At 71.6% G+C, this 55,361-nt stretch carries 60 protein-coding genes and 1 tRNA gene (2 of these 61 running past the window's edge); 24 read left to right on the top strand and 37 right to left on the bottom strand.

Translation table 11 applies throughout. The features are described from left to right. A protein-coding gene (locus AC5L30_RS04645) for a putative glycolipid-binding domain-containing protein (RefSeq protein WP_494866076.1) crosses the window boundary here: on the top strand, positions 1-440 show its 3' portion. It extends 181 nt beyond the left edge of the window; 440 of the gene's 621 nt are visible here — the last part of the coding sequence; its start codon lies beyond the left edge, outside the window; its stop codon occupies positions 438-440. A gap of 40 nt (positions 441-480) precedes the next feature. Here AC5L30_RS04645 and cds1 read toward each other — a convergent pair whose 3' ends face one another. From cds1 to AC5L30_RS04630, 3 genes are read right to left on the bottom strand one after another with little or no spacing between them, the layout of a single operon-like run. Beyond that, positions 481-1,572: an L-cysteine desulfhydrase Cds1 gene (gene cds1, locus AC5L30_RS04640; protein WP_494865598.1), complete on the bottom strand. Its 1,092-nt coding sequence runs from the start codon at positions 1,570-1,572 to the stop codon at positions 481-483. Positions 1,573-1,604: 32 nt separating this feature from the next. After that, positions 1,605-2,435, bottom strand: a complete 831-nt coding sequence (locus AC5L30_RS04635; RefSeq protein WP_494865596.1) for an SDR family NAD(P)-dependent oxidoreductase — start codon at positions 2,433-2,435, stop codon at positions 1,605-1,607. 51 nt (positions 2,436-2,486) lie between these two features. After that, positions 2,487-2,945 carry an Lrp/AsnC family transcriptional regulator gene (locus AC5L30_RS04630; protein WP_091395696.1) on the bottom strand — a complete coding sequence of 153 codons (459 nt, stop codon included), beginning with the start codon at positions 2,943-2,945 and terminating at the stop codon, positions 2,487-2,489. A gap of 270 nt (positions 2,946-3,215) precedes the next feature. Between AC5L30_RS04630 and AC5L30_RS04625 the strand changes: the two genes are divergently transcribed. Further along, on the top strand, positions 3,216-3,482 hold the full coding sequence (locus tag AC5L30_RS04625; RefSeq protein WP_007454516.1) for a BldC family transcriptional regulator: 267 nt from the start codon (positions 3,216-3,218) through the stop codon (positions 3,480-3,482). Positions 3,483-3,608: 126 nt separating this feature from the next. Here the strand turns inward: AC5L30_RS04625 and AC5L30_RS04620 are convergent, their stop codons facing one another. Next, positions 3,609-4,238, bottom strand: a complete 630-nt coding sequence (locus AC5L30_RS04620) for a UbiX family flavin prenyltransferase (protein WP_494865593.1) — start codon at positions 4,236-4,238, stop codon at positions 3,609-3,611. Positions 4,239-4,389: 151 nt separating this feature from the next. On the opposite strand from AC5L30_RS04620, the gene AC5L30_RS04615 reads away from it, so the two are divergent. Beyond that, complete coding sequence (locus AC5L30_RS04615) at positions 4,390-5,373, top strand: terpene synthase family protein (RefSeq protein WP_494865591.1); 984 nt, start codon at positions 4,390-4,392, stop codon at positions 5,371-5,373. 22 nt (positions 5,374-5,395) lie between these two features. Here AC5L30_RS04615 and mqnP read toward each other — a convergent pair whose 3' ends face one another. The 3 genes from mqnP to AC5L30_RS04600 form a co-directional block, all read right to left on the bottom strand. Beyond that, a complete protein-coding gene (gene mqnP / locus AC5L30_RS04610) occupies positions 5,396-6,307 on the bottom strand; it encodes a menaquinone biosynthesis prenyltransferase MqnP (protein ID WP_494865589.1) in 912 nt (303 codons plus the stop codon). Next, complete coding sequence (locus tag AC5L30_RS04605) at positions 6,307-7,767, bottom strand: menaquinone biosynthesis decarboxylase (protein ID WP_494865587.1); 1,461 nt, start codon at positions 7,765-7,767, stop codon at positions 6,307-6,309. The genes mqnP and AC5L30_RS04605 overlap by 1 nt, the downstream gene beginning before the upstream one ends. Positions 7,768-7,865: 98 nt before the next feature. Next, positions 7,866-8,159, bottom strand: a complete 294-nt coding sequence (locus AC5L30_RS04600) for a DUF1330 domain-containing protein (protein ID WP_494865586.1) — start codon at positions 8,157-8,159, stop codon at positions 7,866-7,868. 130 nt (positions 8,160-8,289) lie between these two features. Between AC5L30_RS04600 and AC5L30_RS04595 the strand changes: the two genes are divergently transcribed. Beyond that, entirely contained in the window at positions 8,290-8,613 is a 324-nt protein-coding gene (locus AC5L30_RS04595; RefSeq protein ID WP_494865585.1) for an ArsR/SmtB family transcription factor, read from the top strand. Between the two features lie 29 nt (positions 8,614-8,642). Here the strand turns inward: AC5L30_RS04595 and AC5L30_RS04590 are convergent, their stop codons facing one another. Next, the gene (locus AC5L30_RS04590) at positions 8,643-9,197 is read right to left on the bottom strand and encodes a carboxymuconolactone decarboxylase family protein (protein WP_494865584.1); all 555 of its coding nucleotides are present in this window, start codon (positions 9,195-9,197) and stop codon (positions 8,643-8,645) included. A 102-nt stretch (positions 9,198-9,299) separates the two neighbouring features. Between AC5L30_RS04590 and AC5L30_RS04585 the strand changes: the two genes are divergently transcribed. After that, positions 9,300-9,776, top strand: a complete 477-nt coding sequence (locus AC5L30_RS04585) for a MarR family winged helix-turn-helix transcriptional regulator (RefSeq protein ID WP_494865583.1) — start codon at positions 9,300-9,302, stop codon at positions 9,774-9,776. Positions 9,777-9,819: 43 nt separating this feature from the next. Here the strand turns inward: AC5L30_RS04585 and AC5L30_RS04580 are convergent, their stop codons facing one another. From AC5L30_RS04580 to hemL, 8 genes are all read right to left on the bottom strand, one after another. Further along, positions 9,820-10,008, bottom strand: coding sequence for a DUF397 domain-containing protein (locus AC5L30_RS04580; protein WP_494865582.1), 189 nt, complete (start codon positions 10,006-10,008; stop codon positions 9,820-9,822). Continuing rightward, positions 9,999-10,805, bottom strand: a complete 807-nt coding sequence (locus AC5L30_RS04575) for a helix-turn-helix domain-containing protein (RefSeq protein WP_494865581.1) — start codon at positions 10,803-10,805, stop codon at positions 9,999-10,001. The genes AC5L30_RS04580 and AC5L30_RS04575 overlap by 10 nt, the downstream gene beginning before the upstream one ends. Before the next feature lie 489 nt (positions 10,806-11,294). Continuing rightward, the gene (gene ccsB / locus AC5L30_RS04570) at positions 11,295-12,272 is read right to left on the bottom strand and encodes a c-type cytochrome biogenesis protein CcsB (RefSeq protein WP_494865579.1); all 978 of its coding nucleotides are present in this window, start codon (positions 12,270-12,272) and stop codon (positions 11,295-11,297) included. After that, a complete protein-coding gene (gene resB / locus AC5L30_RS04565; protein ID WP_494865577.1) occupies positions 12,272-13,909 on the bottom strand; it encodes a cytochrome c biogenesis protein ResB in 1,638 nt (545 codons plus the stop codon). Before resB ends, ccsB begins: the two co-directional genes overlap by 1 nt. Further along, positions 13,909-14,742, bottom strand: a complete 834-nt coding sequence (locus AC5L30_RS04560; RefSeq protein WP_494865575.1) for a cytochrome c biogenesis CcdA family protein — start codon at positions 14,740-14,742, stop codon at positions 13,909-13,911. Before AC5L30_RS04560 ends, resB begins: the two co-directional genes overlap by 1 nt. Further along, positions 14,742-15,311, bottom strand: a complete 570-nt coding sequence (locus AC5L30_RS04555) for a TlpA family protein disulfide reductase (RefSeq protein WP_494865574.1) — start codon at positions 15,309-15,311, stop codon at positions 14,742-14,744. Before AC5L30_RS04555 ends, AC5L30_RS04560 begins: the two co-directional genes overlap by 1 nt. Continuing rightward, on the bottom strand, positions 15,311-15,958 hold the full coding sequence (locus tag AC5L30_RS04550) for a histidine phosphatase family protein (protein WP_494865573.1): 648 nt from the start codon (positions 15,956-15,958) through the stop codon (positions 15,311-15,313). Before AC5L30_RS04550 ends, AC5L30_RS04555 begins: the two co-directional genes overlap by 1 nt. Before the next feature lie 63 nt (positions 15,959-16,021). Beyond that, positions 16,022-17,359, bottom strand: coding sequence for a glutamate-1-semialdehyde 2,1-aminomutase (gene hemL, locus AC5L30_RS04545; protein WP_494865572.1), 1,338 nt, complete (start codon positions 17,357-17,359; stop codon positions 16,022-16,024). Positions 17,360-17,537: 178 nt separating this feature from the next. Here hemL and AC5L30_RS04540 point away from each other — a divergent pair, with 178 nt between their 5' ends. Beyond that, positions 17,538-17,873 carry an STAS domain-containing protein gene (locus tag AC5L30_RS04540; protein ID WP_007454492.1) on the top strand — a complete coding sequence of 112 codons (336 nt, stop codon included), beginning with the start codon at positions 17,538-17,540 and terminating at the stop codon, positions 17,871-17,873. A 14-nt stretch (positions 17,874-17,887) separates the two neighbouring features. Here the strand turns inward: AC5L30_RS04540 and AC5L30_RS04535 are convergent, their stop codons facing one another. Continuing rightward, positions 17,888-18,442: a response regulator gene (locus AC5L30_RS04535; protein WP_494865571.1), complete on the bottom strand. Its 555-nt coding sequence runs from the start codon at positions 18,440-18,442 to the stop codon at positions 17,888-17,890. Then, positions 18,439-22,806, bottom strand: coding sequence for a HAMP domain-containing protein (locus AC5L30_RS04530; protein ID WP_494866075.1), 4,368 nt, complete (start codon positions 22,804-22,806; stop codon positions 18,439-18,441). The genes AC5L30_RS04535 and AC5L30_RS04530 overlap by 4 nt, the downstream gene beginning before the upstream one ends. 293 nt (positions 22,807-23,099) lie before the next feature. On the opposite strand from AC5L30_RS04530, the gene AC5L30_RS04525 reads away from it, so the two are divergent. Together AC5L30_RS04525 and AC5L30_RS04520 are read left to right on the top strand one after the other, a co-directional pair. Further along, entirely contained in the window at positions 23,100-25,172 is a 2,073-nt protein-coding gene (locus AC5L30_RS04525; protein WP_494865570.1) for a SpoIIE family protein phosphatase, read from the top strand. 48 nt (positions 25,173-25,220) lie between these two features. Continuing rightward, positions 25,221-25,652 carry a hypothetical protein gene (locus AC5L30_RS04520; protein WP_494865569.1) on the top strand — a complete coding sequence of 144 codons (432 nt, stop codon included), beginning with the start codon at positions 25,221-25,223 and terminating at the stop codon, positions 25,650-25,652. Between the two features lie 48 nt (positions 25,653-25,700). Here the strand turns inward: AC5L30_RS04520 and AC5L30_RS04515 are convergent, their stop codons facing one another. Beyond that, complete coding sequence (locus tag AC5L30_RS04515) at positions 25,701-27,059, bottom strand: FAD-binding oxidoreductase (protein WP_494865568.1); 1,359 nt, start codon at positions 27,057-27,059, stop codon at positions 25,701-25,703. A 96-nt stretch (positions 27,060-27,155) separates the two neighbouring features. Between AC5L30_RS04515 and AC5L30_RS04510 the strand changes: the two genes are divergently transcribed. Further along, on the top strand, positions 27,156-29,252 hold the full coding sequence (locus AC5L30_RS04510) for a S9 family peptidase (protein ID WP_494865567.1): 2,097 nt from the start codon (positions 27,156-27,158) through the stop codon (positions 29,250-29,252). Positions 29,253-29,409: 157 nt separating this feature from the next. Continuing rightward, the gene (locus AC5L30_RS04505) at positions 29,410-29,595 is read left to right on the top strand and encodes a hypothetical protein (RefSeq protein ID WP_494865566.1); all 186 of its coding nucleotides are present in this window, start codon (positions 29,410-29,412) and stop codon (positions 29,593-29,595) included. A 10-nt stretch (positions 29,596-29,605) separates the two neighbouring features. On the opposite strand, the gene AC5L30_RS04500 is transcribed toward AC5L30_RS04505, so the two are convergent. The 4 genes from AC5L30_RS04500 to AC5L30_RS04485 form a co-directional block, all read right to left on the bottom strand. Next, complete coding sequence (locus tag AC5L30_RS04500; RefSeq protein ID WP_494865565.1) at positions 29,606-31,129, bottom strand: FtsX-like permease family protein; 1,524 nt, start codon at positions 31,127-31,129, stop codon at positions 29,606-29,608. Beyond that, positions 31,126-31,827 carry an ABC transporter ATP-binding protein gene (locus AC5L30_RS04495; protein WP_494865564.1) on the bottom strand — a complete coding sequence of 234 codons (702 nt, stop codon included), beginning with the start codon at positions 31,825-31,827 and terminating at the stop codon, positions 31,126-31,128. Before AC5L30_RS04495 ends, AC5L30_RS04500 begins: the two co-directional genes overlap by 4 nt. After that, complete coding sequence (locus tag AC5L30_RS04490; protein ID WP_494865563.1) at positions 31,824-32,360, bottom strand: PadR family transcriptional regulator; 537 nt, start codon at positions 32,358-32,360, stop codon at positions 31,824-31,826. The genes AC5L30_RS04495 and AC5L30_RS04490 overlap by 4 nt, the downstream gene beginning before the upstream one ends. A 150-nt stretch (positions 32,361-32,510) precedes the next feature. Then, positions 32,511-33,125 (bottom strand): TIGR03086 family metal-binding protein, encoded by a 615-nt coding sequence (locus AC5L30_RS04485; protein ID WP_494865562.1) that lies wholly within the window; start codon positions 33,123-33,125, stop codon positions 32,511-32,513. 31 nt (positions 33,126-33,156) lie between these two features. Between AC5L30_RS04485 and AC5L30_RS04480 the strand changes: the two genes are divergently transcribed. Further along, the gene (locus tag AC5L30_RS04480) at positions 33,157-33,984 is read left to right on the top strand and encodes a DUF6597 domain-containing transcriptional factor (protein ID WP_494865561.1); all 828 of its coding nucleotides are present in this window, start codon (positions 33,157-33,159) and stop codon (positions 33,982-33,984) included. Between the two features lie 22 nt (positions 33,985-34,006). Here the strand turns inward: AC5L30_RS04480 and AC5L30_RS04475 are convergent, their stop codons facing one another. Genes AC5L30_RS04475 through AC5L30_RS04450 form a run of 6 tightly spaced genes read right to left on the bottom strand, consistent with a single transcriptional unit; the run spans position 34,007 to position 39,604 of the window. Beyond that, entirely contained in the window at positions 34,007-35,536 is a 1,530-nt protein-coding gene (locus AC5L30_RS04475; protein ID WP_494865560.1) for a SpoIIE family protein phosphatase, read from the bottom strand. A gap of 13 nt (positions 35,537-35,549) precedes the next feature. Beyond that, the gene (locus AC5L30_RS04470; RefSeq protein ID WP_494865558.1) at positions 35,550-36,911 is read right to left on the bottom strand and encodes a sensor histidine kinase; all 1,362 of its coding nucleotides are present in this window, start codon (positions 36,909-36,911) and stop codon (positions 35,550-35,552) included. Continuing rightward, the gene (locus tag AC5L30_RS04465) at positions 36,908-37,921 is read right to left on the bottom strand and encodes a SpoIIE family protein phosphatase (protein ID WP_494866074.1); all 1,014 of its coding nucleotides are present in this window, start codon (positions 37,919-37,921) and stop codon (positions 36,908-36,910) included. The genes AC5L30_RS04470 and AC5L30_RS04465 overlap by 4 nt, the downstream gene beginning before the upstream one ends. After that, positions 37,918-38,337: an anti-sigma regulatory factor gene (locus AC5L30_RS04460; protein ID WP_091395782.1), complete on the bottom strand. Its 420-nt coding sequence runs from the start codon at positions 38,335-38,337 to the stop codon at positions 37,918-37,920. The genes AC5L30_RS04465 and AC5L30_RS04460 overlap by 4 nt, the downstream gene beginning before the upstream one ends. Next, a complete protein-coding gene (locus AC5L30_RS04455; protein WP_494865557.1) occupies positions 38,334-38,744 on the bottom strand; it encodes an STAS domain-containing protein in 411 nt (136 codons plus the stop codon). The genes AC5L30_RS04460 and AC5L30_RS04455 overlap by 4 nt, the downstream gene beginning before the upstream one ends. After that, complete coding sequence (locus AC5L30_RS04450) at positions 38,744-39,604, bottom strand: STAS domain-containing protein (protein ID WP_494865555.1); 861 nt, start codon at positions 39,602-39,604, stop codon at positions 38,744-38,746. Before AC5L30_RS04450 ends, AC5L30_RS04455 begins: the two co-directional genes overlap by 1 nt. A gap of 163 nt (positions 39,605-39,767) precedes the next feature. On the opposite strand from AC5L30_RS04450, the gene AC5L30_RS04445 reads away from it, so the two are divergent. Next, a complete protein-coding gene (locus AC5L30_RS04445) occupies positions 39,768-40,124 on the top strand; it encodes an STAS domain-containing protein (RefSeq protein WP_196920593.1) in 357 nt (118 codons plus the stop codon). A gap of 13 nt (positions 40,125-40,137) precedes the next feature. Here the strand turns inward: AC5L30_RS04445 and AC5L30_RS04440 are convergent, their stop codons facing one another. Then, on the bottom strand, positions 40,138-41,418 hold the full coding sequence (locus tag AC5L30_RS04440) for an MFS transporter (RefSeq protein WP_494865554.1): 1,281 nt from the start codon (positions 41,416-41,418) through the stop codon (positions 40,138-40,140). 86 nt (positions 41,419-41,504) lie between these two features. Here AC5L30_RS04440 and AC5L30_RS04435 point away from each other — a divergent pair, with 86 nt between their 5' ends. From AC5L30_RS04435 to AC5L30_RS04420, 4 genes are all read left to right on the top strand, one after another. Beyond that, positions 41,505-42,185 carry a FadR/GntR family transcriptional regulator gene (locus tag AC5L30_RS04435; RefSeq protein WP_494866073.1) on the top strand — a complete coding sequence of 227 codons (681 nt, stop codon included), beginning with the start codon at positions 41,505-41,507 and terminating at the stop codon, positions 42,183-42,185. Positions 42,186-42,224: 39 nt separating this feature from the next. Beyond that, positions 42,225-42,686: a large conductance mechanosensitive channel protein MscL gene (gene mscL, locus AC5L30_RS04430; RefSeq protein ID WP_494865552.1), complete on the top strand. Its 462-nt coding sequence runs from the start codon at positions 42,225-42,227 to the stop codon at positions 42,684-42,686. Positions 42,687-42,767: 81 nt separating this feature from the next. Next, the gene (locus AC5L30_RS04425; RefSeq protein ID WP_238678688.1) at positions 42,768-43,019 is read left to right on the top strand and encodes a hypothetical protein; all 252 of its coding nucleotides are present in this window, start codon (positions 42,768-42,770) and stop codon (positions 43,017-43,019) included. A 55-nt stretch (positions 43,020-43,074) separates the two neighbouring features. Next, complete coding sequence (locus AC5L30_RS04420) at positions 43,075-43,446, top strand: hypothetical protein (protein WP_494865550.1); 372 nt, start codon at positions 43,075-43,077, stop codon at positions 43,444-43,446. A 67-nt stretch (positions 43,447-43,513) separates the two neighbouring features. Here the strand turns inward: AC5L30_RS04420 and AC5L30_RS04415 are convergent, their stop codons facing one another. Continuing rightward, a complete protein-coding gene (locus AC5L30_RS04415) occupies positions 43,514-44,776 on the bottom strand; it encodes a benzoate/H(+) symporter BenE family transporter (protein WP_494865549.1) in 1,263 nt (420 codons plus the stop codon). Positions 44,777-44,831: 55 nt separating this feature from the next. Here AC5L30_RS04415 and AC5L30_RS04410 point away from each other — a divergent pair, with 55 nt between their 5' ends. The 7 genes from AC5L30_RS04410 (at position 44,832) to AC5L30_RS04380 (ending at position 50,837) form a co-directional block, all read left to right on the top strand. Next, complete coding sequence (locus AC5L30_RS04410) at positions 44,832-45,392, top strand: helix-turn-helix domain-containing protein (RefSeq protein WP_494865548.1); 561 nt, start codon at positions 44,832-44,834, stop codon at positions 45,390-45,392. A gap of 115 nt (positions 45,393-45,507) precedes the next feature. Beyond that, positions 45,508-46,227 (top strand): PP2C family protein-serine/threonine phosphatase, encoded by a 720-nt coding sequence (locus tag AC5L30_RS04405; RefSeq protein WP_494865547.1) that lies wholly within the window; start codon positions 45,508-45,510, stop codon positions 46,225-46,227. Between the two features lie 104 nt (positions 46,228-46,331). After that, on the top strand, positions 46,332-46,670 hold the full coding sequence (locus AC5L30_RS04400; RefSeq protein WP_494865545.1) for a PadR family transcriptional regulator: 339 nt from the start codon (positions 46,332-46,334) through the stop codon (positions 46,668-46,670). Continuing rightward, positions 46,667-47,512: an ATP-binding cassette domain-containing protein gene (locus tag AC5L30_RS04395; protein ID WP_494865544.1), complete on the top strand. Its 846-nt coding sequence runs from the start codon at positions 46,667-46,669 to the stop codon at positions 47,510-47,512. Before AC5L30_RS04400 ends, AC5L30_RS04395 begins: the two co-directional genes overlap by 4 nt. Beyond that, entirely contained in the window at positions 47,509-48,201 is a 693-nt protein-coding gene (locus AC5L30_RS04390; RefSeq protein WP_494865542.1) for a hypothetical protein, read from the top strand. The genes AC5L30_RS04395 and AC5L30_RS04390 overlap by 4 nt, the downstream gene beginning before the upstream one ends. A 67-nt stretch (positions 48,202-48,268) precedes the next feature. Further along, positions 48,269-49,459 carry a GNAT family N-acetyltransferase gene (locus AC5L30_RS04385; RefSeq protein WP_494865541.1) on the top strand — a complete coding sequence of 397 codons (1,191 nt, stop codon included), beginning with the start codon at positions 48,269-48,271 and terminating at the stop codon, positions 49,457-49,459. 193 nt (positions 49,460-49,652) lie between these two features. Next, positions 49,653-50,837, top strand: a complete 1,185-nt coding sequence (locus AC5L30_RS04380) for a hypothetical protein (protein WP_494866072.1) — start codon at positions 49,653-49,655, stop codon at positions 50,835-50,837. Positions 50,838-51,008: 171 nt separating this feature from the next. On the opposite strand, the gene AC5L30_RS04375 is transcribed toward AC5L30_RS04380, so the two are convergent. From AC5L30_RS04375 to AC5L30_RS04360, 4 genes are all read right to left on the bottom strand, one after another. Continuing rightward, complete coding sequence (locus tag AC5L30_RS04375) at positions 51,009-52,091, bottom strand: NAD-dependent epimerase/dehydratase family protein (protein ID WP_494865539.1); 1,083 nt, start codon at positions 52,089-52,091, stop codon at positions 51,009-51,011. 177 nt (positions 52,092-52,268) lie between these two features. Continuing rightward, positions 52,269-52,547 carry a hypothetical protein gene (locus AC5L30_RS04370; RefSeq protein WP_494865537.1) on the bottom strand — a complete coding sequence of 93 codons (279 nt, stop codon included), beginning with the start codon at positions 52,545-52,547 and terminating at the stop codon, positions 52,269-52,271. A 129-nt stretch (positions 52,548-52,676) separates the two neighbouring features. After that, positions 52,677-53,726, bottom strand: a complete 1,050-nt coding sequence (locus tag AC5L30_RS04365) for a GlsB/YeaQ/YmgE family stress response membrane protein (RefSeq protein WP_494865536.1) — start codon at positions 53,724-53,726, stop codon at positions 52,677-52,679. Further along, positions 53,723-54,145 carry a PadR family transcriptional regulator gene (locus AC5L30_RS04360; protein ID WP_494865535.1) on the bottom strand — a complete coding sequence of 141 codons (423 nt, stop codon included), beginning with the start codon at positions 54,143-54,145 and terminating at the stop codon, positions 53,723-53,725. The genes AC5L30_RS04365 and AC5L30_RS04360 overlap by 4 nt, the downstream gene beginning before the upstream one ends. A gap of 248 nt (positions 54,146-54,393) precedes the next feature. Here AC5L30_RS04360 and AC5L30_RS04355 point away from each other — a divergent pair. Continuing rightward, positions 54,394-54,465 (top strand) — tRNA-Lys (locus AC5L30_RS04355). Positions 54,466-54,596: 131 nt separating this feature from the next. Here AC5L30_RS04355 and AC5L30_RS04350 read toward each other — a convergent pair. Continuing rightward, positions 54,597-55,121 (bottom strand): SMI1/KNR4 family protein, encoded by a 525-nt coding sequence (locus tag AC5L30_RS04350; RefSeq protein WP_494865533.1) that lies wholly within the window; start codon positions 55,119-55,121, stop codon positions 54,597-54,599. Between the two features lie 116 nt (positions 55,122-55,237). Then, positions 55,238-55,361, bottom strand: partial view of a hypothetical protein gene (locus AC5L30_RS04345; protein ID WP_494865531.1) — the end only. 344 nt of this gene lie beyond the right edge of the window; only the last 124 of its 468 coding nucleotides appear in the window; the start codon falls outside the window, past its right edge; it ends in the stop codon at positions 55,238-55,240.

Raw genomic sequence — 55,361 nt, 5'->3', positions numbered from 1 at the left:
CCGAGGGTCTCGGCTGGCTGCGCCGGGTGACCCTGGAGCGGACGGCCGGCCGGTGGCGGGTGACCACCGCCGAACAGGGCGACCTGGACGCGGCCCTGGTCGCCGCCGGTCATCCCCGGTCCGGCCTGCCCGGCACGGACGACCCGGACCGGCTGGCCGACGCGCTGGACGTCGACCTGAGCGGCTCTCCGCTGTTCAACACCCTGCCGGTGCACCGGCTCCGGATGGCGGCCGAGCCGGCCGATGTGGCACACCGGATCACCGTCGCCTGGGTGCTGCTGCCCGGCCTTGAGGTGGTGCCGGCCGAACAGATCTACACCGGGCTCGGGCCTGGTCGGGTGCGCTTCGCCAGTGGCACCTTCACGGCCGACATCGATCTGGACGACAGCGGCTACGTGGTGCGCTACCCCGGGCTGGCCGAACGGATCGGCCCCCGCTGAGTGCCGTACAGACGGACGGGCCGGGCCTCGCTGAGCGGGTTCAGGCGGGCCAGGCCCCGGTGGCCAGGAAGCGATCGATCGTGGCCAGGTGCGGGGTCAGGTCGAGGCCCTGGGCGGCCACCCAGTCGTCGGCGTAGTACGTGTCGGCGTACCGGTCGCCCGGGTCGCAGATCAGGGTGACCACCGAGCCGGTCCGACGCTCGGCGAGCATCGCGGCGATCAGGCCGAACGCACCCCACAGGTTGGTGCCGGTGGAGCCGCCCACCCGACGGCCGAGCAGCGCCGAACCGGCGCGCATGGCGGCCAGTGACGCCGCGTCCGGCACCTGGACCATCCGGTCCACCACCGAGGGTAGGAACGACGCCTCCACGGTGGGCCGGCCGATTCCCTCGATGCGGGAGCCCTTCCCGGTCCGTACCGACCAGTCGGCGGCCAGCCAGGCCGGGTAGAACGCCGAGTTCTCCGGATCGACAACGCAGAGCTTGGTGGCGAGCCGGCGGTACCGGGCGTACCGGCCGATGGTCGCGCTGGTGCCCCCGGTGCCCGCGCCCACGACGACCCAGGCGGGGATCGGGTGTCGCTCCAGCTCCAACTGCGCGTAGATCGACTCGGCGATGTTGTTGTTGCCCCGCCAGTCGGTCGCCCGCTCGGCGTAGGTGAACTGGTCCATGAAGTGCCCGCCGGAGTCCTCGGCGAGCCAACGGGCCTCGACCACCACGCTCGCCGGGTCGTCCACCAGGTGGCACCGGCCGCCCTGGAACTCGATCTGGGTGATCTTCTCCGGCGAGGTGGAGGAGGGCATCACGGCGATGAACGGCAGGCCCAGCATCCGGGCGAAGTACGCCTCGGAGACCGCCGTGGAACCCGACGACGCTTCGACGATCGTGGTGCGTGGCCCGATCCAGCCGTTGCAGAGCCCGTAGAAAAACAGCGAGCGGGCCAGCCGGTGCTTCAGCGAGCCGGTCGGGTGCGACGACTCGTCCTTGAGGTAGAGGTCGATCCCCCATTCCCGAGGCAGCGGGAACGGCAGCAGGTGGGTGTCGGCCGAGCGGTTCGCGTCCGCCTCGACGGCGGCGATCGCCTCGGTCACCCAGGCCCGGCTGGATTCGTCGCACCGGTCGAGATGAGTCACGCTCGGAAACCTAGCAAGCGGGCCGGCGGCGGTCAGCGCCGGTCCGGTGACGCTGACCTGCGGTGTTGGCGGCGCTGACCGGCGCGGCCGGCGGCCCGGACGAGCGGGGTCAGTGCGACGGCCAACCGGGGCAGCGCGTCCAACAGCCGCACCTGCGCTCCCCGCCACCGGGGCAGGCTGACCACCGGACGTGGCCGGCGAGCCAGCCGAACCGCCCGGGCGGCCACCCGCTGCGCGGTCAGCATCGACCCGGTGAACGAGGCCACCGCCCCCGGGTCGTCCAGCCGGTCGTGCAGCATGGGGGTCCAGATGCCGTCCGGGCAGAGGCAGGAGACGTGCACCCGCCGGTACCCGGCCATCCGCAGGTCGGACAGGGTGCCGAGGCTGAACGCCAGCAGGGCGTGCTTGCTGGCCGCGTACACCGTCTCGCCGGGCGCGGCGACCAGCCCGGCCAGCGAGACGACGTTGAGCACATGGCCGTGGCCCTGGCCGCGCATCACTGTCAGCGCGGCGAGGGTGCCGTTCATGGCACCGTGGGCGTTGACGTCGAGCACCCGACGGCGGGTCGCGGCGTCGTGCTCCCACGACGCCCCGGTGACCAGGATGCCGGCGTTGTTGACCCAGAGGGCGAGGTCGCCCCGGCTGGCCGCGGTCGCGGCGATGGCGGCGCAGGCGTCCTCGTCCCGGACGTCCAGGGCGGCCGACCAGCCGCCGAGCGGCACCGCGACGGTCTGTACCGCCGCCGGGTCGAGGTCGGTGAGCAGCACCGACCAGCCGTCGGCGTGCAGCGCGGTGGCGATGGCCCGGCCCAGGCCCCCGGCGGCGCCGGTCACCACGGCCACGGGACGCGCCGGAGGGGTCATCGGCGCACGCTACCGCCGGCCGGTCGGGCGACACCAGGGGGTACGAGGCAGTCAGGCCGCGGGCGGGCCCACCGGCTGGGGGCGGTTCTCCCACTTGGTGGAGAGCGCGATGGCGGTACGGGTGGAGGCCACCCCCGGCGTCCGGTTCAACCGCACGATCAACTGCTCCAGCTCGGCGATCGTGCCAACCCGCGCCTTGAGCAGGAACGACTCCACGCCCGCCATGAAGTAGCAGGACTCGATCTCGGGCAGCACCCGCAGCGACTCGAGCATGTCGTCGGAGTCGGCCCCGGAGTCCTCGACGATGCCGATCAGCGCGGTGACGCCCAGCCCGATCGACTCCGGTGCCACATCCGCCCGGTAGCCGCGGACCACGCCGCTGCTCTCCAGCTTGCCGACCCGCTCGTGCACGGCCGGGGCCGATAGGCCCACCTGTCGGGCCAACTCGGCGTACGAGAGGCGGGCGTTGCCCCGCAGCAGGTCGACGAGGCTCAGGTCGATGGCATCCACAGAGAGTGACCCTAACCGCTGACGCGTAACGCGCGGCCTTCGGCACCCGTTGGACTGAGCGGCGAGTCACTGTTCATAAACCGCCGGTCAGGGCAGAGGTAGCACCAGTAACATTACTAACTCCCCACTCAGTGCATTTTTCGCGTTTGGGCGGACAGGCCATGTCCCTGGTGCTGTAATTGCCATACGTCCCTCATGACGGCTCTGGGCTACGCACCAGCCGGGGGCAGTGTGTTCAGCCGGGGGCTTCGTCGACGCGAGGAGGGGGCTGTGGACACTGGAGATCGCCTGCTGACACCGGGTGAGGTCGCCGCGCTGTTTCGGGTAGACCCGAAAACTGTGACGAGATGGGCGGCGGCCGGCCGGATAGGAAGCATCCGGACTCCAGGCGGGCATCGCCGGTTTCGGGAATCCGAGGTGCGAGCCCTGCTTGAGGGGGAGGGCATGCTGGACGAGGTGGATGAGGTCGGAAAGCCACGCAATGTGGGGCCGGCCGCATCCACGGGGCCGGGTCCGGCCAACGCCGGCATGTACTGAACTGGTGCGGACAACGCCACGCGGGCCGGACACCGTCCGGTCCGCGTCCCGCTTCGGCCAACCGCCGGGCGGTAACAGCACCGCTCGTGCTGAGCAGGACAACGACACCCAGCACGGGCGGACGGCTCAGCCTCGGGCTGCGCCGAGCTGGCCGGACCACCGCCGGAACAGGGTGTGTGGGACGCCGAGCGCGTCCAGCACCTTGCCGGCCACGAAGTCGACCAGCTGCTGCGCGCTGGCCGCCGCGCCGGCACCGTAGAAGCCGGGGCTGGCCGGCAGCACCACCGCGCCCGCGTCGTGCAGCGCGATGAGGTGCTCCAGGTGGCTGCGGGTCACCGGTGTCTCCCGGGGGACCATCACCACGGGACGGCGTTCCTTGAGGTTGACCTCGGCGGCGCGCTGCAACAGGTCCTTGGAGAGCCCGATCGCGACGCCCGCGCAGGCGGCCGTGCTGGCCGGGACCACGGCCATCCCGCGTACCCGGTAGGAGCCGCTGCTCGGCCCGGCGGCCAGGTCGCCGGCCGGCCAGTGCCGCACATCCGCCGCGGTCAGGTCCCGGTCTAGCCAGGCGGCGAGGTCCTCGGGCCAGTGCCCGTCGCGGAAGGGTCGGCCGGTCTCGTCGAGCACGGTGAGCCGTGCCGCCCGGGACACGATCAGGTCCACCGGCTCGCCCGCGTCGAGCAGTCCGCCGATGACGGCCGCCGCGTACGGCGTACCGGAGGCACCGGAGACCCCGACCACCCATGGTTTCCGCATGCCCCCAGCCTGCCTGGTCCGGCTGGTCCGCTGGTGGGCACCCCCAGGATTGATCCAGTCCGACATGTCGGGCGGGTACCAGCGCATCCCATCGACCTGACATGCTGCCGCTGGCGATTCGCACCGGAACCATCTCGCAGAGGAGGCATCGGTGACGACCGGCGAGATCCTCCGGGCGCTGCGTGCCGAATGTCCGATCCCGTCCCGGCTTCCACCACACGCCGATCGTGTGCAGGACTGGCTGCTCGGTCTCCTGCCCGAGCTTGGCCTCCCACTGGACGACGCCGCGCTGCACCGGCTCTCCCGGGGCGCCTTCGCCCGGTACGCCGGGCGGCTCTACCCGGAGGCGACCGAAGCCGACCTGCGGGTGCTGGCCGCGCTGTTCACCTGGTTCTTCCTGGTCGATGACGCCTGCGACGGGCCGAACCGGTTGACCCCGGCGCAGATCCGGGTGCTGCGCAACGGCACGCTGGCGCTGCTGCACGACGGCACCCGGCTGCGGCAGACCGGGCTGACCGGCCCGCTGCGGCGACTGCTGGTGCTGGCCTGGCGGGAGCCGCGCCGCCGCATGCCGGCCCGGTGGCGGCAACGTTTCGCCGACGCGGTGGCCCGACACCTCGACGGCACCTGGCAGGAGGCGGTCAACAAGGAGGCCGGCCGCCGTCCCAGCGTCGACGAGTACGTCGAGCTGCGCCGGTCCACCTCCGCGGCGGAGGTGTCGTACCCGCTGGTGGAGTTCGTCAGCGGCCGGCCGTTGCCCGACCCGGTCTACCACCACCCGCTGCTGCGTCAGATCGCCCGCACCGGCAACGACCTGCTCTCCTGGTACAACGACCTGGCCTCCCTGCAACGGGACCGGGCGACCGCCGGCGGGCACAACCTGGTCGTCGCCCTCCAGGCCGAACTGGCCCTACCGGAGGCGGAGGCGGTCGAACGGGCGGCCGAGCACTGGCGGGAGGCGATGCGACGCTTCGTCGCGCTGCGAGCCGCGGTGCCATCGTTCGGCCCGGCGTTGGACGAGGCCGTCGCCGACCATCTCGACGGGATCGCGTACGCCGTGCGCGGGACCATCGACTGGACCTTCGAGAGCGCCCGCTACCCGGTCAGCACCGCACCGCCAGCCTCAGGGCCGTAGGCCGAGCCGGATCCGCCCGACCTCAGGGCCGGAGGCCGAGCCGGATCACCAGGTCGAGCAGGGCGAAGAGGAACAGCGCGATGCCGACGAACCCGTTGGCGGTGAAGAACGCCCGGTTGACCTTGCTGAGGTCGGTCGGGGTGACCACCAGGTGCTGGTAACCGAACGCCACCGCGGTCAGCGCCAGCCCGATCCACCAGAGCCAGCCGAGACCGATCAACGCACCGAACCAGATGAACAGCCCGAAGGTCACCACGTGCGCGACCGTGGAGGCGTGCAGCGCGAAGCGTCGACCGTACCGGGCCGGCACGCTGTGCACGCCGATCTCCCGGTCGATCTCGGAATCCTGGCAGGCGTAGATCAGGTCGAAGCCGCCGATCCACAGCCCCACGGCCGCGCCGAGCAGCCAGGCTGGCCCGGAGCCGTCCAGGGTGCCGGTGACCGCCAGCCAGGCGCCGACCGGGCCGACCGCCTGGGCGACCCCGAGGATGGCGTGCGGCCAGTTGGTGAACCGCTTGGCGTAGGGGTAGACGACCAGCGGCACCACGGCGAGCGGCGCGAGCACCAGGCAGAGCGGGTTGAGCAGGGCGGCAGCGACGAGGAAGACCACCAGTGCGACGCCCGCGCCGGTCCAGGCCGTCCGCACGCTCACCGCTCCGGTGACCAGTTCCCGGTCGGCGGTACGCGGGTTCCGCGCGTCGATCTTGCGGTCGAGGATCCGGTTGGCGGCCATCGCGAACGTCCGCGCCCCGACCATCGCCACGGTGATCAGCAGCAGGTCGAGCCACCGTACCCGCCCACCGGAAACCTGCATCGCGGCCAGCGCCGAGAGGAACGCGAACGGCAGCGCGAAGACGGAGTGCTCGACAGCGACGAGCTTCAGGAAGGACTTGGTCCGGCCCGGCTTCGCCGTCGGTGCGTCGAGGACGGCCATCAGATTCCGTACTCCTTCCAGCGCTTGTCGACCAGGGCCGTGACCTCGGGGGCCATGCTCATCTCCTCCGGCCACCCGCGGGTGTAGCCCTCGGTGGGCAGCTTGCGGGTCGCGTCGACGCCAGCCTTGCCGCCCCAGAACTGCTGGTACGACGAGTGGTCGAGGTGGTCCACCGGACCCTCGGTGAGCAGCAGGTCGCGGGCGTAGTCGACGTTGCCGAAGGCCCGGAAGGCGACCTCGTTGTAGTCGTGCACGTCGCAGTCCTCGTCGACGATCACGATCAGCTTGGTCAGCGACATCAGGTGCGCGCCCCAGATCGCGTTCATCACCTTCTGCGCGTGCTTCGGGTAGCGCTTGCGGATGGAGACGATCGCGCAGTTGTGGAAGACGCCGGCGGCCGGCAGGTCGTAGTCGACGATGTCCGGGATCATCAGCTTGAGCAGCGGCTGGAAGATCCGCTCGGTGGCCTTGCCGAGGCCGTGGTCCTCCTGCGGCGGCTTCGACGTGACGATCGAGTGGTAGACCGGCTTGCGCTGCATGGTCATCGCCTCGATGTGCAGCACGGGGAACGGCTCGACCGGAGTGTAGAAGCCGGTGTGGTCGCCGAACGGCCCCTCGGGCAGCCGCTCACCCGGCTCCAGGTAGCCCTCCAGCACGATCTGCGCGTGCGCCGGCACCTGCAACGGCACGGTGAGGCAGTCGACCATCTCCACCCGCTCGCCGCGCAGGAACCCGGCGAACAGGTACTCGTCGATGTCACTGGGCAGGGGCGCGCTGGCCGCGTACGAGACGACCGGGTCGCAGCCGATCGCGACCGCGACCGGCAGGCGCTGCCCGAGCCGCTCGGCGACCGCGTGGTGCGCCGTCGAGTCCTTGTGGATCTGCCAGTGCATGCCCAGGGTGTTACGGCCGTGCTGCTGGAGTCGGTACAGGCCGAGGTTGCGCTTGCCGGTCTCCGGGTGCTTGGTGTGGGTCAGCCCGTAGTTGTGGAAGATCCCGCCGTCGTCGGGCCAGACCTGCAACCCCGGCAACCGGTTGAGGTCGACATCCTCACCCCGGTAGACGATCTCCTGGCAGGGTGCGGTCTTCACCTTGCGCGGCGGCACCGACTTGAGCTGCATGACCTTGCCGAGGCCCTCCCGGATGCCCGACCAGCCGACCGGCAACTCCGGCTTGATCAGCGCGCCGATCCGGGCGCCGACCTCGTCCAGCGAGTCGACGCCGAGGGCCATCGCCATCCGCTTCTCGGTGCCGAAAAGGTTGATCGCCACCGGCATCTCGCCCCGGGTCGGACGCTCGAAGAGCAGCGCCGGGCCGCCCGCCCGCACCGTGCGGGTGACCACCTCGCTGATCTCCAGGGTCGGATCGACCGGGACGTCGACCCGGCGCAACTCCCCCGCGCGCTCCAGCGCCGCGATGAAGTCCTTGAGATCGGTGTACGGGAAGCCACGAGCCGCCATGCCCGCCAGTCTCCCGCACCGCGTCTTCGGCCGACCAGGCCGGGTGGTGTGAGCCGGGGCATCCGCGGTGACGCCCCCGCTCACACCAAGCCGGGGCCTCAGGCGATGTCCGCGTCCATGACGAGGGCGCTCGCCCTGGCGAAGGTGTGCCGGAACTCCTTGAGCGGCGCGTACTCCGGGGAGTGGTAGAAGTCCAGGATCGCCTGCTTGTCGGGGAATTCGAGGACCACCGCGATGGCGGGCTTGTGGTCGCTCTCCAGCACCAGGGGGTTGGTGTCCCGGGCTACCGGGCGACCGCCGAACCGGGCCACCACCTCCAGCGTCTGCGCCTCGTAGGCCGTCATCTTCTCGGCGTCCTCCGGCGTGACACTGATGATCATGTAAGCGCTCATCACTTGACTCCCTCTAAATTGTTCGTATGTGCGTGAACATTAGAAGTAATCGGATGAGGGCGGCAACCGGTCGGACGATGACCTGAGTCACGACCGTTCGACTGTTGATTGGTTCACGTATAGTCGAACCATGAAGGGCTTCGTTCACCCGGGTCGAGAGGACCTCCGCATCGACTCGGTGCTGGAGGCACTGGCCAACCCGATCCGCCTACGGATCATCAAGAGGCTGGCCGGCGGCGAGGAACTCACCTGCTCCACCACATTGCCGGATGTCTCTCCCTCGACCGCCAGCCACCACTGGCGCGTGCTACGCGAGGGCGGCGTGCTCTGGGCCCGCCGGGAAGGACGGATCATCCTGCACACGCTGCGCCGGGAGGACCTCGACGCCCGCTTTCCCGGGCTCCTGGATTCCGTCCTGGCCGCCGTCGACGACGGTGGCAGCCCGGCCCGCTGACACCCCTCGGGTCGTCGGTCATGGTCCGGTCAGGCTGCGGGCGTCCAGGCGTGGGCGGCCAGGGGCGGGTCGAGCGGTGCGCGGGTGAGCCGGTTGGCGAAGGTGGAGATTGTGTACGCCCCGATGCCGAGCACCACGTCCAGCGCGTGCCGAGGCTGAAAGCCGGCGGCCAGGAAGTCGTCCAGTTCGTCGTCTGGCACCGCACCCCGGTGCTGGAGCACGGCCAGCGTGAACCGGCGCAGCGCCTCCAGGCGCGGCTCGGACAGCACCGTGCCGGCGCGCAGCGCGGTAATCAGCTCGGGGGTCGCGCCGAGCTGGGCGAGCTTGCCGGTGTGCAGGGCGACGCAGACGTGGCACTCGTTGGTGGTGGCGACGGCGAGGACGACCACCTCCCGCTCCAGCGGCGTGAGGTCGGTCTGTTCGAAGCCCGCGTTGGCGGTGAGAAAACCGGCGAGCAACTGCGGTGATTCGGCCATCAGCGCCACCGGTGTTGGCAGCCAGCCGAACTGGCGGCGTACTGCCTCGATGGCCCGTCGGGCGGGGGTGGCTGCGGTCTCGGCGGTGTGGGCGGTGAAGACGGGCATGGTGACCTGCTTTCCAGGGGCGGCACGCGGGAGGGGCGGGCGGCACCGCATCCCGTACGATAGTCAACGTGGTTGACGAAATAGTAAACGTGGTTGTCGAATATGGCAACCACTGATCCCGCCCGCCCCGGCTTCGCGCTACCGCTGCTGCTGTTGGCCGGCTTCCGGACGCTGATCGACGACCTGCACGCCGAGCTGGCCCGGGAGGGGCATCCGGAGCTGCGACCGCTGCACGGGTTCGTGCTCCAGGCCGTCGGCGCGGACGGCACCACCGCCACCGAGCTGGGTCAACGGCTGGGCATCTCCAAACAGGCCGCCGGCAAGACCGTCGACCGGTTGGTCGCCGTCGGCTACCTGGAGCGGGTCGACGATCGCTCCGACGCCCGACGCCGGCTGGTCCGGGTGACCCCGCGCGGCGCCGACGGGCTACGCCGCTCGGCCGAGATTTTCGACCGACTGCGTGCACAGTGGATCGACATGCTCGGCCCGGAACGGGTCACCGCGATGGAAGACGACCTCGGCACGATGGCCTCGGCCAACTGGTTCCGACTCGACGTGCCCGGCTGGTTCGGCGGCTGATCGCGGGCTGCCGAACCAGCCGGCTGCGTGGCTCAGTGGTCGGTCAGCGGGAGCGGGCCAGCTCGACGAAGGCCCGCCAGGCGGCCGGGGTGAAGGTGAGCAGGTCGCCGTCGCGGTCCTTGGAATCGCGGACGTGCACCCGGCCGGGCAGGTTGTCGGCGACCTCGACACACGCGCCACTGTTGTTGCCGCTCCGGGTGGACTTGTGCCAGCGGGCTCCGGTCAGATCCATGGCTTCACGATCTCCTCGAGCAGGTCGATCGACTGCTGCCGGGGCAGCGCGTCACTGCGCAGACTCTCCCACCTTCCGAGCAGGGTCGCCACCTCGAAGATGTCGTCCACGGCGGTGCCGCCGGTCTGGTTGTCGAGGAAGCCGAGCCAACTGCCGTCGGCGGTGCGGCCGAGGATGAACGGCCCGAAGAGGCCGGCGTGCAGCCCCACACCCTGCGGCAGCACGTGCACCCTGATGTGCGGGCGGCGGGCGCACGCCACCAGGTGCCGCAGCTGGTCGGCCAGCACCCCGGCGCAGCCCTCCGCGAAGCGCTGCAACGCGGCCTCGTCGATCACGGCGGTGAGCTGCGGCGGGTGCTCCCGGTCGAGGATCGCCTGCCGCTCCAGCCGGGCCGCCACCAACTCCTCCACCCGGTCGGCGGTCAGCCCGAGGTCGAGCCGGAACACCGCCCGGGCGTAGTCGGCGGTCTGCAACAGCCCCGGAATCATTGTCGCCTCGAAGCATCGCAGCTGGGTGGCGACCCGCTCGACCTCCAGCCAGGGGCGGAACCAGACCGGCTCGCCGTCGCGCCGGCCCAGGTCGCGGAGCGAGGTCAGCAGGCCGCCGGTGTCGAGCACCTCGTCGGCCCGCTTCAGGTACGCCTCGTTGGGCGCCGTCTGCCCCAGCTCGACGGCCGACACCATGGACGGCGAGTAGTGCGCCCGTTTGCCGTACTCCTCCTGAGTCAGCCCGGCCGCGAGCCGAGACCGCCGGAGCTGCTCCCGGATCAGCGCCGCCGTGGACACCACTGTGGTCACTGCACCCCACCTTCCGCCGCGATTGTCGGGTCATGCGACCCATCCGCCGCACGGTAGCGAGCGCTTGACGCTGTGTCATGCCGTGACGCGGATATCGGGGTAACGCGAGCTACGGCCCGACTCGGTGGCCGCCAATCACAAGATCCACTCGGGTTTCACGAAGTCGCGGTGTCCCGGGCCGCAGGACGCCCCGACTTCCTGGAAGCCGAGTGGATCAACGGTCGACCGATCAGGAAATGTCACAGGAGACTGCAGTGGGCCAGGGTCGGTCTTCCCTGCCGGCACGACTCACAGGGTCGGGTTCGACCTGCGGGTCGACAGCCTGTCAGGGGCCTCCGGCGAGGTCCAGCCGTTCCAGCGCTACCCCCGAGTGGACGACGACCCGAGCAACGACATCGCCCCGGTGACCGTGAGCTGACCACACCCCGCCTGAACGACGCGGGCCGGTCACGGACGAATCCGTGACCGGCCCGCACCGCGTTGCCAGGGTCAGTCCAGCCCGCCGTACGAGTGCAGGCCGGTGAAGAAGATGTTCACGCCGAACAGGTTCATCAGCATGGTGAGGAAGCCGAGCACCGCGATCCAGGTGGCCACGTTGCGCTTGACGCTGGGCGTCGCGCGGGCGTGCAGGTAACCGGCGTACACCACCCAGGAGATGAACGCCCAGGTCTCCTTCGGGTCCCAGCCCCACGGCCGACCCCAGGCCGCCTCGGCCCAGATGGCACCGGCGATCACCGCGAAGGTGAAGATCGGGAACGCGAAGGCGTGCAGCGCGAAGGTCAGCCGCTCCAGGCCGGCGGCGCCGGGCAGCCGCTTGGCCAGGGTGTACGGGAAACTCCGCTTGCCCTGCTCGTACCCGTTGCGCATCAGGAAGCCGACCGCCGGCACCACGCCGAGTAGGAAAATGCCGGACGCGAAGACGATCGTCGAGACGTGGATGATGAACCAGTACGAGTTCAGCGCCGGCACCAGCGGCACGATCGGCACGTACAGCACCAGCTCGGCGATGGCGACCAGCAGCACCATCACCAGGGTGAGGAAGAGCCCGAGCTTGCGCAGCGACGGTCGCTTCCAGAGCACCACCAGCCAGGCGGCGACCCCGATGAACGTCACCGTGAGCACGAACTCGTACATGTTGCCCCAGGGCATCCGGTCTGCGGCGAGCCCTCGGGTGACCAGCGCCGCCAGGTGCAGCGCGGCGGCGACCGCGGTGGCGCCCACCCCGATCAGACCCGCCAGCCGGGCCCGCCGGGTGGAGTGGTCGGCCGTGGGCGGCGACGGGACCGGTGCGGGCGGCATCGGGACGGCACCGCCGCTGGCGCCGACGCCGACCAGCTCGCGCACCGGAGCTGCCGCGGCGACCCGGGTACGCACATTGCCCAGCGCGTACTCGACGGCATGGCCGATCATCGCGACCAGGTAGGCCAGGATCGCGAGAGACACCAGATTGTCGGAGAGTGCGGACATCACTCGGCTCCTTCTCGCACGCCGGCCCGCTCAGTGGAGTCAGCTTCAGGCCGTTCGGCACCGTTGATTGCGGCGACGAGCTGGGTGAACTCGTCGGCGAACCCTGGGTAGTCGGTACGCGGCAACCCACCGACCTCCACCAAGCTACTACCGCTCGTCGGAGATCCGTCCCCGGGGTCGGCCGGCACCACCCGGAAGAACACCCGGCGACGCTTCCCGAACAGCGAACCCATCAGCCCGACCAGCAGGACGCCGCAGCTGACCAGCAGCATCGTCGAGCCGGGATCGTGCCGGACGGAGAGGGTGACGTACCGCTCGGTGCCCAGGAACTCGACGGTCGTGCCGTCGTCCAACTTCCAGGTCTCGCCCTTGCGGAGCAGTTTGGTGCCGACCTCCTTGACCTTGCCGGCCCGCACCTGCCGCTGGTCCAGTTGGTAGACCGAGCCGGGGATGCCGGCGTCCAGGCCGAGGTTGCCCCGGTAGGCGACCAGGTTCAGCGCCGGGTTGCGCTCGGTCGGGTACTGCGAGCGGACAAAGGGCGCCTGCTCGGGTGCCGTGGGCAGGTAGATGCCGGTGAACGCCATCTGCTGATCCGGTGCCCGCTGGCCGGTCGCCGGGTCGACGTTCGCGTCCGGGAAGGCCGCCAGCCCCTCGCTGGTCAGGCCCATGTCGCCGGTGGTCAGGAACGGTTCGTCACTGATCTGGCTGTTGCCGAACCGGTCGGTGTAGCGGATCACCGGGGCGTACCCGTGGCCGAGCAGGTAGACGTTCGCGTCGTTCAGGCGCAGCGGCGAGTTCACCGAGAACTGCGCGCTGCGGGTCGGCTCGTCCGGGCCGTCGACGGTGACCGTGGCGTTGAAGAACTCCGGCTGGCCGGACGGCAGGAACCGGGCCTCGAAGTCGTCCAGCCGCAGGCAGAAGCGGGGCAGGTCGGCGCTGTCCACCTGAGGGCCGAGCTTCGCCTCGGCGTACTGCTGGCGGGTGTTGCAGAACGCGTTGTCCGCGCCGGCCACCAGCAGCCGGTTGCCGCTCCAGCCGTACCAGGAGCCGAGCGCCACGCCGATCAGCACCGCGATCAGCGAGGTGTGGAACAGCAGGTTGCCGGTCTCCTTGAGGTAGCCCTTCTCGGCGGAGACCTCGTCGCCGCGCACCTCGACCCGCCAGCGGCGCTTGCGCAGCACCTCGGCGATCGCCGCCGCGCCACCGGGCGGGGCGGGCAGCACGGTGTGCTGCGGCAGCCGGGCCATCCGCTTCGGCGCGGCCGGCGGCCGGGACCGCAGCGTGCGGACGTGGTCCCGCAGGCGGGGCGTGATGCAGCCGATCAGGGACGTGAACAGCAGCAGGTAGATCGCGGAGAACCAGACCGAGCCGAAGACCTCGAACGCGCCGATCCGGTCCAGTCGGGGGGCCCAGTCCGGGTGGTCGACGAAATACTCGTTGACCTTCTCCGGGCTGATCCCACGCTGCGGCAGCACCGAGCCGGGGATGGCGGCGACCGCGAGCAGGAAGAGCAGGATCAGCGCCGTACGCATGCTGGTGAGCTGCCGCCACGAGTTGCGCAGCAGGGCCAGCAGCCGGTTGGGCCGGCGGCGTGGCGCGGGCGCCACGGTCTCCGGTCGGTCGTCGACGACCGTCATCAGATGCTCACCTCGCCCACCCCGACGGTGGTCTGCAGCCAGATCACGAAGCTCTGCCATCCGCCGGTGACCAGGGCCAGGCCGATCAGGATGAGCAGGGCGCCGCCGACCCGGGTGACCCAGCGGCTGTTGCGCCGGACGGCGCGGAAGACCCCGAGCAGGCGTTCGAAGCCCAGCCCGAAGACGATGAACGGTATCCCCAACCCGAGGCAGTACGCCACGGCGAGCACCACCGCGCGGTCGCTCTGCCCGCTGGCGGTGGCCATGCCCATCACCGCGCCGAGCGTGGGGCCGGTGCAGGGCACCCAGCTGAGTGCGAAGACCGCCCCGAAGACCGGCGCGCCGAGCAGCCCGGCCGACGGCAGCCGGGAGATCCGGAACTCGCGTTGCAGGGCGGGGATCATCCCGAGGTAGCTCAACCCCGCCACGATGATCAGCACGCCGACGCCGATCTGCAATTCGCGCTTGTAGTCGAAGAAGACCCGGCCGATGCCGGCGAAGAGGATCGCGGTGGCCACGAAGACGACGGTGAAGCCGCCGATGAAGAGCAGCGTCCCGGCGAGCACCCGACCCTTGACGGCCGCCGTCGCGGCCCGCTCCTTGACGGCGACGCCCCCGGTGCCCGGTGCCGGATCGGTGCCCGGTGCCGGATCGACGGCCGGTCGGCGGCCCTCCAGGTCGGCGCCGGCCAGGCCGGTCACGTACGACAGGTAGCCGGGGACGAGCGGGAGCACGCACGGGGACAGGAAGCTGACCAGGCCGGCGAGCGCCGCCGCGCCGATGGCGAGCAGCAGCGGCCCGCTGAGGGCCAACTCCCGGAAGGTCTCGCCCATCAGTTCGGCGCCGGCTTCTCGGCGGCGATCCGTTCGACGATCGGTTGCAGGCCCTCCTGCTTGACGGCGGCCCGGATCACCGCCGCGATCCGGCCGTCCCGGTCCAGCACCACCGTCGCCGGCACGCTGTTCGGCGGGATGTCCAGCGCGAGTGCCGTCTTGCTCGACGGGTCGTAGAGGCTCGGATAGGTGACCCGGCCCTTCTCGAACGCCTTGGCCTTGTCCCGCTGGTCCTGGACGTTGATGCCGAGGAAGCTCACCCCGGAACCCTTGGTGGCCTGATAGACGGCTTCCAGGTCGTCCGCCTCGGCGCGGCACGGCGCGCACCAGGAACCCCAGAAGTTGACCACCACGACCTGACCGCGCGCCGCACTGACGTCGTAGGTGCCGCCGAGCAGCAGCTCACCGGCGACCTTCGGGGGTGCGGAGCGCTGGTCCGGTGCGCACTCGAAGATCCCGTCGGTGGTGGTCGTGCAGGTCTTCTCCTGCGCCTTCGACGACGTGCAGCCGACCAGCGCCACCGCGGCGACGGTGGCGAGCAGACCGGCGGTCCACCTCCGGGCGTTCATCAGGCCCCCTTGGCCGTCCGGGCGGTCGCGGAGAGAGCGATCAGGTGCGCGGCCGGCTCGCTGTAGCCGATGCCTGCCACCTTCGCGCCGTCGAAGTGGAACGAGGTGAGACTGGCCAGCCCGCACTGCCGCTTACGCGGGTCGTGCCAGAGCCGCTTGCGCTCGACGTAGCGGCGCAGCGTCCAGATCGGGAGCTGGTGCGACACCAGCACCGCCTCGCGTCCCTCGGCGGCGACCCGGGCGGCGTGCACGGCGGCGAACATCCGCTCGGCGATCACCCGGTACGCCTCACCCCAGGACGGTGTCACCGGGTCGCGCAGCACCCACCAGTTGCGCGGGTCACGGAACGACCCGTCACCCGGGGAGACCTTCTTGCCCTCGAACCAGTTGGCGCTCTCGATCAACCGCTCGTCCACGCCGACGGGCAGCCCGAACTGGGCGGCGATCGGCTCGGCGGTCTGCTGGGCGCGCTCCAGCGGGCTGGCCACCACGTGCACGATCTCCCGCTCGGCCAGGCCCTCAGCGGCGGCCTTGGCCATCTGCACGCCCAGCTCAGAGAGGCGGAAGCCGGGCAGCCGGCCGTAGAGGATCTGGTCGGGGTTGTACACCTCGCCGTGCCGGAGCACGTGGACCACCGTCTTGCTCAACGCTGCGCTCCCTCTGTTTGCGACTGCGGGGCTCGCAAACCCGGCTCACTCCTCGCGCGCACGCTACCCCCCGTGACCGGCCGCTGCCGCCGCGTTCGCCGCCGTCGGCAGCGCGTCGGCGATGTGTTCCAGAGCGGCGTCGTCCAGCGCCGCCGACACGAACCACGACTCGAACGCGCTCGGCGGCAGGTAGACGCCGGCGGCGAGCATCGCGTGGAAGAACGCCTTGAACGCCGGCACCTGCTGGGTGCGCGCGCTGTCGTAGTCGACCACGTCGGCGTCGGTGAAGAAGACCGAGAACATGCTGCCCGCGTACGACAGCCGATGCGGGACCCCGGCGGCGGCCAACGCGTCGGACGTCAGCTTGCCCACGACGGCGGCCGTCTCGTCGAGGCGCTGGTACAGCGCGTCGTCGGCGAGCCGCAGGGTCGCCAGCCCGGCGGCGCAGGCGAGCGGGTTACCGGAGAGGGTGCCGGCCTGGTAGACCGGGCCGGCCGGCGCGAGCCGCGCCATGATGTCCGCGCGCCCGCCGAACGCCGCGGCGGGCAGGCCACCACCCATGACCTTGCCGTACGTCCACAGGTCGGCGTCGGAGGCGTCGAGGCCGTGCCACCCGGCGCGGGAGACCCGGAACCCGGTCATCACCTCGTCCACCACCAGCAGGGCGCCGTGTGCGTGCGCGATCCGGGCGAGCTGCTGGTTGAAGCCGTCACGGGGGGCCACCACGCCCATGTTGCCGGCGGCCGCCTCGGTGATCACCGCGGCGATGTGCTGGCCCTCGGCGGCGAATGCCTCCTCGACGGCCCGGATGTCGTTGTACGGCAGAACGATCGTCTCGCTGGCCGCCGCGCCGGTCACGCCGGGCGAGTCGGGCAGACCCAGGGTGGCCACGCCGGAGCCGGCGGCAGCGAGCAGCGCGTCGACGTGGCCGTGGTAGCAGCCGGCGAACTTGACGATCTTGGAGCGGCCGGTGAAGCCGCGGGCCAGCCGGATCGCCGACATGGTCGCCTCGGTGCCGGAGTTGACCAGGCGGACCTGCTCCACCGGGGTCCGGGCGACGATCTCGGCGGCCAACTCCACCTCACCGGGGGTGGGCGTGCCGAAGCTGGTGCCCAGGGCGGCGGCGGCCTGGACGGCCTCCACCACCTCCGGGTGGGCGTGCCCGAGGATCAGCGGACCCCAGGAGCAGACCAGGTCGACGTAGCGGCGACCGTCGGCGTCGTACAGCCACGGACCCTCACCACGGACCATGAAACGCGGGGTGCCGCCGACCGCCTGGAAGGCGCGCACAGGGGAGTTCACCCCGCCCGGCACGATGGCGCGGGCGCGGGCGAACAGGGCCTCGGAGGCCGGCGCATCGGCTGGGTAGCGGCCGGATCCGGCGGGAAAGATGTCGGTCACGATGCCGCCATTGTGACAGCGCCGGACGGTCAACCAGCAGCCACCCCGCGGTGGGGTTACCCGGCTCACCCATCACCTGTGCCGGTCAGCAGCGCCGACCCGGGGGCCTCGTGGGGTGGACGGCGACGGCTCGCGGCCTCGACAGGCCAGGTCGGTCGGATCGCGCTAGGCTGACCGGGTGGATCGTGCCGAACTGTCCATCACGCTACACCGGACGGGCGACGAAGCAGTGTTGCGCCTGGCCGGTGAGATCGACATGCTCACGGCGGCTCAGCTCTCCACCGTCGTCAACGAGGTGCTGGCCGACCCACCCCCGCGGATCGTGCTCGACCTCGGCGGCGTCACCTTCTGCGACTCGCAGGGTCTGGGCACCCTGGTCGTGCTCAGCCGCAAGGCCAGCCACGCGCAGAGCCTGCTGATGCTGACGCACGTGGGCGACTTCCTGATCCGGGTGCTGGACATCACCGGCCTCCGCAGCGCCCTGATGATCCGCAACGACCAGCCGACCGGCTGAGCCGCCCCGCCGCGTCAGGCGGTGTTTCCCCAACGGGCCTGTTCGAGCATCCGTACCGCCCGGTCGCGGACCTCCGCGTCGTCCGAGCGGAGCAGGGCGGTCGCCTCGTCGACCGCGTCGGTGAGCCGCCGCCACTGCGTGTCGCGCTCCCGGACCAGGTCCGACTGGGTGGCCAACTGCCGGGTCTTCACCCACAGCTCGACGAAGACCGACACCTTGGCCCGGAGCACCCACGGGTCGAACGGCTTGGTGAGGTAGTCCACCGCGCCCACCTGGTAACCCCGAAGGGCGAGCTGGGCGTCCCGGTCGGCGGCGGTGAGGAAGATGATCGGCACATGCCGGGTCCGTTCCCGGCGCTTGATGTGGCTCGCCGTCTCGAAGCCGTCCATGTCCGGCATCTGCGCGTCCAACAGGATCACCGCAAAGTCGTCCACCAGCAGTTGCTTGAGCGCCGCCTCGCCGCTCTCCACCGCCACGGACTGGACCGGCAGCCCCTGGAGAATCGCCTCCAGGGCCGTCAGATTCTGCCGCCGGTCGTCCACGAGCAGCGCTTTGGCCATCTGGGTCACGAAGTCTCCTCGGTCCGGCTGCCGTTGATCCAGGACGACATCAGTTCGATCAGGTCGTCCAGGTCGACCGGCTTGGTGATGTAGTCGCTGCCCCCGGCAGCGAGCGCCGACTCACGGTCGCCCGGCATCGCCTTCGCGGTCAGGAAGACCACCGGAAGGTCGGCGAACCGGTGGTTGCGGCGAATCTGGCGGGTCGTCTCGTAACCGTCCTGGTCGGGCATCATGGCGTCCATCAGCACGATGTCCACCTCCGGATGCTCGGCCAGCAGGCGGACACCGTCCACCCCGTTGTCCGAGTACAGCACGGTCATCCCGTGCAGCTCCAACGCGCTGGTCAAGGCGAAGACGTTGCGCACGTCGTCGTCCACGATCAGCACCGTGGCACCGTCCAGTTGACGGGTGGCCGGCGCCTCCGGCCGTTCCGGCAGCAGCTCCAGCGGCGGCATCAGCAGCGACGACGGCAGACCGGCGCGCTGCGGAGACGGAGCCTGCGGCGCGACCACGGCGTCCGGGGCCAGCACCTGCGGCACGAACAGGGTGAAGGTCGAGCCCTGACCGGGCGCGGACGAGACGGTGATGGTGCCGCCGATCAGCCGGGCCAGATCGCGGCTGATCGACAGGCCCAGGCCGGTGCCGCCGTACCGGCGACTGGTCGTGCCGTCGGCCTGCTGGAACGCCTCGAAGATGATCGACAGCTTGTCGTCGGAGATGCCGATCCCGGTGTCGATCACGGTGAACGCGATCACCTGCTGGGCGTTCGTCAGCGCCGGGACGTCGAAGACCGCGTTCTCCGCGGCCGGGGCGATCCGCAGCGTCACGGCACCGTTGTCGGTGAACTTCACCGCGTTGGAGAGCAGGTTGCGCAGGATCTGCTGCAACCGCTGCGCGTCGGTCACCAACGCCGGCGGCAGATCCTTGCTCACCCGTACCTGGAAGTCCAGGTTCTTCTCCTCGGCCTGCGGCGCGAACGCCTGCTCGACGTAGCCGCGCAGCTCGGTGAAGCGGATCTCGGTCGGCTCGACGTCCATCCGACCCGCCTCGATCTTGGACAGGTCGAGGATGTCGTCGATCAGACGCAGCAGGTCGGAGCCGGACCCGTGGATGGTCCGGGCGAACTCGATCTGCTTCGGGCTGAGGTTCTGCTCCGAGTTCTCGGCCAGCAGGCGGGCCAGCAGCAGCAACGAGTTCAGCGGGGTCCGCAGTTCGTGGCTCATGTTGGCCAGGAACTCCGACTTGTAGGCCGACGCCCGGGTCAGCTGCTGTGCCTTCTCCTCCAGGCCCAACCGGGCCAGCTCGATCTCCCGGTTCTTCGTCTCGATGTTGCCCTTCTGCTCGGACAACAGCGTGGCCTTCTCCTCCAGCTCGGCGTTGGTGCGTTGCAACTCGGCCGACTGCTCCTGCATCTCGTGCGCCAGCCGCTGCGACTGGGCCAGCAGCTCCTCCGTACGCCGGTTGGCCTGGATGGTGTTGACGGCGATGCCGATGGTGAGCACCAGCCGCTCCAGGAACGCCAGGTGCAGCTCGGAGAAGGCCGACACGCTGGCGAACTCGATCACCCCGAGCAGCTCACCCTCGAACAGGACGGGGAGCACCACCAGGTCGGACGGGGGTGTCTCGGCCAGACCGGAGCGCAGGGTGAGTCGGCTGTTCGGGGAGGCGCTGACCCGGATCGTGCGGCGGGAGAGCGCGGTCTGCCCGACCAGCCCCTCACCCGGCCCGAAGGTGACGTCATGCCCCCGGGCCACGTACCCGTACGAGGAGGTCAGCCGCAGCCGCATGCTGCCGTCGGCGTCGTCGGCCAGGAAGAAGGCGCCGAGCTGGGCGTCGACCAGCGGGGTCACCTCCGTCATGATCATGCGGCAGACCTCGCCGAGGTCGCGCTGGCCCTGCAACAGGCCGCCGATCCGGGCGAGGTTGGAGTCCAGCCAGCCCTGCTCGGCGTTCTTCTTGGTCGTCTCCCGGAGGGTGACGATCATCTGGTTGATGTTGTCCTTCAGCTCGGCGACCTCGCCCTGCGCCTTGACCGCGATCCGCTGGGTCAGATCGCCTCGGGTCACCGAGGTGGACACCTGGGCGATGGCCCGCAACTGCGTGGTCAGCGTCGAGGCGAGTTGGTTGACGTTCTCGGTGAGGTCCCGCCAGGTGCCGGAGACGCCCTTCACCTGCGCCTGACCGCCGAGCTTGCCCTCGATACCGACCTCGCGGGCCACCCGGGTCACCTCGTCGGCGAACGACGACAGCTGGTCGACCATTGTGTTGACCGTCGACTTCAGCTCCAGGATCTCGCCCTGGGCGTCCACCGTGATCTTCTGCGACAGGTCACCCTTCGCCACGGCGGTGGTCACCGAGGCGATGTTGCGGACCTGGCTGGTCAGGTTCGACGCCATCGAGTTCACGTTGTCGGTGAGGTCCCGCCACGTGCCGGAAACCCCCTTCACCTGCGCCTGGCCACCGAGCTTGCCCTCGGTGCCCACCTCGCGGGCCACCCGGGTCACCTCGTCGGCGAACGACGACAGCTGATCGACCATCGTGTTGACCGTCGACTTCAGCTCCAGGATCTCGCCCCGCGCGTCCACCGTGATCTTCTGCGACAGGTCACCCTTCGCCACCGCCGTGGAGACCTGGGCGATGTTGCGGACCTGGGCGGTCAGGTTCGACGCCATCGAGTTGACGTTGTCGGTCAGATCCCGCCAGGTGCCGGCGACACCGCGCACCTGCGCCTGACCGCCCAACTTGCCCTCGGTGCCCACCTCGCGGGCCACCCGGGTCACCTCGTCGGCGAACGACGACAACTGGTCGACCATCGTGTTGACCGTCGACTTCAGCTCCAGGATCTCGCCCCGCGCGTCCACCGTGATCTTCTGCGACAGGTCACCCTTCGCCACCGCCGTGGTCACCGAGGCGATGTTGCGGACCTGGCTGGTCAGGTTCGACGCCATCGAGTTGACGTTGTCGGTCAGATCCCGCCAGGTGCCGGAGACCCCCTTCACCTGCGCCTGACCGCCCAGGTTGCCCTCGGTGCCCACCTCGCGGGCCACCCGGGTCACCTCGTCCGCGAACGACGACAGCTGGTCCACCATCGTGTTGACGGTGTTCTTCAGCTCCAGGATCTCGCCCTGGGCGTCCACCGTGATCTTCTGCGACAGGTCACCCTTCGCCACGGCGGTGGAGACCTGGGAGATGTTGCGGACCTGGCTGGTCAGGTTGCCGGCCAGCTGGTTCACGTTCTCGGTGAGGTCCCGCCAGGTGCCGGAGACGCCGCGTACCTGGGCCTGGCCGCCCAACTTGCCCTCGATGCCCACCTCACGCGCGACCCGGGTCACCTCGTCGGCGAACGACGACAACTGGTCCACCATCGTGTTGACGGTGTCCTTGAGCTCCAGGATCTCGCCCTGCGCCGCCACCGTGATCTTCTGCGACAGGTCGCCGCGTGCCACCGCCGTGGAGACCTGCGCGATGTTACGGACCTGGGCGGTCAGGTTCGACGCCATCGAGTTGACGCTGTCGGTCAGGTCCTTCCAGGTGCCCGCCACGTTCGGCACCTCGGCCTGGCCGCCCAAGTTACCCTCGGTGCCCACCTCGCGGGCCACCCGGGTCACCTGCTCGGCGAAGAGCCGCAGCGTGTCGGTGAGGTAGTTCATCGTGGCGGCCAGCTCGGCGACCTCACCACGCGCGCCGACCGTGATCTTCTGCGACAGGTCGCCCTTGGCCACCGCCGTCGCCACCTGCGAGATCGACCGCACCTGGCCGGTCAGGTTCGACGCCATGGTGTTCACCGAGTCGGTGAGGTCCTTCCAGGTGCCGGCGACGCCCCGCACGTCGGCCTGGCCGCCCAGCTTGCCCTCGGTGCCCACCTCACGGGCCACCCGGGTCACCTCGTTCGAGAACGACGACAGCTGGTCCACCATCGTGTTCACCGTGCGCCCGATGCGCAGGTACTCACCACGCAGCGGCCGCCCGTCGATCTCCAACGCCATGTGCTGGGACAGGTCACCGTCGGCGACCGCCACGATCACCCGGGCGATCTCGGTGGTGGGTCGGCCCAGGTCGTCGATCAGCGAGTTGATCGCCCGCTGCCCCTCCGCCCAGGAGCCGTCCAGCCCCTCGTCGTCGAGCCGCTCGGTGAGCCGGCCGTCGCGACCGACGATCCGGCTGATCCGCCGCAGGTCCAGGTACTGCCGCTCCTGGAGCGAGACCATCTCGTTGAAGGCGTCCGCCACCTCACCGGCCGCGCCGGCGCGGCGGGGAAGCCGGACCTTCAGGTCGCCGCGACCGATCCGTCGCAGTGCCTCGGTCAACTCGCCGAGGAGCGCCTCGTGGTCGGGCGCGGACGGATCCGCCACCGACTGCTTCGCCGTGGTCATCATTCCTCGCTCCACTCGGGGGCACCGGTCCGTGCGGACACACCGGCACCCCATATTGTGCCCGCGCGCGCCGTGGTGCCAGGGTGCGCGACCCGCCAGGTGGCATCGATCGCTCGTCGACCCGCCCGATCGACGCCGAGCCGGCACGGCACGCCGCAAACCTCGCCCGGCCCCCGCACCGGTCGTTTCGGCGCGTCAGCCCGTGCGCTGCCACCGGCGCCGCTGACCGACGCGACAGCCCGGGATCGGTGATCGGCTTGGCACCCGGCAGGGGGACGGTGGAGGATACGGGGGTGTCAGCCGAGGCGGGGCCCGCGACGGCCGGGGCCCGGGACGGGGCCGTCCGGCGTGTCCGGCTGCCCGCCGACCGCCGTACGCCGGCCGCCGCCCGCGCCGTGGTCCGCTCGGTGTTGACCGAGTCACACCTGGACGAGCTGGCCAACGAGGCGCTGCTGCTCACCACCGAGCTGACCACCAACGCCGTTGAGCACGCCGGTACCGAGTTGGACATCGAGGTCGTCGCGGACGAGATCGGGCTGACCGTCACCGTCTCCGACTTCGCCCCCGGCTCGGGCGACGAACTGACCGTCGGCGACCGCAACGACTCCACCGAGATCAACGAGGTCTCCGTGCGGGGCCGGGGCCTGCTGCTGGTCGACCACTTCGCCAGTCGCTGGGGCACCACGTACCTGCCCACCGGCAAGGGTGTCTGGTTCCGGCTGGACCGCCCCGGCGTCGACTCGCCGTCCGGGGGCACCGTCGGCGACTCGACGCCGGCCAACGCCGGCCCTCAGACCAGCGCCGACGGCTCCGCGCCGAGCGCCAGCGCGATGAGCGAACTCATGCAGACCGCCCCCGACCTGTACGGGGACGACCCGTTGCCCGACTTCGCCACCAGCCTGCTCAGCCGGGTCGCCGAGATGGTGGGCGCGGCCGGCGGCACGATCCGCCTGGACCGGGGCGACGGGCAGGGTCGCCAGGTGCTGGCCCGCTTCGGTCGGCCGCCCCGCCCCGGCAGCGAGTTGCTCCGGGTGCCGCTGACGGTGCACCGCCCGTACGCCGGGGAGCTGGAGTTGGACGCCGCGCCGTCGGCGTACGCCCAACCGTTGGCGGTGCTCACCGCCGAGCGGCTGTCGCTGCACCTGGAGAATGACCGGCTGCGCCGAGCCGACGTCCGCCGGCAGGTGTGGTTGACGTTCCTGGCCGAGGCGAGCGAACTGCTGGCCCAGTCGTTGGACGTCGACCTGACCATGGCGCTGGTGCCGCAGTTGGTGGTGCCGCGACTCGGTCAGTGGTGCGCGGTGCACACCACCGACGAGTGGGGCCGGCTCCGGTTGGCGGCGGCCAGCCACGCCGACGAGTCGATGCTTCCGCAGTTGCAGAAGGTGCTGGCGGAGACCGGACCGGACTCGATCCAGGCCCGCCTGCGCGAGGCGTCCCGCAGCGCGGCGCAGATCCCGCTGGGCGGCCCGATGGAGGGTTTCGCGGTCCCGTTGATCGCCCGCGGGCAACGGCTCGGGACTCTGGCGGTGGGGCGGCACCAGCGACACCGGCACGACCCGGACGAGGTGGCCGTGTTGGAGGACGTGGCCCGGCGGGCCGCGCTGGCCATCGAGAACGCCCGGATCCACGCCGAGCGCCGTCGGGTGGCGCAGACGCTCCAGCAGTCTCTGCTGCCGCCGGTGCTGCCGCTGGTGGATGGGATCGGCTTCGCCGCCGAGTACGTCCCGACCGGCGACGACGCCGAGGTGGGCGGCGACTTCTACGACGTGGTGCCGCTGCCCGACGGGCGTTGGCTGGTGGTGATCGGTGACGTCTCGGGCAAGGGTGTCCAGGCCGCCGCGGTGACCGGGCTGGTCCGGGACGTGATCCGGGTGCTGGTCGGCGACGGCAAACCGTTGCCGGAGGCGTTGGCGCGGCTCAACGAGACGCTTGTCGAGCGCGGTGGTGGCCGTTACTGCACGCTGGCGCTGGCAGCGGTCGGGCCGAGCGCGGGCGACCAGTTGGCCGTGTCGCTGCACCTCGCCGGGCACGACCGGCCGGTGCTGCTGGCCGCGGCCGGCGGCGCCGAGTTCGTCGGCACCGGCGGCACCGCGCTCGGCCTGCTCGACACGATCACCTCGCCGACCGCGGAGATCACGCTCGCACCGGGCGATTCGCTGATCTTCTACACCGATGGTGTCACCGAGCGGCGGCGCGGCCGGGAGCTGTTCGGCACCGACCGGCTGCGGGACGCCGCCGCGCCCCTGGCCGGATATTCGGCCGACGTGGTGGCCGCCCGGCTGCGCGCCGCGGCGATCAACTTCTCGGTCGAGCCGCCCCGGGACGACATCGCCGTCCTGGTGCTCCGCAACGACGCGACCTGACCGTCGCACGGCCCACGTACCTCGGGTCCGCTCGGTAGATTGACGGCCATGACGAGCGTCGCGCAGGTCGCGTCGTACTCGCGGCCGGCGGTCCGGGCCCTGATCGCCGCGCAGTTCGCGACCATCGGTGCGTTCCTCGCCGTGCTGCTGCTCTACATCGGTCGGATGACGACCGCCGGCGTCGGCCCGGCCGAGATGCTGACCGGCGCGTACGACCCGAAGGACGTGATCCCGTTCGGGATGGATGGGCTGAACCCGTTTCTCTGGCTCTATGCCGTGGTCGGGATGCTCTATGTGGTGGGTGCGGTGCTCGGGCTGCCGTTGGCGATCGTCGCGGTGGCGGTGACCGCCCGGGAGCGCGAGGCCCTGCCCAGGGCGACCCGGTCACTGCTGCTGGCCGGCGCGGTAGGCAGCCTGTTGGTGCTGGTGGCCCGCTTCACCCCGGCGCTGTTGGACATGCACCGGTGGTGGATGGACTGACCCCAGCCGGGCTCCACCGCCCGGCGGGCTCACCCGGCCGGCTCGGCCTCACAGGCCGCCGGGGAGCCGTCCGGGCGCGAGCCGGTGCTCCGGATCCAGGTGCCGCTTCGCGGCCCGCAACTGGGCCAGGCCGGCCAGCTCGCCCCAGAGGTCGACCGCCTGGCGGACCGCCGCCGGAGCGGAGACCACCACGCAGCGGCCCTGCCGGGCCAGCAGCACCCCTCGGACGGCGGCCAGGATGGACGCCACCCGGTCGGCGGCCAGCGCCCCGGGCAACGCCGCGTGCACCACGCCCAGCCCGGCGGACCCGCGCACCGGCACCGGCGCGCCGGCCGCGTCGCGCAGCGCGTAGACGGCGGCGTGCAGGTCGCCGATCGGCACCTCCAGGCGCAGCGCCGTGTCGCCGGGCGCGAACGGGTAGCGGCGCCACCACGTCGGCGCGGAGTGGGCGATGGTCGCTTCCCCGTGCAGTAGACCGACCAGCCGCTCGGCACGCTCGGTGACATCGGCGGGGCCGCCCTCCAGCAGCACCACCAGGCTGCCGGCCCGGGACGGGGCACCGGCCCGACCGGACATCGACGGATGGCGCTCCCGGGCGGTGGCCGCCGGGTGACCGGGCGGGTACGGCGTACGGGGGCGGGGGGTGCCTCCGGGCAGGTCCAGCTCGATGGCCGACGGCTCCAGCCGAGCGGCGAGGATCGTCCGGACCAGGTCGTGCACCTCCAGCGGGGTCCACACCGGGCGGGACACCCAGAGCCTGCTCGCCGGCACCGGCTGCACCCGCATACTCGCCGAGACCAGCACGCCGAGCGCGCCCTGGGAGCCGCAGAGCAGGCGGGCCAGGTCGAGCCCGGGTGCGCCACCGCCGACGCTGATCAACTCGCCGTCGGCGGCCAGGTAGCGCACACCGAGCAGCTGGTCGCAGGGGCTGCCGTGGCGGTGGCGCAGCGGGCCGGCCTCGCCGGCGGCGAGCACGCCACCCAGGGTCGCGCCGGGTGACGGGGCGTCCATCGCGAGCCGCTGCCCGGTGCGCTCCAGGGTGGCCTGCACCGCCCGCAGTGGAGTGCCGGCCCCCACGTCCGTCACCAGCGAGTCCGCCGGTTCGTGACCGATGCCGGCCAGCCGGCCGGTGTCGAGCAGGATGTCGACCTGAACGGGGGCAGCACCCCAGTCGATCTTCGTGCCCGCACCTCGGGGCACCACCGCCAGGTCGTGCACGGCGGCCAGCCGCAGCACCTCGGCGGCGGCGTGCGGGCCGCCCGGGACGGCCACCCAGCGCGCCGGCCGCCCCGCCACCTCGTCGGCCGGCCCGGCCAGCCGGGAGAAGGGTGGACCGCAGATCGCCGCCAACCGCCGGGTGATCTCGAGGGCTCCGGACCGGCCGAGGGAACTCGCTGCTGCCGCCATGCCGGCCATCGTACATGTGTTCGAAAGCCGTGGCGGCGAGTATCGGGATGGCGCTGGTCCGGCGCACTGCGGCTGCCGGCCGGTAACGTGGCCGCCGTGACCACCGAGACTGCCCCGCCCGCGGCGAAGCGGGTGCCCAGCGAGCGCACCCACCACGGCGACACCGTCGTCGACGAGTACGCCTGGCTCGCCGCCAAGGACGACCCGGAGACGATCGCCTACCTGACCGCCGAGAACGAGTACACCGACGCGCGGACGGCACACCTGGCCGACCTGCGCGCCGACCTGTTCGAGGAGACTCGCCGACGCACCCAGGAGACCGACCTGTCCGTGCCGACCCGCAAGGGCGGGCACTGGTACTACACCCGGACGGTCGAGGGGCAGCAGTACGGAGTGCAGTGCCGCCGGGCGGTCCGCGACGGTGAGACCGACCCACCGGTCAGCGCGGACGGCGCCCCGCTCGACGGCGAGGAGGTGCTGCTCGACGGCAACCTGCTGGCCGAGGGGCACGACTTCTTCTCGCTCGGCGCGTTCGACGTCAGTCCGGACGGTCGCTGGCTGGCCTACTCCACCGACTTCTCCGGTGACGAGCGGTTCACCCTGCGGGTGAAGGACCTGACCACCGGCGAGCTGCTGCCGGACGAGGTGCCGGACACGTTCTACGGCACCGCCTGGTCGGCCGACGCCTCGGTGCTGTTCTACGTGACTGTCGACGACGCCTGGCGGCCGAACCGGGTCTGGCGGCACACCGTCGGCTCCGCCGCCACCGACGACGTGGTCGTCCACCAGGAGGACGACGAGCGGTTCTGGGTGGGGGTGGGACTGACCCGGTCGGAGAAGTTCATCCTCATCGACGTGCACAGCAAGGTGACCAGCGAGGTGCTGGTGATCCCCGCCGGCAACCCGACCGGCGCACCGGCCGTGATCGCCCCCCGCCGACAGGGCGTCGAATACACGGTGGAGCACCACGGCCACCGTTTCCTGATCCTGCACAACGACGGCGCGGAGGACTTCGCGTTGGCGTTCACCTCGGCCGACGTACCGGGCGACTGGGTGCCGCTGATCGAGCACACCCCCGGCACCCGGCTGGAGGCCGTCGACGCCTTCGCCAACCACCTGGTGGTGTCACTGCGTACCGATGGGCTCACCGGGCTGCGGGTGCTGCCGGTGGGCAGTGACGACGGGTACGACATCGACTTCCCCGAGCCGCTGTACAGCGTCGGGTTGGACGCCAACCCGGAGTACCGCACCGGCCAGGTCCGGCTGCGCTACTCCTCGCTGATCACCCCCGACTCGGTGTACGACTACGACCTGGTCACCCGGCAGATGGTGCTGCTCAAGCAGAAGCCGGTGCTGCCCGGGCCGGACGGGCGACCCTACGACCCGGCCGAGTACGAGCAGCACCGCGACTGGGCGCTCGCCGACGATGGCACCCGGGTGCCGATCTCGCTGGTCTGCCGCGTCGGCACCCCCCGGGACGGCTCGGCGCCCTGCGAGCTGTACGGCTACGGCTCGTACGAGGCCAGCATGGACCCGTGGTTCTCGGTGGCCCGACTGTCCCTGTTGGACCGGGGCGTGGTCTTCGCGGTGGCACACATCCGGGGCGGCGGTGAGCTGGGCCGACGGTGGTACGACCAGGGCAAGCTGCTGGCCAAGAAGAACACCTTCACCGATTTCGTGGCGTGCGCCCGGCACCTCGTCAAGGCCGGCTGGACGGCCAGCGACCGGCTGGTCGCCCGGGGCGCCTCGGCCGGCGGCCTGCTGATGGGCGCGGTGGCCAACCTCGCGCCGGACGCGTTCACCGGGATCGTGGCGCAGGTGCCGTTCGTGGACGCGCTCACCTCGATCCTCGACCCGTCGCTGCCGCTGACCGTCACCGAGTGGGAGGAGTGGGGCAACCCCCTCGACGACCCCGAGGTGTACGCGTACATGAAGTCCTACACGCCGTACGAGAACGTGGCCGCCGTGGACTACCCCGCGATCCTCGCGGTGACCAGCCTCAACGACACGCGGGTGCTCTACTCGGAGCCGGCGAAGTGGATCGCCCGGCTGCGCGCGGTCGCCCCGGACGGCGACTACCTGCTGAAGACCGAGATGGGCGCCGGGCACGGCGGCCCGAGCGGTCGCTACGACTCCTGGCGCGAGGAGGCGTTCATCAACGCCTGGATCCTGGACCGCCTCGGCCGCGCCTGACCGTCGGGTCGACATGATCGCGCTCGATGGTGGGAGTAGCCCCCTCGGCGGTTTGGGGAAGCCACTACTTCCATGATCGGGCGCGATCATGGTCATGTCGCGGATGCGCGGCCTGGCCTTTCCGGTCGCGGCGGATGTCGCAGCCTAGACTTCCGAGGTGACCGGGGCTACGGGTGGTGACGGCGGGGCCGCCGAGGAGGTCCGCCGACCGAGCGTCGCGGCGGTGGCGCGGGATCGCCGGGTCTGGCTGATCCTCGCTATCGTCGCCGGCCTGCTGGTCTGCTGTTGCTCCGCTGTGGTCGGCACGCTGATCGCGCTCTCCTCCGGCCTGCTCACCGCCTGACCTGGCCGGTTCAGGTCGTGCGCAGCTCGTCCAGGGCGGTGCTGGCACGCAGGAAGAGCAGGCCGACACCGACCGTCACCAGCACCGCGACCAACGCGCCCGCGCCGAGCCATGCCAGGTGCTCCAGAGGTACGGGGACGGCTCGCTGCACCTCAGGGAAGTACACGATTCGGGAGTACTGCTCTCGGGTGGCAGGGTCGCCACAGAGCGCCGCCGTGGCGTCGCAGACCAACGTCGACCCGCCGCCCGCTGACACCTCCGCCACGAGCCCTCGGCCGAGCAGCGTGCCCACGGTGAGCGCGAGCAGGATCGCCGGCACGGCCGGCGCCAACGCCTGCCAGGCCACCGAACGGCTCAGCGTGGCGCGGGGCACCCCGGTGGCGACCAACGCGGCGTAGGCGCGTCGACGAGCGACGATCCCCTCGACCAGCGCGACGATCAACCCGCCCGTCGCGATCAGGATGGCCACGGCGATCGCGCCGTCTACAAGATCCATGGTCGACAGATAGAAGGGGTTGTCGCCACCGTCCACCCCGGCGAGCCGGCTCTGCTCCCGCTCGATCTGGTCCTTGGTGGCGAAGTAGGCGCGCTGGGCGGCCGCGCCCCCACCCAGGATCAGGGCGGCGAGCAGCGCCGCAAAGGTGCGACTGCCCGCCCACGGGTCGGCCATCAACCGGCCCGCCGCGAGCAGGGCCGGGGCACGGCGGGCGTGCCGGCGCAACAACCGCCCGCAGTGGTACGAGATCCAGCCGGTGCCGATCACCACCCCGATCATCGCCGCGAACGCACCCGCCGCGAACAGCAGCGGCACCAGCCAGGCCACCACCTCCTCGTCGTCGGCGAACCGGTAGACCACCGGGCGGATCACCGCGAACGAGGCCACGCCGAACCCGATCAGGAGCCCGGCCCACGGGCCTGGACCACGCTCGCGGGCGGCCCTGCGGCTCACCCCGAGCGGGCCGGTGGTGACCGTCCGCAGCATCAGGGCGGTGGCCAGCGCCGCCACGACCGGCAGACCGAGCACCACGCCGGCCAACGCGCCGGCCAACGGCAGCACATCGGTGGGCAGGGCCAGTTGACCTCGCGCGTCCGGCCGATGCAGCAGGTCGCGGCCGACCAGGTAGACACCAAGCCCGACGAGCGTGCCGAGCAGAGCGGCCACGCCGGTCTCCAGCACCACCAGCCGGGTGACCTGCCCGGGCGTGGCGCCGGCCAACCGGAGCGCGGCCAACCGGCGGTCCCGTGCCGGCGCGCCGAGCCGGGCGCACTGACCGGCCAGCGCCAGCACCGGGACCATCAGCATCAGCAGCGCGAACGCGGTTCCACCGCGCAAACCGGGCTCCCGCAGCAACGCGTTGCGGTACTGCTCGGACTGCGCCCAGGCGTCACCGGCAGGTTTCTCGATGGCCAACACGGTGAGTGCCGCGAGCCCGGCCAGGGTCGCCAGCAGGGCGCTGAGCGCGGTGAGCACCACCCGGGCGGTGTCGGTGCGGGTGCCGGCGAGCGCGAGGCGGACCAGCGTCGTCGGTCTCACCGGGCACCACCGGCCAGCGGCACGTCGAGCCCCAGGCCGGTGTGGTCCACCAGGCCGTCACGCAGCACGATCTCCCGATCGGCGTACGCGGCGATCCGCGGCTCGTGGGTGACCAGCACGACGGCGGTGCGCTGCTCACGGGCGAGCCGGACCAGTTGGGTGAGGACCTGCTCGCCGGTGAGTGTGTCCAGCGCGCCGGTCGGCTCGTCGGCGAAGAGCACCCGAGGTTCGGTCACCAGTGCCCGCGCGGTGGCGCAGCGCTGCTGCTGACCCCCGGACATCTCACCCGGCCGGACGTCGGCCAGCTCGGCCACCCCGAACCGTTCCAGCCAGGTAAGCGCCGCCGTCCGCGCCTCTCGCCGCCCCGTGCCGGCGAGGAGCAGGGGCAGGGCGACGTTCTCGGCGGCGGTCAGCTCGGCCACCAGTTGACCGAACTGGAACAGCACCCCGAACTCGGTGCGCCGCAGCCGGGACCGGGCCGCCTCCGACCAGGTGTCGATGCGGTGCCCACGCCAGCTGACCTCGCCGGCGTCCGGCCGGAGGATCCCGGCCAGGCAGTGCAGCAGGGTCGACTTGCCGCAGCCACTCGGCCCGGTGACGGCGACGATCTCGCCCTCGGCCACGTCGAGCGTCACGCCGCGCAGCGCGGGCGTCGGGCCGTACGCCCGAACCACGCCGCGAGCCTGGAGTTGCGTCACGGATGCACCTCCCGGTGCCAGTCGGCGACCCGGCCCAGGGTGGCGTGCAGCCACCGCAGATCCGCGTCGAGGTGGGCGATCGCGAAATCCGCCGCGACCACATCGCTGAGGGTGGCGACCGGGTCGGCCTTGACTGCGGTCAGCTCACGCAGCCGAGTGGTGTGCGCGGCCCGCTGGGCGATCAGGTACGACCGGGCCCGATCGACGTCGGCGACCAGCAGCGCCACCACGACCTTGGCGAAGAGCGTGCTGGCCACGTACGGCATGGGTGGTTCCACCGTGGACAGCCACTGGTCCAGCGTGTCCCGCCCCTGGTCGGTCAGCGCGTAGGCCGTGCGATCGGGCCCGGCCACCCGGTCCTGCCCGGCCGCCGCCACCAGCCCGTCGCGTTCCAGGCGGCCGAGAGTGGCGTAGACCTGCCCGAAGGCCAGCGGCCGAGCCCGTGGCAGCCGCTCGTCGTGCGCACGCTTCAGCTCATACCCGTGCCGGCTGCCCCCAGCGAGCAACCCGAGCAGAACATGCGGCGTAGACACCCCGCCCACTATTCACCCAGCGAATACCCAAGTCAACAACCCACCCGAGCCCCACACGGTTGATCAAGAGGTTTGCGTCACCAGCACGCCGAAACTTGACTCAAACCTCTTGATCACCGAGGGCGGGGCGGGGGGGTGGGAGGGGGTGGGTTAGGGGGTTTGGGGCCAGGTGGGGGTGCGGCCGGTTTGGGTCAGGAGGTGGGCCAGGTCGGGGGTTGGGTCGGGGGTTGGGTCGGGGGTTGGGTCGGGGGTTGGGGTGGGGGTTGGGGTGGGTAGCGGGTCGGCGAAGACGCCCATTTTGCGGGCGGTGGGGCCCAATTGCTCCACCAGCGGGTGCAGCTCGGCCACCGCCTCCGGGGCCGGGTGGTACGGCTGCCCGGTGGCGACCGCGAGGTCCCAGCCGTGCACGGTCAGGTCCAGCAGGGCCATACCGCCGATGGCGGTCTGCGGCATGGGCATACGCGGTGACATGCCCTCCACGCTGGACGGGTCCGACCAGGCGTCGACCAAACGGCCGGTCTCCACCTCGAAGCGGTCCCGCCAGCCGTCGCCCAGGTGGTCGGGCTTCTCGGCCCACTCCACCTGTCGCTTCTGGGCCAGGTCCTGAAAGTTGATTACCACCTGGAAGAGATGATTGAGCAGGTCACGGACCAGGTAGTCGCTGCACGGTGTGGGCAGGTCCAGTTGGTCGTCGGAGATACCCCGCACCACCTCGACGGTTCGCGGCGCGGCGGCCGCCAGCAGATCGCTAGTCTGAGTGGACATAGGGCCAGCGTATGAGGGTGGTCTTGAACAAATGCGACAGCGACCGCGAGGTGACAGCCGGGGAATTCTCGACCCCGGGCGCCTGCTGCGCGAGGTGCGCTTCCGTCGCCACCTGCCGGCGGAGTCGCTGCGCCCGTGGGTCGAGCACTACTGGTTGATCGACTGGGTGTTGAGCACGCCGTTCGAGCAGCGGGTCGTGCCGCACCCGGCGGTGAACGTGGTGTTCCGCCGGGACGACGACGGGCCCGAGTCCGGCGAGGTGGCCGGGGTGGGCCGCGACCTGTTCCGGATCACGCTCAGCGGCACCGGCCGGGTGTCCGGGGTGCAGTTCCGTCCCGGCGGGTTCCACCCGTTCTGGGGCCGCCCGGTCAGTGAGCTGACCGGCCGTCGGGTGCCGCTGCCCGCCGGTCGGCTGACCCGCCCGGACGTCCCGGTGAGCGCGGGCAGGTCCCCGGGACCATCCACGTCGGCGACCAGCGACGACGAGCGCTGCCGGGCGCTGGACACCATCCTCACCGCCTGGCAGCCGGCGCCGGACCCGATGGCCGAGGAGGCGGTCCGGCTGGCCGAGGCGATCCGTACCGACCGGACGGTGCTGCGCGTCGCCGACTTCGCCGCGCGGCACGACGTTCCGGTCCGCCGGTTGCAGCGGCTCTTCCTGGAGTACGTGGGGGTCGGGCCGAAGTGGGTGATCCGCCGCTACCGGCTCCAGGAGGCGGTCGAACAGGCCGCCGGTGGCCCACTGAGCTGGGCCGATCTCGCCGCCGACCTTGGCTACAGCGACCAGGCCCACCTGGTCCGCGACTTCACCGCCGTGGCCGGGGTGTCCCCCGCCGCGTACGCCCGCTCGGTGCGCTGAGGAAGCCGAGAGAGTTGACGGATCAGCGGCGGCGCAGGACGACCACGGCGACGTCGTCCTGGATCTCCGGTGGGGCCAGTTCCACCAGCAGTCGGGCGCAGAACTGGTCCAGGTCACCGTCGACCGTCGCGGCGACCGCGGCCAGCGCGGCCAGTCCCTCGTCGATGGTGGCGTCCCGCCGCTCGATCAGCCCGTCGGTGTAGAAGACCAGCGTGGCTCCGGTCGGCACCACGAACTCCAGGTCGGCCGGGCGCGGGGCGCGGATGCCGAGCAGCGGCGCGGAGTGCTGCACGAACTCGACCTTGCCATCCATGATCAACAGCGGCGGGAGGTGCCCGGCGCTGGCCAGCTGGACCCGTCCGGTCGGCGGGTGCAGCAGCAGTACGCAGAGCGTCGCCACCTCGTTCGGCAGCAGGGTCCGCATCAGCTCGTTGACCCGGTGCAGAATCTCGCCGGGCTGGTGGCCCTCGACCGCGTACGCCCGCACCGCGTGCCGCAGCTCGGCCATCACCGTCGCCGCGTGCAACGAGTGGCCGGCGACGTCCCCGATCGCCAGCAGCAGGTGCCCGTCGAGCATCACCAGCTCGTAGAAGTCGCCGCCCACCTCGGTCTGCGCGCTGGCCGGCTCGTAGCGCACCGCGAGATCCAGACCGGCCACGGTGGGCAGCCCACGCGGGAGCAGGCTGCGTTGGAGGGTGACCGCGATCCGGTGCTCCTCGTCGAACGAGCGTTGCGCCTCCACGGCCGCCGCCACCGCCTGAGCCAACTGCTTGAGCACCGGGGTCCGCGCGGTCTGGGTGGCGGTCGGTACCACCACGTACAGCGGGGCCCGGTCCTCGCGCAGCCGGGCGGCGGCAACGGTCACCGTGTCGTCCACCGGCCAGTCGACGAGCGCCCAGTTCGCCGGGGCCTCCACCCGGACGGTGGCACCGGTCGGCACCCCGGTGTCGTCGACGACCCACGGCACCACGGCGGCCGCCGCGCCGGGACCGGCGCAGACGCCCGCGAGACAGTCACCGTCGAAGGTTTCGGCGATCACCGTCGCCGGGCTCTTGAAGATCTGGGCGGCCCCCTCGGCGGCGGCCTCCAACAGGCGCGCGAAGGTCGGCGCGGCGTGCACGGCCACGGTCGTGTCGGCCAACCCGAGCAGCCGCTCGGCGAGCAGTTCGGCGCGCTGCCGAGCCTGGTAGTAGCGCAGCACCGCCCGGGTGGTGGCGATCAGCTCCTCGGGCTCGATCGGCTCGGTCAGGTACGCGTCCGCGCCCCGGGTCAGCCCCTGGGCACGGTCGGCCACGTCCACGGCGTGCGCCGACACGTGGATGACCGGCATCGCCGGATGCCGCGCCTTGATCTGTTCGCAGACCTCGTAGCCGCTCAGGTCGGGCAGCCGGACGTCGAGGACCACCAGGTCGATCCGGTCCACCTCGACCCGAGCCAACGCCTCGGCGCCGTTCTCGGCCTCCAGCACGGTGAACCCGGCCCGAGTCAGCCAGCTGACCAGCAGGTAACGCTTGGTACGACTGTCGTCGACCACCAGGATGGTTGTCGGCATGCCGTCCACGCCGTCACGCCCCGCCGGTGGGCAGGGAGACGGTGAATGTGCTGCCTTCGCCCGGCGCGCTGGTCAGCTCCAGCGTCCCGCCGAGCAGCGTCACCAACCGCCGGGCGTACGGCAGACCGAGACCGGTGCCGCCGACCCGGGTGGCTCCGGGCACCTGGTAGAACTCCTCGAAGATCCGGTCGTGCAGTTCGGGAGCGATGCCCGGCCCGGTGTCGCTGATCTCGAACTGCCAGCGGTCGCCGTGTGGGGTGGCCCGCAGTCGCACCTCGCCACGCTCGGTGAACTTCAACCCGTTGTGCAGCAGGTTGCGCAGCACCTGGCCGAGCAGCACCTCGTCGGTGCGCAGCAGGGCCGGCCCGCTCGGCTCCTCCACGACCAGCTTTACCCCCGGGCGGGTGGCCAGCGCGCGCAGGGTGCCGCGCAGTTGACCGAAGACCGGGCGCAGGTCGACCTCGGTCAGGTCCGGCTCGATCCGGCCGGATTCCGCCTTGGCCAGATCCAGCAGTTCGTTGACCAGGTTGAGCAGGTCTGCCGCCGACGAGCGGATCAGGTCGACCTGGCGGCCCTGTTCGTCGGTGAGCGGGTCGGAGGCGGAGTCGGTGAGCAGCCGCCCCAGGCCGATGATCGCGGTGACCGGGGCGCGCAGCTCGTGGCTCACGTTGGCCAGGAACCGGCTCTTCGACTCACTCGCCGCGCGGAGCTGGGCCGACTTCTCGTCCAGCTCGGCGTAGAGGGCGACGACGCCGCGATTGGTCTCCTCCAGCTCCTCGGTGAGCTGGTTGTAGAGCGCCAGCACGCCGCGGTTGGTCTCGGCGAGCTCCTCGTTCAGCACGGCCAGCTCGTCGCGCTGACTGCGCACCTCGTCGAGTGCGGCGATGAGCTGCCCGTTCTGCACGGTCAGCTCGTCCAGCGCGCTGCCCGGCGCGGTGCGGCCGAGTTCGGTACGGAACTCGGCGAGCCGCTCCGGGGTCGGCGTCGGCGCGTTGGCCGGGACTCGTCGGGACATCCTTACGACCGTAACCCCCTGAACGGTCGACACGCTCAGTGTGTCAACCAGTCGGGACACCGCGCCGGACTGCGGTTGGTAGCGGCCGTCCGGGAGCGGGGACACCGGGGCCAGGTCGGCGCGCAGGTGGAACCGGCCGTCGGCACCCCCGTCGACGTGGAAGGAGACGTCGGCGCCGCCGACCGTTCGCAGTAGGTCCCGGGCGACCTCGCTGAGCGCGGTGGCGATCCGCACCTGATCCTGGTGTTCCAGGCCGACCACCGCGGCCACTTCGCGCCCCCGCTGACGGATCACGAAGATGTCCTGTTCGACTCGCAGCGCCATCTGCAGCAGCGGCAGCGCGGCCGACTCCCCGATCATGCCCACGACCTCGCAACCAGTACGCAGGCGTCGTCGCGTCGCACACCGGCGTCACGGAGCAGGGTCGCCGCCATGACCAACGGGGATCGCTCCGCCAGGCCCGGGTAGTCGGCCATCCGCCACCGGTCGACCACCCCGTCGCTGTGCATCACCAGCCGGGCACCGGGACCGAACGGGTAGTCGTACTCCCGGATCGTCGGTCGTTGGTGGCCGGCGATGCCGGGCAGCGACACCAGCCCCCGACGGCGGCCGTCACCCTCGACGACCACGCCGGCGATGTTGCCCAGGCCGGCGTAGTGCAGCACGCCAGCCTCCGGCATCAGCTCTCCGACGGCCAGCGCGGCGCCCCGGGTGTGCGACATGCTCCGGTGCAGGTGACCGACCACCACCGCCGGTGAGCTGGCCGGGGCGTCACGGAACGCGGCCAGGGCCGCCTCGGTGGCGGCGCCGGCCAGCGGGCCGTGCCCCAACCCGTCGCTCACCAGCACCTGGTGCCGCCCGTCGACGACCCGCACGGCGTAGCCGTCGCCGCTGATCGTCTCGCCGGTCAGCGGTCGGGTGAGAGCACCGGCCCAGGACGGCCGTGCCGCCTCGACCGGCCAGACCTGCACGGCGAGGACGGTGCCCCGGCCGGGCAGCGAGTATCCGTCGAACCAGCTGGCCTGCCGGACGATGGCGCCCAGGCCGATGCCGAGCGTGCCCGTGGTGGAGTGCCCGTCCTGGGACGAGACGGTCAGGTCGGCCATGCCGGGCCCGGAGTCGATGGCCACCAGCTCCACACCGGCCTGCCCGGCGCGGCGTACCGGCCGGAGCAGCAGCACACCGTCGTCGGCATGCTTGACCAGGTTGCTGGTCAGCTCGGCCGCGACGATGGCGAGGTCGGCGATGCGCGCCGCACCCATCTCCACCTGTGCGCCGAGGCGTTCGGCGGCACGCCGGACGGCGCTCGCTGCGCTGCTGGCCTCCACCCGGAACCAGATGCCACTGTCGGTGACCGCGTCGGCGTTCACCTGGACCACTTGGTGACCGTGATCCGCGTGCCGGTCTCCGCTGACGTCTCGATCTGGAACTCGTCGACCAGGCGGCGCGACCCACTGAGGCCGAGGCCGAGGCCGCCGCCGCTGGTGTAGCCGTCGGTCATGGCCAGGTCGAGGTCGGCGATGCCCGGGCCGGAGTCGGCGAACACGATCTGCACGCCCTTGCGTCGGCCGTTGTCCACGACCGTCACCTCGACCGAACCGCCGCCGCCGTACACCAGGGTGTTGCGGGCCAACTCGCTCGCCGCGGTGACCACCTTGGTCTGGTCGACCAGAGACAGCTTGCTGGCCACCGCCACGGCGCGGACCAGCTGCCGGACGCGCACCACGTCCTCATCGCTCCGGACCGACTGCGCCTGTGGCTGGCCCAGGTCGATGCCCGCGGTCACGGCGTGGCCGTCTCGGCGTCCGGATCGTCGTCGAGCTGGTAGTCGAGCTCGTCGGCGTGGGCCGCCGCGATCAGTTCCATGCCGCGCTCGACGTTCAGTGCGGTACGGATGCCGTTCAGCGACAGCCCGAGTTCGACAAGGGTGATGGCGACGGCGGGACGCATCCCGACCACCACCGTTTCCGCGTCGAGCACCTTGGAGATCGAAGCGATGGTGGAGAGCATCCGTCCGACGAAGGAGTCGACGATGTCCAGCGCGGCGATGTCGATGATGACGCCGTGGCAGCCGGTGGCGACGATCCGCTCGGCCAGGTCCTCCTGAAGCTGGACCGCCGTCTGGTCGGACATGTCGAGCTGGATGGAGACGAGCAGGATGTCACCGATCTTGAGGATCGGCACCCTCTCCATCAGGCGTCCCGGCGCGGCTGGCGACGGGCGGTCTCCACCCCGTTGAGCCGCAGCACGTGGCGCAGCGCGTCGGCGAGGCTCGCCTTGGTGGCGATGTCCCCGAACTCGATGCCGAGCGCCACGATGGTCTGCGCGATCTGCGGACGGATGCCGGAGATGATGCAGTCGGCGCCCATCAGCCGGGCGGCCACCACGGTCTTCAGGATGTGCTGGGCGACCTGGGTGTCCACCGCCGGTACGCCGGTGATGTCGATGATCGCGTACGGCGAGCTGGTGTCGACCAGGGTTTGCAGCAGCCGTTCCATGACGACCTGGGCCCGGGCCGAGTCGAGGGTGCCGACCAGCGGCACGGCGACGACGCCCTCCCAGAGCTTGACCACGGGCGTGGAGAGCTCGAGCAGCTGCTCGGCCTGGTCGGCGATCAGGCTCTCCCGGGTGCGGACGAAGCTCTCGAAGGTGAACAGACCCATCTCGTCGACCAGCTTGGAAAAGGCGACGTAGTCCGGCAGCGCGCTCGGGCCGCCGGTCTCCTGCACCAGCTCCGCCAGCACGTCCTTCAGCGCGAAGATGCTGATCGTGGTCTCGGTGGCGGAGAAGCCCTGCCGGGCCCGACCACGAGACAGCTCGGAGAGCGCGGCGCGCAGCTCGGCCGCGCTGTCGGCGGACAGGTCGATGGTGCCCTGCTCGCTGGTGGCGACGATGGCGCGGTGCAGGTCCTGGACCTGTCGGCGCAGTTCCGCCTGGCTCAGCCGGCCTCGCAACGAACTGGTGACGATCTCGGTCCACCGAGTCGTGACCCGTTCGTCCTGCCCGCTGAGCAGCGCGGCGAGCCGACCACTTTCTTCGGTGCTCAACGCCATTTCGAACCCCCTTGACCTGGACCGGGCGGACTCTATCACCGGGGTCTGATCAACTACTTGCCCCGTAGCAACGGAATGACGATGGCCACCGGATCACGGCTCCCGTTCTACCTCCGGCCGTGGTCGTGGGATACCGTTCCCCCGATAACAGGAGGTCTGGCGAATGTCGTTGACGGTGCACACGGAACAACGCGGCGACGTGGTCGTCGTGTCGGTCGCGGGCGAGCTGGACATGGCCACTGCACCGCAGTTGCAGGATCAGATCACCGACCTGCTCGACAAGGGCCGCAACCGGCTGGTGTTCGACCTGGCGGACGTCTCGTTCTGCGACTCGACCGGTCTGTCGGTCTTCGTCCGCGCCAAGAACAGCTGCGACGAGGCTGGTGGCGTGGTCCGGCTGGCCGCCCCGCAGCGCGGTGTGCTGCGCATCCTCGAGGTGAGCGGGCTGGTCGAGGTGCTGCACACCTACCCGACGGTGGATGAGGCAGTCGCCGGCGAATCCACGCCGGCTTCCTCCTGACCGCTCCGGCTCGTCACTCGTCCTCGACGTAACGGGGACGAGCGATCGCCATGCCCGCCGTCGTCTGCACGGCGAGGGCGCCCAGCAGGAACCCGATCGGCGCGGTCCAGCCGCCGGTGGCCTCGTAGAGGATGCCGACCATCAGCGGGCCGAGGGCGGCGATCACGTACCCGGTGCTCTGCGCGAACGCGGAGAGCGCGACCGTCCCCTCGGCGGTGCGGGCGCGCAGGCCGATGGCGGTCAGGATCATCGGGAAGGCGCCCTGGCCGATCGCCAGGAGGGCCACCCAGAGCAGCGCGGCACCGTGCGGTGCGAGCGCCAACCCCAGGTAGGCCAGCGCCGACGCGGTGGTCAGCCCGAGCACCAGCGGCCGCAGGCTGCCGAGCCGACCGGCCAGGGTGGGCATCAGCAGCGCGATCGGCACGCCGAGCGCGGTCACCCCGGCGAGCAGCAGCCCGGCCGACTCCGGCTGGAAACCGGCGTCGCGGAACAGCTGGGCCAGCCAGCCCATGATCGCGTACCCACTGAGCGACTGCGCCCCGAAATAGACGGCCATCGCCCAGCCGAGCCGGGTCCGCGCCGGCCGGACCCGCGTCGGGATGGCGCCGGCCGCCGTCGCGGTCGCCCGCCGCGCCGCGCCACGGGTCCGCAGCGCCAGCGGCACCCACGGGAGTACGGCCACCGCGGCCATCGCGGCCCAGACGCCCAGCCCGGCCCGCCACGACCCGAAGGCGTGCGCGATCGGCACCGCCGAGGCGGCGGCCACCGTCGTGCCCACTGTCAACGCCATCGTGTACGCCCCGGTGACCAGGCCGGTGCGGTGCGGGAAGTGCTGCTTGACGAGCATCGGCAGCAGGATGTTGGCGACCGCGATGCCGGACAGCGCCAGCGCGCTGGTGAGCACGAAGATCCAGGCCGAGTCGGTGGCGACCCGGAGCACCTGGCCGACGGCGAGGGCGAGCATGGCGACCACCAGCACCCGGGCCGGCGCCACCCGGCGGACCAGCCACGGGGTGAGCGCGCCGAGGCCGGCGAACGCGATGGTCGGCAGGGTGGTGACCAGACCGGCGGTGGCTCCGGAGAGGCCCAGCCCGTCGCGGACCTCGTCGAGCAGCGCACCGAGGCTGGTCACCACGGCACGCAGGTTGAGCGCGACCAGCAGCATCCCGACCAGCACCAGCGCGCCACCGGTCGCCGGGTGCGTCCGCCGGCCGGTGCCGGGGCCCCGCGTCGGGCGAGGGTCGACGGCGACGGGGGCGGGCAGCGCCGGAGCGGCGGTTGGTGGCGGGGTCATGACCCTTAACCTACAATCATGGGATGAATTTGGGACCGGTGATGTAACCAGTGCCACCGTCGGTTGAATTCCCCTCCGCGCCACCGGTGCCGCCCCGCGGCCAGCCCGCCGTGCCGCCTCGCGGCCACCGGGTCCGGCAGACCACCGAGCAACTCCGCGCCCGGATCCTCGGCGGCGAATGGCCCGTCGGCGGGCGCATCCCCACCGAGCCACAACTGGTCGCCGCGCTGGGCGTCGGGCGCAACACGGTCCGCGAGGCGGTCCGCGCCCTGGTGCACGCCGGGGTGCTCGAGTGCCGGCAGGGCTCCGGCACCTACGTGGTGTCCACCGACGAACTGGCACCGGTGGTCGCCCGCCGGCTCGGCGACGACCGGATGACCGAGGTCATCGAGGTACGCCGCGCCTTCGAGGTGGAGGCCGCCCGGCTCGCCGCGCTGAGGCGTACCCCGGAGGACCTGGCGGCGCTCGACGGCGCGCTCGCCCAGCGCGAGGCCGCCTGGCACGGTGGCCGGGTCGACGCGTTCGTCGAGGCCGACGCGGCACTGCACACGGCGGTGGTCGCCGCCGCGCACAACGCCATGCTCGCCGAGCTGTACGCCTCCGTCGGCACCGCCCTGCGCAGCACGGTGGCCGAGGCCATGGGCGGGGCGCTCACCCCCGAGCGTTACGTCGACCACACCCGGCTGGTCGAGGCGATCCGGGCCGGCGATCCCGGCCGGGCGGCGCTCGAAGCCGGCGCTTTTCTGGAACCCGCCGAACGGGCATAGGTTGTGCCCGACAGAAAAGCGGACACCTCGGGAGTACGAATGCTCAAGGGCTTCAAAGACTTCATCATGCGCGGCAACGTCGTCGACCTGGCGGTCGGCATCGTGATTGGTGCCGCGTTCACCGGCGTGGTCACCCAACTCACCAAGTCGTTCCTCGAACCACTGATCAAGGCACTCGGCGGGGGCACTGGCCTGTCGGCCGGGAGGTGGGAGATCACCAAGGGCAACTACATGGACTGGGCGGGGTTCATCAACGCCCTGATCACCTTCCTGCTCACCGCGGCGGTGCTCTACTTCTTCGTGGTGTTCCCGATGAACAAGCTGGCCGAGCGGCGGCGTCGGGGCGAGGAGCCGCCGCCCTCGGCGCCGAGCGAGGAGGTCAAGCTGCTCACCGAGATCCGGGACGCCCTGGTCTCCGCCGGTCACACCACCCCCGGCCAGCAGCGCGGGGCGCTGGACGACGTGCTGGGCCGGCGTCCCGAGCCGCCGACGCAACGCTGACCCGAACGGATGCACATCGGCCCCTGTGGGATTCCCGCAGGGGCCGCACCTTCTCGTACGTGTGTTCGATAGAGTCCCGCCATGGAGCAGCGAAAGCACTGGTGGAACGGGAAGTGGGGGCGGCTGGCCCGACGGGACGTCTTCCTGCGGGTGGACGCCGACCGGTGGCACGTCGAGCAGCGAGCCGGCGGCGCCGAGGGCATCTCCCGTTTCTACGAGTACGGCAGTGCGGACGAGGCCGAGGACACCGTCCGGGCGCTGCTCGACGGCCCGGACACCTGGCGGGAGCTGTCCCCCCGTCCGCCCGGCGGTTGGACCCTCCCGAACGGCTGAGTGGGCGGGCGGGCGACGGCGTTTAGCGGCGCGCCGCCCTGGGAACCGCAGCGGGATGGACCAGCAGGACGAGCAGCAGGCGACCATCTCGCGGATCACCACCGGGATGCCGGTGATCGACTCAGCCGGCACCGAGGTCGGCACCGTGGACCTCGTCCAGCGGGGCGACCCGAACGCGGTGACCGTCCAGACGCCGACCGCCGACCCGGGCAGCAGCCTGGACGAGCTGATCGAGGCGACCGCCGTCGAGGAGCCGGACGTCCCGGCCGATCTGGCGGCGCGGCTGCTGCACAGCGGCTACCTGAAGGTCTCGACCGAGCTGACCCGCACCGGCGCGGTCTACGTACCGGCCGACCGGATCGGGTCGGTGGCCGACGGCCGGGTCCTTCTGGCCGTCGGGGTGGCCGAGCTCCCGCCGGAGGAGTAGCCGCACCGCCCTGATCGACTCGGGTTCAAGGAAATCGGGGTGTCCGGAGCGTTGGGACAGCCCGACTTCATGAAATCCGAGTGGATCTTCCGGGCGCGGCCGGAGCCGGTGCGGCGGGGGCTGGCGCCGCGTCGGCCGGCGCGGCGGGGGCGGGTTGGTCCGGCGCGGCGGGGGCGGGTGGGCGGCGGTGGAAGAGCAGCAGCATCAGGCAGCCCGCGACCAGGCCCCAGAACGCGCCGCCCACGCCGATCAACGTCACCCCGGACGCGGTCACCACGAAGGTGACCACGGCGGCCTCGCGGGTGGCCGGGTCGGTCACCGCCGAGGCGAGCGCGGTGGCGAGGGCACCCAGTAGCGCCAGCCCGGCGACCGCCTCGATGAGGATCGGTGGGGCGACCGCGACCAGGGTGGTGGCCACGCCGGCGCCCAGTCCGAGCACGGCCAGCCCAGCGCCGGCGGTGACCGAGGCGATCCACCGGCGCTCCGGGTCCGGATGGGCGTCGGGGCCGGCGGCCAACACGGCGGTGATCGCCGCGAGGTTCACCGCGTGCCCGCCGGCCGGGGCGGCGAGCAGACTGGCCAGGCCGGTGGTGCGCAGCGCGGCACCGAACGGCGGCCGGTAGCCGTAGCCGACCAGCACCGCCATGCCGGGTACGTTCTGCGCGGCCATGGTGACCAAGAACAGCGGCAGGGCCAGCCCGACCAGTGCGGACGCGTTCCAGGCCGGCGCGGTCAGCGTGACCGACGGGACCAGTGCGGCGCCGGTCAGGCCGGTCGGCGGTGCCGTCAGCGCGATCGCCACCACCGCCACCACCAGCGCACCGGGCACGGCCCAGCGGCGGGCGAACCGGTGCAGCAGCAGCCAGCCGACCACCACCGGCCCGGCCACCACCGGCAGCTCGACCAGCGCGCGAACCGGGGCCGTACACAGCGGTAGCAGCACCCCGGCGAGCATCGCGCCGGCCACCGGCTTGGGGATGGCGGCCACCGCCCGGCCGAGGGGCGGGAACAGCCCGGCCGCGACGATCAGCAGGCCGGAGACGAGGAAGGCGCCCACCGCCACCGGCCATCCGCCCGGCGGCGGCCCGGTCGCCACCAGCAGCGCCGCGCCCGGGGTGGACCAGGCCGCGCTCATCGGGATCCGGTAGCGCCAGCCCAGCCAGGCGGCGACGAGCCCGGTGGCCACGCAGAGAGCGAGCAGGCCGGAGGCGGCCTGGGCGTCCGACGCGCCCGCCGCTCGGAGCCCGGCCAGCACGACGGTGAACGAGCTGGCGAAGCCCACCAGCGCGGTCACCACCCCCGCCAGCACGGGTTGCACGCGTCCGGCCACTCCACCCTCCCGACTGTTCCGTTTACGGAACGGAAGCGTGTAGCACGATAGCCGGGTGCCGCACCCACCACCAGCCCCGCGCCCGGGCCTCGACGTGGATCCCGCCGTCGTCGGACGCCGGGTCCGCGCGCTGCGCGAGGAGCAGGGGATCTCGCTGTCCACACTCGCCCGGCTCGCCGGTGTCGGCAAGGCCACCCTCTCCGGCCTGGAGCACGGCACCCGCAACCCGACCCTGGAGACGCTCTGGGCGGTCACCGCGCAGCTCGGCGTACCGCTGACGGCGGTGCTGGCGGAGCCGGCCGCCGGGCCCACCGTGCACGGCACCGCGGTCACCGCCACCCTGCTCGAGGCGTTCACCGACTCCGACGCGACCTACGAGCTGTACCGGATGCGGGTCGCGCCCGGCCCCGGGCAGCTCTCCCCCGCCCACCCGGCGGGGGTCACCGAGCACGTCACCGTCTTCGCCGGGGTGCTGCGCGCCGGGCCGGCAGACGCGCCGCTGACCGCCCCGGCCGGTGGTCATATCCGCTGGGTGTCGGACGTGCCACACAGCTACGCGGCGGTGGGTGACGAGGAGGTCGCGGCCAGCCTGCTACTGCGCTATCCGCGCCGTTGAGGCCCGGTCGATCGGTCACGCACCGTCGGGCCCGTCGACGAAAATCGCAATCATTTCTCGACCTAGGTGGGAGGCGTAGAGACGAATGCGGGTTGTTCTTGGCAAGCTTGACCCCATGACGCTGATCCTCCGCTCGGTCATCCTCAACGACATCGGCTTGGTGCGCACCAACAACGAGGACTCCGCCCTCGCCGGTGACCGCCTGATCGCCGTCGCCGACGGCATGGGTGGGCTGCCGGCGGGCGAGGTGGCGAGCGAGATCGTGATCCGGATCCTGGACGAGCTGGCTCCGCCCACCGACCCCGACGGTGCCGCCGACGCGCTGCGTGCCGTGGTCAGCACCGCCAACCAGCGCATCCACGCCGCCATCACCGTCGACCCGAGCCGGGACGGGATGGGAACGACGCTCACCGCAGCGCTGCTGGCCGGCGAGACGCTGGTGCTGGCCCAGGTGGGCGACTCCCGCTGCTACCTGCTGCGCGACGGGGAGCTGACCCAGCTCACCCGGGACGACACGTTCGTGCAGGCGCTTGTCGACCAGGGCACCCTCTCTCCCGAGCAGGCCCGCCACCACCCGCAGCGGTCCCTGGTGACCCGGGCCGTGCAGGGCGCCGACACCCCACCCGCGGTCGGTGTGCTCACCGTGGTCCCCGGTGACCGGCTGCTGCTGTGCAGCGACGGGCTCTCCGACTACGTCGAGGACGAGGCCATTGCGACGGCCCTGGGCATGTACGCCGACCGTCAGCAGTGCGGTGAGCAGTTGGTGAAGCTGGCCCACCACGCTGGCGCACCGGACAACGTCACCGTCGTGGTCTCCGACGTCGTCGCCCGCTGACCTCGTACGACTCACTCGGCGGCTCACCCGAACCGACTGGTTCGGGTTCCGCCGGCCACAGTAGGTGGTTGTGCCATCTAGCTTGCGCCGCTACTGTCCGACGCGTGGATTCCGACCGGCGCGGGCAGTGGCTGCGGGGGGTGCTCGACATCTGCGTCCTGGCCTTGCTGTCCGAAAGCGAGTCCTACGGCTACCAACTGGCCCAGGCGCTCGACGCGGCGGGCGTCGGGCCGATCCAGGGCGGCACGCTCTATCCCGTGCTGCTGCGCCTACAGAAGACCGGCCTGGTGACCGCGCAGTGGCGGGAGGGCAGCGCCGGGCCGGCCCGCAAGTACTACCGGCTCACCGACGACGGGTACGCGGCGCTCCGCGCCGGCGGCAGCGCCTGGCTCACCTTCGTCCGGCCGGTGAACGACATCGTCACGAAGGGGGTCACCCGGTGAACGCCGACGATTGGCTGCGTACGCTCACGGCCGAGTTGCACCAGCGCCGGGTCGCGGCGGACGCCGCACGGCACGTGGTCGCCGAGGCCGCCACGCACCTGCGCGAGGGGGGTGGCGACCCGTGGGTCGTCTTCGGCCCACCCCAGCAGTACGCGGGTGCGGTCGTGGAGAGCATCGGCACCGCGCCCGGACCGCGCCCCGGGCCGGTCCGGCTGCACGCGGCGGGCATCACCAAGAGGTACGGACGACGAACCGTGCTGCGCGACGCCACGCTGACCGTCCGGGCCGGACAGATCGCCGCCGTCGTCGGCGCGAACGGCTGCGGCAAGAGCACCTTCCTCCGGATCTGCGCCGGACTCATGTCACCGGACGCCGGTGAGGTGACCGTCTCCGGGCGGCTCGGCTACTGCCCGCAGTCCGGCGGCACCGCCGACTTCCTCCTCGCCGACGAGCACTTCGTGCTGGTCGGCGCCGGTCAGGGCGTGGCCCGGGGCCCGGCCCGCCGCGCCGGTCGGGCGGCGGCTCGTCAGCTCGGTTGGGAAGCGGGCGGGAACGTGCAGGCCCGCCACCTCTCCGGCGGCACCCGACAGAAGCTCAACCTGACCATGTCCACGCTCAGCGACCCGGACGTGCTGCTGCTCGACGAGCCGTACCAGGGCTTCGACCAGGGCACCTACGTCAACTTCTGGGACCAGCTCAGCAGGTTGCGCGACGCCGGAACGGCCATCGTCGTGGTGACCCACCTGCTCAACCAACTCGACCGGGTGGACATCGTGCTCGACCTGACCCCGGCACGTGAGACCGGGTGGCACGCGCCCGGCATCCAGGGAGGTCGCTCGTGAACCGGCTCGTCACCGTCGCCGAGATGACCCTGCGGGAGCTGCTGCGGCGTCGAGGCGTACTCCTGCTGTTGTTGTTGATGCCGTTGACCTTCTACCTGATCCGGCGGGACGCCTACCTCGGGCAGTCGGTTCGCTCGCTGCTGCTCGGCGTGGGCTGGGCGGTGAGCACCGCCGCGCTCTTCGCCACGACCGCGGCGCGCGAGTTGGAGCCGAGGCTGCGGCTGGCCGGCTACCGCCCACACCATCTCTATCTCGGTCGGATGCTCGGCCTGTGGACGGTGGGGCTGGTCATCTCCGTACCGTTCTTCCTGCTCCCGATGGTCGACGGCGCGGACCTGCGGTACGGCGGCCTGGCGGCGGCGCTGCTCAGTTCCGTCGCGGTGGCGGCGCCGTTCGGGATGCTGATCGGTGCGCTGCTGCCCCGCGAGTTGGAGGGCACGCTGCTACTGCTCACCGTGGTGACGGTGCAGATGCTGATCGACCCGGCCGGGTCCGGGGCGAAGTTGACGCCGTTCTGGTCGAGCCGCGAGATCGCCACCTGGACGGTCGACAACACCGACCAGGGCTACCTCTCCCGTGGTCTGCTGCACGGGCTCGTCGTCACCGCCCTGCTGGCCCTGGGCGTGGCCGCGGTGGCCAGCGTCCGCCTGCGCCGCCGCCGGCACCTGCGGCACCTGCCGGTCGGCTGACCGCCGCACCGCCACGGATCGGGCCAATCCGGTTGCTGCGACCCGCGCGGCGGGTTGAGATGGGCGAATGACCATCCGCCGGGTGACCGACGACGACCGTCTCACCACCAGCTTCCCGCTGGCCGCGTACGCCTTCGAGTCCTCGCCGCTCAGTGCTGCCCGGACCGCCGAGTTCCGCGACTACCTGCCCTACAACCAGGGCAACCGGACGCTGATCGCCGAGGAGGACGGCACCACGTTGGCCGCCGTCTCGGCCATCCCGATGCGACAGAACCTGCGCGGGGTGGTGCTGCCGATGGCCGGTGTCGCCGGGGTGGCAACCCACCCGCTGGCCCGCCGGCAGGGGCACGTCCGGACGTTGCTGCACCAACTCCTCGACGAGATGCGCGACGAGGGCCATCCGCTCAGCGCGCTCTATCCGTTCCGGCCCAGCTTCTACGCCCGGTTCGGCTACGTCGGGCTGCCCAAGCCGCGCCGGGTCACCTTCACCCCGGCGAACGTGAGCTCGCTGCTCCGGGTGGAGCTGCCCGGCGAGGTCGGCTGGGAACGCATCGCCGCCGGGTATCCGGCGTGGCGGGCGTTCACCGAGCGCAACCTCCAGGAGCGACACGGCTTCGCGATCTTCCCGGACTACCGGGCGGTCGGAATGCGCGACCGTGACGAGTACTGGCTGCTCACCGCCCGGGTGGGCGGTGCGGTCACCGGCGCGCTGACGTACCGGATCGACGAACACGGTGGCACGCTGCACGGCAACGAGCTGTTGGTCACCGACCCGCTCGCGCGGGCGCTGCTGTTGCAGTTCTTCGCCCGGCACGTCGACCAGATCGAGCGGGTCACCGTCCAGGTCCCGCCCGACGAACTGCCCGAGCTGTGGCTGACCGACCTGGACGTGCACGTCGAGGCCCGCACGGCCGTGCCGGGTTCGTCCGCGCCGATGGCCCGGCTGCTGTCGCTGGACGCGTTGAGCGGGCTGCCCGCCGGCCCGGGCCGGGTGCGGATCGAGCTGACCGGGGACCGCTGGCTGGCCGGCACCCACCTGCTCGACGGCACGACCGGCGCGCTGGAGCTGGTCGACGACACCACCGGCCGCGCGCCGACCGCCACGCTCACCGCCGCCGGTCTCTCCGCCCTCGCGTACGGGGTGCTGGACCCGGCCGAGCTGCCGCTGCGCGGTCTGGGCGAGGTACCGGTGGACGCCGCCACGGAGCTGCGTGGCCTCTTCCCCCGCCGGGTGCCGTACCTCTTCGCCGACTTCTGAGCGCGGTCAGCCACCCGCACCCCACCGCCCCACAGCCTGTGGGGCGGTGGGCGGCGGGGAGCCGGGCGGCGGAGGGCCTGGCGGAGGGCAGCGGGCGTGGCTGGCGGGCGGTGGGCGTGGCTTAGCGGCGCATTAAACCGGCTCGGCGGATTCGTCGCGACGCGGTCGCGGCTCCTAGCATCACGGGGTGCGCATGACGTCGCTTGCCGCTCTCCTCGTCCTCGGTGTCGCCACCGCGACCCTGCCCGCCTGCGCGCCCAACGACCCGGCCCCCGCCTTCGAGGCCGGCTCGACCGCTTCGCCGACGCCACTGCCGACCGGCGGTCAGGGCGAGGCGCCGGGGGCTCGCGACGGCCTCGGCGGCCCGGGGGCCAGCGCCAGCCCGAAGCCCGCCAACAAGGCGCTCGCCGCCGGCAACCCGAACGGCAAGGCCACCGTGCCGGCCGAGGCGCGGGCGGTGGACACCTCGAAGCCGACCCGGACCATCGGCACCGGCACCCCGGCGAGCTGCACCTCCGCGGCGGTGGTGAAGGCCGTCGCGGCCGGCGGCGTCATCACCTTCAACTGTGGACCGGCTCCGGTGACCATCAAGATGGCCGCCACCGCGAAGGTCCGCAACGCCAACGGGCCGAAGATCGTGCTGGACGGCGGCGGCAAGGTCACGTTGAGCGGCCAGGGGCAGCGCCGCATCCTCTACATGAACACCTGTGACGAGGCCCAGGGCTTCACCACCTCGCACTGCCAGAACCAGGATCACCCACAACTCACCGTGCAGAACCTGACCTTCGCCGACGGCAACTCCACCGGCCAGAAGGCCGAGGGCGGCGGCGGTGGTGCGATCTTCGTACGCGGCGGGCGGCTGAAGGTGGTCAACTCACGCTTCGTCCGCAATCGCTGTGACCGCACCGGCCCGGATCTGGGCGGCGCGGCCGTCCGGGTGCTGAGCCAGTACGAGAACAAGCCGGTGTACGTGGTGGGCAGCACCTTCGACGGCGGTTCCTGCTCGAACGGGGGCGCGCTGAGCAGCATCGGCGTGTCGTGGGTGGTGTTGAACAGCCTGCTCAGGGACAACGAGGCGATCGGCAGCGGTGCCAACCCGGCCAAGTCCGGCACGCCCGGCGGCGGCAGCGGCGGCGCGATCTACTGCGACGGCAACGAGTTCACCGTCCGGATCGCCGGCACGATCATCGAGAACAACAAGGCCAACGAGGGTGGCGGCGCGATCTTCTTCGTGAGCAACAACCGCACCGGCACGATGCGGATCGAGAGCTCGACCCTGCGCCGCAACCCCAGCGCCAAGTTCGAGACCCGTGGCTTCCCCGGCATCTTCTTCCTCGGCGCCCGCAACCCCACGGTGACGGGCTCAAAGCTCTCCTAACCCCCAGCAGCCCAGCCCCGCCGGGACCCGCCGGGGTCCCCGCGCCCGCCAACGCCCGCACGCCCGCGCCGGGGACCCCGCGCCCGCACCCGCGCCGGTGATCAAGAGGTTTCGGTCATCGGGGCGGCGTTTTCTGACCGAAAGCTCTTGATCAACGAGCTGGGGTGGGGGTCAGTAGGGGTTGCCTTGGCCTGGGGGGCGGGCTTTGAGGAGGGCGCCGGGGCGGCCGGGCAGGTCCCGTGCGCCGGACATCGGTGGGCTTGCCGTGTGGTCGCCGTCGGCCATTCCGGCGAAGAGTTCCTTGAGCGCTGTCAGCGCACTGATCTTGGGCTGCCAGCCCAGCTCGGCCTCCGCGCGCTCGCTGGACATCAGCGGGGCGTTCAGACCCAGCTCCACCCAGCCCGTGTCGACCGGTTGCAACCGCGCCCGCCAGGTCAGCGCCGCCGCCGCCCGTAGCACCGGCGCGGCGACCGGCACCGTCCAACCATGGAAGTGCCGGGCCACCAGCTCCGGAGTGAGCACCGGGTCCGCGGCGACATTGAAGGCGCCGCGCGCATCACCCAACACCGCCCGGACGTACGCGTCGGCCACGTCATCGGCGTGCACCGCCTGCATCCGCAACCGGCGGTTCGTCGGCACCAGCGGGATCCGGCCGAAGCGCAGCAGCCGTACCGGTGCCAGCGGGCCGAGGAAGTAACGCGTGATCTCCGCACCGGCGGCCCGCTGGAAGATCAACCCGGGGCGCATCCGTACCACCCGCAGCATGGGGTGGTCCCGTTCGACCCCGTCCAGCAGCGCCTCCACCTCCGCCTTGTGCGCGCTGTACGACGAACCGGGCACACCGGTGGCCGGCCACCGCTCGCTGATCGGGTGATCCTTCGGGCCGGGCGCGTAGGTGCCGACCGATGAGGCGTACACCAGGGCCGGCACCCCGGCCCGGACCACCGCGTTGATCACCGCCCGGCTGCCCTCGACGTTGGTCCGGCGCAGCACCCGCTGGTCGTGGCTGGGCTGGATCTGCCAGGCCAGGTGCACCACCGCGTCGGCACCCGCGAACACCTCGGCGAGTTGCCCGGTCGCGCTCGGCGCGCCGATGTCGCAGGAGTGCCACTCCACCTGGTCGTACGGCTCGCCGGCATCCGGGCCGGGCAACCGTCGAACGACCCCGGCCAGCTCCACGCCCCGCTCCCGGCGCAGCCGCCGCAGCAGAGCCGTACCGACGTTGCCGCTCGCCCCCACCACCACGATCCGCATGTCCGACCCCGTACCCGCCCAGCCGCAGCTCAACCGCCCACCAGCGCGGCGCACGGCCCGCCGTGCGCGCGCGGCCCGCCGTGGCCCCGCCGCGCGCGCGGCTTGATCCACTCGGCTTCCTGAAAGTCGGGGCATCCGAGAGGCCAGGACCGCCCGACTTCCAGGATCCCGAGTCGATCAAGGGCGAGGGGACTCCCGTACCCAGCCGTGCTTCTCCTTGCCCCGCCGCCCGGCGGTCGCGGCCAGGCAGCGTGGGCAGATCCAGCCCACCGCGTCCGCCTCAGTGAGCACATCGGTACCCGAGTACTCGAAGGGCACATGCGGGAAGCGACGCAGTCGGGTCCGGCTCAGTGCCAGGCCACACACCGTCTGGTTCTGGCCGGGCAACCAGGCGTGCACCTCCCCACCCGGCTGGCGTACGCCATCGCGCCCGACCTCCTCTCCGGAGGCCGCCACGGCAGGCAAACGACTTGATCCCATGCCGGTCCTGGTTCCCCACCGGTCCACGCCCATGCGGCACCGGGGTCGCTCGATTCACCCCAGCTCACCGACCCGACCCCCACCACATCGCTGATCCCGCCGAAATCAGGTCCCTGTCATCGCAGTCGAGCGGTGTCCGCAGGTCGGGCAGGCGTCGTCGAGCACTCGTCGACGTACGGTTTGATGTCGGGCGGCCTGGCCTGCGAGGGCCGCCGCCAGCAGCGCCGCGCCGACGAGAAGGATCGACCCGGCTGTGACGGCAAAGGCCGTCGGGGTGGGTCCGCCGCCGCTGGTACCCCAGGTCGCCTGGCTGAGCTGGTTGGCGCCGAACAGGCCCGCCGGGGTGGCGAGCAGCAGGGTCGCCCAGAGGCCGGCGTCGTCGGCTCGCAGGGCGCGACCGAGGCCGACGAGCAGGACCAGTCCGAACATCAACCCCCCGGCCATCACCAGCAGCTCGGGGGTCGAGCCGTACGACGTGAACATGTTCCCGCCGTTCTCGGCGGCGCTGAATGCCACGGATGCGGCCGTCACACACCCGGTCGTGAGCGGCGGCAGACTACGCGCGACCCAGCCGGGATGGGAAGGCAGCGCGAGCGTGGCCAGGCCGAGCGCGACGGCGGGGGCTAGCACGAACAGCGGTGGCCCGGGTTGGCCGGTGACGGCGGCCACGGGTGGCACAGCGATGGTCAGCAGGAGACCACCGGCGGCAGCGGTGCGAGCCCAGGCCCCGGGCAGCGCAGTGGCGGCGAGGCCGACGAGCAGCCAGCCCAGCCAGATGACGGTGCCGAGGGTCTGGAACGGGCCGACCGGGTCCAGTCGGGCGAAGCGGGGATCTTCGAACTCGACCTGCAGGAGCAGGAAGGCGGAGACCGCGACCAGGGTGTTCAGCGCGGCGGTCGCGGCCAGCGGGAGAGCCGCAACCAGCCCGAGAGCCCCGTACCCGCGCAGTCGCTCCCGAAGCCCGGCGCCGAGCAGGTCGGCGGCGTCGTGTGGGGATGGCCAGCGCCGCCCCGGATCGACGGTGTCGAGGTACGTCCCGACGATCTCGTCGCCCCGCTCAGCCTGGTAGTCACCCGGGTAGGCCCACAGCAGCCGCCGGTAGCGGGACTCCAGCGGCGATCCGGCCTGCTCCTGCGCGGGGTTGGGCTGCTTCATGCCGGGCCTCCGGTCGGTCGAAGGATGGGGCGGGCGGCCGTTCCGGGGATGGGGAGAGGGCCGCGTGAGGTGCTGCCGGCGGTGCGGGTGCCCGCAGGTCGAGCACCTAACCGCTGCGTGGCGGCCTCGACGTTGCGGCGCAGTCGTTCGGTCTCGGCGGTGAGCACGGACCGGCCGGCGTCGGTGAGCCGGTAATAGCGGCGCAGCCGCCCCTCGACGACCTCCTCGTGGGCCCGCTCGACCAGCCCCTCGTCGGTGAGGCGGTCCAGTGCTCCGTAGAGGGTGCCGGGCCGCAGCGCCAACCGCCCACCGGAGAGGGCCGCCACGTCGCTGACGATGCCGTAGCCGTGCATGTCTTCCCGCGCCAGGGCGGTGAGGATCAAGAAGGTGGGTTCCCGCAGTGGCGTCGGTGTGGCCATGACGTCAATATATCGGTGATGAAGCTATACCGGTGACAAAGCGGTGTAGAAGTTTGCCGAAGGCATCAAGGCCGACTGCGGACGCGAGCCACTTCGCCAGTTGGTCATCTCGGCGGGCCGCTCAGCCCTGCACCACCAACGGCGGTCGTCCAACGCCCACACCTTCGCGGGCGTAGATCAGCATCACTCCTCTTGACCGGGGGGCGGACATCAGCCGGGGCGCAGACGGTCGGGTAACCTGAGCGCGCGGGCCGCTAGCTCAATGGCAGAGCTGTGGACTTTTAATCCATAGGTTCAGGGTTCGAGTCCCTGGCGGCCCACTCTTCCGCAGGTCAGCGGCCCTTTGCGGGGCCGTTGGTGCCGCGATCTTGGCTGGTGCAGCAGCGAAGAACAGCAGTAGGCCGGTCACGGTGGACCGCTTGGCCGAGCCGTATGCCTACCTTTGCGCTGGCTACCGGCATAGCGAGCCGATCATCTCGTCGAAGCCGGGAAACTCTTCCCGCGCTGACGATATGACCTCGCCGGCTGACTTCCGATGCGCCGGTGCCCAGCGCTGGGCGATCTCCGTGAGGCGGGCATCGGTCCGGGGCTGATGTTCGTGGTTGGGGTAATCCGTCGCCTCCCAAGGCCCGAAGCCGTCAGCGAGAAGCCACAGATAAGCCCACAGGTGCTGAGCGACGACTCCCGTTTCACCCTCCGAGCCGAGGAATACCACGGGTTGCTGCTCAAGTGGTTCACCGCGACGCACCAGCCAGAAGGCCGCGATGCCACCGGTGCCGTCCTGCCCGAAGACCCGGAACTCGGAACCGTCAAGCTCCGCGTTTCCCGTCCAGGCCCGCCACCACTCATCAGTCTCGGTCGCGTCAAGAAACCGGAGGTACGGCTCGAAGTCAACCCCAGCCCCGCCCCTGTAGTCGAAGTCGACGGCATGAGCTTCGGTCAGTGGCGTGGGCAAGGCGCGGTGATCGTCTTCCACGGCAGCACCCTAGCCAGAGAGACCGACACGGCTAAGCCGGCGTGGAGTGGATGGCTGGTCCTTCATCCGTTCAACGAGCGCCTTCGGGGCTCCTGAGGCAGCAAGCGCCAGGCGGCTCAGAACGAGAAGTGCTTGACCACTGCCCAACCCCGCTCCGCGGAGCTGGCGTACAAGGCGCGTAGGTCCTCGTGGTACTGAGCCAGGCGCTCCCGCAGTTCCTCGTCGGACTCGGACGAGGGC

It is taken from the genome of Micromonospora sp. BQ32 (assembly GCF_059358895.1).
The sequence above is the reverse complement of the archived record's forward strand: the minus strand, read 5'-3'. Positions and strand labels throughout refer to the sequence as shown.

Coding starts and splice junctions, on each gene's coding strand:
- AC5L30_RS04480 (WP_494865561.1), top strand. CDS start 33,157: ATGCGACAGCGACCGCGAGGTGACAGCCGGGGAATTCTCGACCCCGGG.
- mscL (WP_494865552.1), top strand. CDS start 42,225: ATGCTCAAGGGCTTCAAAGACTTCATCATGCGCGGCAACGTCGTCGAC.
- AC5L30_RS04605 (WP_494865587.1), bottom strand. CDS start 7,767: ATGGCGGCTCGTGGCTTCCCGTACACCGATCTCAAGGACTTCATCGCG.
- AC5L30_RS04420 (WP_494865550.1), top strand. CDS start 43,075: ATGGACCAGCAGGACGAGCAGCAGGCGACCATCTCGCGGATCACCACC.
- AC5L30_RS04380 (WP_494866072.1), top strand. CDS start 49,653: ATGACGTCGCTTGCCGCTCTCCTCGTCCTCGGTGTCGCCACCGCGACC.
- AC5L30_RS04375 (WP_494865539.1), bottom strand. CDS start 52,091: ATGCGGATCGTGGTGGTGGGGGCGAGCGGCAACGTCGGTACGGCTCTG.
- resB (WP_494865577.1), bottom strand. CDS start 13,909: ATGACGGTCGTCGACGACCGACCGGAGACCGTGGCGCCCGCGCCACGC.
- AC5L30_RS04425 (WP_238678688.1), top strand. CDS start 42,768: ATGGAGCAGCGAAAGCACTGGTGGAACGGGAAGTGGGGGCGGCTGGCC.
- AC5L30_RS04620 (WP_494865593.1), bottom strand. CDS start 4,238: ATGCGGAAACCATGGGTGGTCGGGGTCTCCGGTGCCTCCGGTACGCCG.
- AC5L30_RS04595 (WP_494865585.1), top strand. CDS start 8,290: ATGAAGGGCTTCGTTCACCCGGGTCGAGAGGACCTCCGCATCGACTCG.
- AC5L30_RS04585 (WP_494865583.1), top strand. CDS start 9,300: ATGGCAACCACTGATCCCGCCCGCCCCGGCTTCGCGCTACCGCTGCTG.
- AC5L30_RS04445 (WP_196920593.1), top strand. CDS start 39,768: ATGTCGTTGACGGTGCACACGGAACAACGCGGCGACGTGGTCGTCGTG.
- AC5L30_RS04515 (WP_494865568.1), bottom strand. CDS start 27,059: ATGGCGGCAGCAGCGAGTTCCCTCGGCCGGTCCGGAGCCCTCGAGATC.
- AC5L30_RS04360 (WP_494865535.1), bottom strand. CDS start 54,145: ATGGCCACACCGACGCCACTGCGGGAACCCACCTTCTTGATCCTCACC.
- AC5L30_RS04580 (WP_494865582.1), bottom strand. CDS start 10,008: ATGGATCTGACCGGAGCCCGCTGGCACAAGTCCACCCGGAGCGGCAAC.
- AC5L30_RS04530 (WP_494866075.1), bottom strand. CDS start 22,806: ATGACCACGGCGAAGCAGTCGGTGGCGGATCCGTCCGCGCCCGACCAC.
- AC5L30_RS04440 (WP_494865554.1), bottom strand. CDS start 41,418: ATGACCCCGCCACCAACCGCCGCTCCGGCGCTGCCCGCCCCCGTCGCC.
- AC5L30_RS04590 (WP_494865584.1), bottom strand. CDS start 9,197: ATGCCCGTCTTCACCGCCCACACCGCCGAGACCGCAGCCACCCCCGCC.
- AC5L30_RS04600 (WP_494865586.1), bottom strand. CDS start 8,159: ATGAGCGCTTACATGATCATCAGTGTCACGCCGGAGGACGCCGAGAAG.
- AC5L30_RS04365 (WP_494865536.1), bottom strand. CDS start 53,726: ATGAAGCAGCCCAACCCCGCGCAGGAGCAGGCCGGATCGCCGCTGGAG.
- AC5L30_RS04485 (WP_494865562.1), bottom strand. CDS start 33,125: ATGTCCACTCAGACTAGCGATCTGCTGGCGGCCGCCGCGCCGCGAACC.
- AC5L30_RS04470 (WP_494865558.1), bottom strand. CDS start 36,911: ATGATCGGGGAGTCGGCCGCGCTGCCGCTGCTGCAGATGGCGCTGCGA.
- AC5L30_RS04635 (WP_494865596.1), bottom strand. CDS start 2,435: ATGACCCCTCCGGCGCGTCCCGTGGCCGTGGTGACCGGCGCCGCCGGG.
- mqnP (WP_494865589.1), bottom strand. CDS start 6,307: ATGGCCGTCCTCGACGCACCGACGGCGAAGCCGGGCCGGACCAAGTCC.
- AC5L30_RS04450 (WP_494865555.1), bottom strand. CDS start 39,604: ATGGCGTTGAGCACCGAAGAAAGTGGTCGGCTCGCCGCGCTGCTCAGC.
- AC5L30_RS04555 (WP_494865574.1), bottom strand. CDS start 15,311: ATGAACGCCCGGAGGTGGACCGCCGGTCTGCTCGCCACCGTCGCCGCG.
- ccsB (WP_494865579.1), bottom strand. CDS start 12,272: ATGTCCGCACTCTCCGACAATCTGGTGTCTCTCGCGATCCTGGCCTAC.
- AC5L30_RS04560 (WP_494865575.1), bottom strand. CDS start 14,742: ATGGGCGAGACCTTCCGGGAGTTGGCCCTCAGCGGGCCGCTGCTGCTC.
- AC5L30_RS04475 (WP_494865560.1), bottom strand. CDS start 35,536: ATGCCGACAACCATCCTGGTGGTCGACGACAGTCGTACCAAGCGTTAC.
- AC5L30_RS04385 (WP_494865541.1), top strand. CDS start 48,269: ATGACCATCCGCCGGGTGACCGACGACGACCGTCTCACCACCAGCTTC.
- AC5L30_RS04405 (WP_494865547.1), top strand. CDS start 45,508: ATGACGCTGATCCTCCGCTCGGTCATCCTCAACGACATCGGCTTGGTG.
- AC5L30_RS04455 (WP_494865557.1), bottom strand. CDS start 38,744: ATGGAGAGGGTGCCGATCCTCAAGATCGGTGACATCCTGCTCGTCTCC.
- AC5L30_RS04520 (WP_494865569.1), top strand. CDS start 25,221: ATGACGAGCGTCGCGCAGGTCGCGTCGTACTCGCGGCCGGCGGTCCGG.